A 57,671-nucleotide genomic window follows, 5' to 3' on the forward strand; every position below is an offset into this window, starting at 1 on the left:
TCAGCACGGATGACTATGAATCAGCCTTCAACACATTTGGGAATCCTGAATGTCGATCCCGCCTAGTAGAGCGGGTTTCGGACAGTTGATCGACGCCATCGCTCGTTTCAGCACGATGCAGAGGCATTCTTCTGTTCCGAAGGCTTGCGGCAAACGGCGATCCCCGCTGCGCCGATGATGCAACCTGATCGTGCGCGGCGCTGTGTCAGCGAAGGCGATGGTGTCGCAAGGTCGGTGTCGGCGGCGGCACAGCGGCACAGTGTCACAGCGGCACAGTGTCACAGTGTCACAGTGTCACAGTGTCACAGTGTCACAGTGTCACAGTGTCACAGTGTCACAGTGTCAGTGGCACAGTGTCAGTGGCACGGCAACAGCAACGGCAGTCCGAACCATCCGGCACGACGTGCGCAACGGCGGCTCACCGATCGTGCCGTTGCGCCGCCGTTTCACGACGCCCGCGCCACGCCGTACATAGCAAAAGGGCCGGCCACCCCGAAGGATGACCGGCCCTTTTCGAATGCCGAAGCGAACGATCAGATCTTGCTGAGGTTCACCGCTGCATGCTTGCCGCGACGATCGACTTCCAGCTCGAATTCGAGCCGGTCGCCTTCGTTGAGCGTCGGGAGACCCGCACGCTCGACGGCCGAGATGTGCACGAACGCATCGGGCTGTCCATCGTCGCGCTGAATGAAGCCGAAGCCCTTCATTGCGTTGAAGAACTTGACCACGCCGGTCGCCTTCTCACCCGTCAGCTGGCGCTGCGGGCCGCCCATGCCACCACCTGCGGGGGCACCACGCGGGCCGGCATCGCGCGGCTCACGCGGCGCGCCGCCACCGGTCACAGCCATCGGTTCGCCGTCGATCTTCAGATCGGTCGCCGAGATGCGGCCGCCGCGATCGACGAGCGTGAAGCCCATCGGCTGACCTTCGGCAAGGGCAGCCAGACCGGCCTGCTCGACTGCAGAGATGTGAACGAACACGTCTTCGCCGCCGTCATCGCGAACCACGAAGCCGAAGCCCTTCTGCGCGTTGAAGAACTTGACCACGCCGGTCGCTTCTCCGACGACCTGGGGGGGCATGCCGCGACCACCGCCGCCGCCACTGAAGCCGCCACCGCCGCCGCCACCACGGAAACCGCCGCCGCCGCCACCGCCGCCGAAGCCGCCGCGATCACCACCGCCGCCGCCGCCATAGCTGCTGCCGCCGCCGAAGCCGCCGCGATCACCGCCGCCGCCGCCGTAGCTGCTGCCACCACCGAAACCGCCGCCACCGAAACCACCGCGATCGCCGCCGAAGCCGCCGCCGCCGCCGAAGCTGCTGCCGCCACCTTCGTCACCAAAACCGTCGCGCTTGTCCCTGCCGCGCCCACCGCGCTCGCCGCGCCGTCCTCGATCGAAACTCATTGCCCTGTTCGTCTTCCTGGTTCGCCCAACTTCATCGTAAACCCAAGCGTCGAGCGAAAAACGCAGGTGTCCGGGCACCGCCAAACCGGGTGCCACACACTTGCCATAGCGTAAAAAATGGATGGCCCAAACCAATTTCGCCGCAACAATCGTTCCCGTCATCGCGAACCTTGCGCGATTGTGGCGAAGACGGCACAGAATCGCACCATGGATGCCATATTGATGCTTTTGAGCGACCCTGCTGCGTGGGCCGCATTCCTAACATTGGTGATTCTGGAAGTCGTGCTTGGCATCGACAACCTGATCTTCATCTCGATTCTGTCGAACAAGCTGCCGCCGCATCAGCAGCAGACGGCACGGCGAGTCGGCATCGGCCTTGCGCTGGTCATGCGGCTGGCGCTGCTGTCGATGATCGCGTTCATCGTGTCGCTGACGACCCCGGTATTCGACCTGGGCATCCACGGCGCGCCCGACGCGGCGGGCAGGCCGGGGTTCGAAACGCAGTTTTCGTGGCGCGACCTGATCCTGATCGCGGGCGGACTGTTCCTGTTGTGGAAGGCGACGCGTGAGATCCATCACACGATGGACGAGGAGGCGACCGGCGACGCGCTGGACAAGAAGGGCAAGGCCGTCCTGTCGTTCGGGTCGGCGATCGTGCAGATCGTGGCGCTCGACGCTGTATTCTCGATCGATTCGATCCTGACGGCGGTGGGCATGACCGACGAGGTGCCGATCATGATGGCGGCGGTGATCGTGACGGTGGCGGTGATGCTGTTCGCGGCCGACCCGCTGGCACGCTTCATCAACGCCAATCCGACGGTGGTCATGTTGGCGCTGGGGTTCCTGCTGATGATCGGTGCCGTGCTGATCGCCGACGGGTTCGGCGTGCATGTGCCCAAGGGCTATATCTATGCTGCGATGGCATTTTCGGCCGGAGTCGAGACGCTGAACATCGCGTCGCGCCGGTCGCGGGCGCGCAAACGTGCGGCACGGGAAGCCGCGGCCATTGAGCGCGACGCCCCGACCCGCTAGGCGCTGTGACATGACCGTGTATTTCCATGAAGAAGACCTGCCCGCAGGCGTGTTCGCCCCCGGCGCCGACATTGCCGTCGATACCGAGACGATGGGGCTGATCACCCCGCGCGACCGGTTGTGCGTCGTGCAGTTGTCCGATGGTGGCGACGACCAGCATCTGGTGCGCTTCAACCCGGGCAGCGACTATGCCGCGCCTAACCTGAAGGCGGTGCTGGCCGATCCGGCACGGGTGAAGCTGTATCATTTCGGCCGGTTCGACCTTGCGGCGGTCCAGCATTATCTGGGCGTCGTCGCCGCGCCGGTGTTCTGCACCAAGATCGCGTCGCGGCTGGTGCGGACCTATACCGACCGCCACGGGCTGAAGGAACTGGTCCGCGAACTGCTGGGGCAGGATATCTCGAAACAGCAGCAGTCGTCCGACTGGGGCGGGCCGGTGCTGTCCGATGCGCAGCGCGACTATGCCGCGTCCGATGTGCGGTTCCTGCATGCGTTGCGTGCCGAACTGACCGTGCGGCTGGCGCGCGAGGGGCGGACCGAACTGGCGCAGGCATGTTTCGATTTCCTGCCGCATCGCGCGGCGCTCGACCTTGCGGGCTGGCCGGAAACCGACATCTTCGCGCATGTCTGATGCCCGGTCCGGCCCGGCGAACCCGGTAGCGGGGTTGCGGACGGACCCCGACGCGGTGCGCCGCGCCCGGTCGCGGCGGCAGCGCCGGGCCGCGCCCGGCAGCGGCCACGACCGGTTGGTCGCGCTGTTGCTCGTCATACTGCCGATCGCGATCGGCGTGCTGGCGGCGTTCCTCGTCATGGCCCCACTGTTCATGCGCGGCGATACCAGCTTCGTACTCGACAAGAACAAGGTCGACGTGGCGCAGGAACGCATGCGGTTGCAGGCGGCGGAATATCGCGGACAGGACAGCAAGGGCCAGCCCTTCGTCCTCGACGCCGGATCGGCGGTGCAGAAAAGCTCGGCCGAACCGGTGGTGCAGTTGAGCACGCTGACTGCGGCGATCCGCCTGCCCGACGGGCCGGCACGGCTGACTGCCGATCGCGGACGGTACGACATGCGCAGCGAGCAGGTGGCGGTGGTCGGTCCGATCCGGTTCCGCGCGGCCAACGGCTATTCGCTCGACACCAACGACGCGACGGTCGACCTGAAGACCCGCCGGTTGCAGAGCGGCAGCGCAGTGACCGGCACGACGTCGATGGGCAATTTCAGCGGCGACCGGCTGGACGCCGATCTGGAAGCGCGCACCGTGCGGCTGACCGGCAATGCGCGCTTGCGTATCGATCCGGCACGGACGAAATGAAGGGCATGATTCGCCTTGCGCTCTCCGGCCTGCTGGCCGCCACGGCATTGCTGACGGTCGCGGGGTCGGCCCCGGCGCAGACGCGCCACGATTCGAACGCGCCGATCGACGTGTCGGCCAACGCGATCGAGTTGCAGGACAAGCAGCGGCGCGCGGTGTTCACCGGGGGCGCGGTGTTCCGGCAGGCGACGATGACGCTGAACGCCGATCGCGTGACGATCAACTATACCGGACAGGTGACCGAGGGATCGCCGCAGGCGACGCGGATCGACGTGGCGGGCAACGTCGTGCTGACCCGGCCGGACCAGACCGCGCGGTCGCGGTTCGCGGTGTACGACGTCAAGGCGCGCGTGGTCACGATGATCGGCAACGTCCGGCTGACGCAGGGTGCGAACACGCTGAACGGCGGGCGGCTGTCGATCGATCTGGATACCGGTCGCGCGACGATCGACGGATCGGGCGTCGGCGGATCGGGCACGCCCGGCGCGCCGGTGACGCAGGGCAATGGTCGGGTCACCGGGCGATTCTCCGCGCCGCCGCGCAACTGATCGTGCTTTCGGGGCGGGGCGATACAGCCCGCCTTTCCTTTTTCGGGCCGTTCATGCAATAATCCTGCCAACGCCTGTGCGGTAAGCAGTTGATAACCGCCTCCATGCGATCGGGACGATGCGTATGACCGACACGAACACCCTTTCGACTGCCCCGCCGGTTCACGAAGCGCCCGCCGCCGAAGGGCTGTCGGTCGTGTCGATCGCCAAATCCTATGACAAGCGCGTGGTGCTATCCGACGTGTCGATGTCGGTCGGGCGCGGCGAAGTGGTCGGGCTGCTGGGGCCGAACGGCGCGGGCAAGACGACCAGCTTCTATTCGGCGATGGGGCTGGTGAAGCCCGATGCAGGCCGCATCCTGCTGGACGGGGAAGATATCACCGCGCTGCCCATGTATCGCCGTGCGATCCTGGGGCTTGGGTATCTGCCGCAGGAAACGTCGATCTTTCGCGGGCTGTCGGTCGAAAAGAACATCCTTGCCGTGCTCGAACTGGCCGAACCGGACAAGCCGACGCGGATGGCGCGGCTGGACCAGCTGCTCGACGAATTCGGGCTGACCCGGTTGCGCGACTCGCCGGCGATGGCGTTGTCGGGCGGCGAGCGGCGGCGGGCGGAGATCGCACGCGCGCTGGCCGCGAACCCGACGATCATCCTGCTCGACGAACCCTTTGCCGGCATCGATCCGATCTCGATCGCGGATATCCGCGACCTTGTCATCCAGTTGAAGTCGCGCGGGATCGGTGTGCTCATCACCGACCACAATGTCCGTGAGACTCTGGAAATCGTCGACCGCGCCTATATCATTTATGACGGCCGCGTGCTGTTCGCCGGGTCGCCCGCCGAACTGGTCGCCGACACCAATGTCCGCCGCCTGTATCTGGGCGAGGGATTCGAGCTGTAGGCGGATGAGCCTCGCACCCCGCCTCGACCTGCGCCAGTCGCAATCGCTGGTGATGACGCCGCAGTTGCAGCAGGCGATCCGCCTGCTCGCGCTGTCGAACCTTGAGGTCGAGGGGTTCATCGCCGAGGAGATCGACAAGAACCCGCTGCTCGATGCGGGCGGCGGCGACGACGATGGCGGCGCGTTCGAGACTCCCGACGCGCCGGTCGCGGGCGACCCCGCCGGATCGGACGAATTGCTGGCGACCGGCGCGGCGGGGGGCGAGACGCTGGACGTCGATCCGGGCGATACCTTCCACCACGACTGCGCGTCCGATGGGGTCGGATCGCTCGACGGGTCGCTGGGGATGGCGGGCACGGGTGCGGGCGGGTTCGACGAGCTGCCCGATCTGGACAGTTTCGCGTGCGACGACATCTCGCTGACCGACCATCTGTTGCAACAGGCCGGGACGGTGGTCGCCGGGGCCGACCTGTTCATCGCGAGCGCGATCATCGATCAGATCGACGATTGCGGCTATCTGTCGGGATCGCTGCTCGACATCGCCGGCCGGTTGGGCGTGCCGCTGGTACGGGTCGAAACGGTGCTGGCGGTGGTGCAGACGTTCGACCCCGGCGGCGTCGGCGCGCGCAGCCTTGCCGAATGCCTGATGATCCAGGCGAAGGAGGCCGATCGCTACGATCCGTGCATGGCGCGGCTGATCGACAATCTCGACCTCGTCGCGCGCGGGGCGTTGCCGCAGTTGCGCCGCATCTGCGACGTCGACGACGAAGACCTTGCCGACATGATCCGCGAACTGCGCGGCTATGACCCCAAGCCGGGTTGCCGGTTCGGCGGCGAGCGCACGCAATCGGTGGTCCCCGACCTGTTCATCGCGCCGCGTGGGGCCGGATGGGCCGTCGAGATCAACGGGGCGACGCTGCCGCGCGTGCTGGTCAATCGCGGCTATTATGCCGAACTGGCCGCGTGCGGCACCAAATCGTCGAAGGCGTGGCTGTCGGATTGTCTCGCCAGCGCCAACTGGCTGGTCAAGGCGCTCGACCAGCGGCAGCGCACCATCCTGAAGGTCGCGACCGAGATCGTGAAGCAGCAGGAAGCGTTCTTTCGCCACGGCGTCGCGCATCTGCGCCCGCTGACGCTGGCGAAGGTCGCCGAAGCGATCGAGATGCACGAATCGACCGTCAGCCGGGTGACGTCGAACAAGTATCTCAGCTGCCCGCGCGGGCTGTTCGAACTGAAATACTTCTTCACCTCGGCGATCCAGTCGGCCGATGGCGGAGAGGCGGTGTCGGCGCTGGCGGTGAAGGACGCGATCCGCACGCTGATCGCCGCCGAAGACCCCAAGAAGATCCTGTCCGACGACACGCTGGTCGACCTGCTCAACGCGCGCGGGTTCGACATCGCCCGGCGGACGGTGGCGAAGTATCGTGAGGCGCTGGGGATCGGATCGTCGGTCCAGCGGCGGCGGCAGAAGGCGCTGGCGGGGGCGTAACGTCTGGGCGCGGGCGGACGGTGCCTTCGGTGTCGGTCGTCGCGCCATCGTGAGATGACTTGAAGCCGTTCGTGCCGGCAAACCGATCCTTCGATACGCCATTTCGACAGGCTCAATGACTACTCAGGATGAACGGGTCGAGGCGGTGCCGACCGTCGACCATAGCCGCCTTGCAACCTTATCCAAAACGGATGGGATTTCGATCCCGGGCGCGCCCCTTCCCGCCGGATCGGCGGCATCGTGCGTTGCCGCTCGTCCGCTTGCCGTCGCAGGGTTCGGGCGGGCGTTCTTTCCGGGTTTTGCTTTATCGAATCCACGGGGGGATCATGCGTCTTTTCATGCTCGTCGCGCTGTCGGCGCTGTTGCCGACCGTTGCCTATTGTCAGGACGCCGATCCGCCGCCGGGCAAGGCCGCCGCCGATCGAAAACTACTCGACCAACAGGCAATCGAGGCCAAGGAGGCTGCGACGTCGGGCACACAGAACTTCGGCGGTATCGACTTCGGTATCGGCATCTCGATGACCTATGACCTTGGCAAGAACGAGCGGATCCGCGAGGCGACGATCGTCGACGGCATCGTGCGCGTCACCCATGCCGAAAATGTTCGGGCGCGGGTCGTCCTCGAATCACACTATTTCTTCACGCCCACCCTCGGTGCCGCACGGCGCGAAGAAGCCGAAAGCTACTGCGCAGACGTGAAACACGATCCGATCAAGTATCGCAACTGCCGTTCCAGCCTGAAAGATTTCGGCATCGGTCCGTTCGTCGCGCTACAGCCGGGCAGCGACAAGGTGATTGACGCGATCGGGGCCGGTGTGATGGTCGGCCTGCGTCGCGGGACGGATCGCGCGTCCAGTCTGAACTTCGGCATCGGCATATTCTACGACGTCGATACGCAGATCCTCGGCAACGGCTTCGAAGACGATCAGCCGCCGCCGGGCAACGAGGTCGAGGTCCGGTTCCGTCGCCAGTCGCAAAGCGGCATCCTGTTTCTGTCGTCCTTTTCGTTCTGATTCAGACGTCGAGCTTCTCGTAGTCGGCGGGTGGGGGCACGCCCTCCATCCGTTCGGCGAGCAGCGGGCGGAAGCTGGGGCGGCTTTTCATGCCGATATACCAGCGCTTCGCGAGGTCATGCGTCTTGAAGTCGATGCCACCGAGATAATCGGCGATCGAAATCTGGGCGGCGGCGGCCAGATCGGCGAGGCTCATCGTCGCACCGCCCAGCCATTGGCGATGGTCGAGCAGGTAATCGATATAGTCGAGATGCTCGACCGCCGCCTTCATCGCTTCGCGCAGCGTCCGCGTGTCGGGCGACTGGCGATGGACGATCCGCTTTTCCATCCGTTCGCGCAGCAACGGGCCGGTGATCTCGCGATAGAATTGCGTGTCGAACCACGTCACCAGCCGGCGTTGTTCGGCACGGTCGGCGGCGGTGCCGTTGAGCATCGCGGGCTTTTCACCGGTTTCCTCGAAAAATTCGCAGATCGCCATCGAATCGATCAGACGGATATCGCGATCCTCGTCGACCATCACCGGCGTCTGTCCGGCCGGATTGATGTGCAGGAACTGGTCGCGGCGCGCCCATGGCGATTCGCGCACCGGTTGATAGCCGATGCTCTTTTCGGCGAGCAGCAGGCGCACCTTTCGCGAGAAGGGACATAGCGGGAATTGCAAAAGCTGCCACATAGCGTCGTGTTAGGCGCGGGCGTGGCCGCGCGGAAGGGGATTCGTGTGGGATTGCTGGCGTGTCTTGGCTGGTGGCTGGCGGCGGTGGTGCTGGCCGGGCGGTCCGACCGGGCGTGGGTGCACGGCATCGCGGCGGTGCTGGCCGGTATCGCAGGCACGACCCTGCCCGATCTGGACCTGATTCTGCCGCTGGATCATCGCAGCGCGCTGACGCATTCGCTGCTGCCGATCGCGCTGGCGGGGGCGACCCGGCACTGGCGGCCGGTCGCGGCGGGGCTGGCGATCGGGATCGGACTGCATCTGGCCGCCGACAGCTTCCCCAATGCGATGCGCGGCTTCGCGACGGTCAAACTGCCCTTCGCCGGGTCGATCGGGGGAGGTGCGTCCTATGCATGGCTGGGGATACAGGCGGTGGCGGCGACGCTGGGCGGCGCGATGCTGCTGGCGGCGGCGCTGCCCGCACGTGTCGCGGCGATCGTGGCGCTGACGCTGTTTGCGATCGGCACGGCCTATCTGCTCGCGACCGACGGCGGATGGTGGGCGATGAGCGTCTATGCCGCATTCGGCTGGCTGGCAGTGCGGCGCAGGACGTGACGGCGCGGACCGGCACGGCGGCTTGCCGTGCGCGCTTCGGGTGCCTAAGCCTGTCGACCATACCAATTGGATACCGGAGGTTTCGGATGATGCGACGCACCGCCATGATCGGCGCCTGTTCCCCGCTGGTGGCGGGTTTGCTGATGCTGTCGACAAATCCGGTGGCCGCACAACCGGTTACCCGTCCCGCACTGTTCCCCGAACCGGTGTCGATCGAACTGAAGCGCGGCGCAATCACGCTGGACGACGCGGTCGTGCTGGTCGAGGCACCGGGTGTCGACCGCGCAACTACCGAATTGGTCCGCCAGATCCTGACGACGGCAGGCGTCACGACGATCACCACCGCGCGGCAGGTGCCCGCCATTCCTGACCGGGTGCACATCCTGTTGGGCAGCGGGGATTCGGCGATCGTCCGGGCTGCGTTGACGCGCGGTGGAACGACGCTCGATCCGCATGCGGAGGGCTATACGATCGCGGCCACGGCGACGGGGCGCGGCGGGCTGATCACGCTGGCCGGTCACGACGCGGACGGCCTGTTCCATGCGGTGCAGACGTTCCGGCAGTTGGCCAAGCGAACCGCGATTCCGGCGATGGTCGTTCAGGATCATCCGGCGATGCCGATTCGCGGCACGATCGAGGGATTTTACGGTGCGCCATGGACGATGGCCGACCGGAGGAAGCATCTCGACTTCCTCGCCACGGTGAAGGCGAACACGTACGTCTACAGTCCCAAGGACGATCCCTATGCGCGCGACCGCTGGCGCGATGCCTATCCGGCCGCGACGCTGTCGGCGCTGGGTACGCTGGCCGCGACCGCGCGGCGCAACCATGTCGATTTCGTCTATGCGATCTCACCCGGACCGTCGGTGTGCTTTTCCGACCCGGCCGACGCCACCGCGCTGGAACGCAAGTTCGATGCGCTGCGATCGATCGGCATCACCAGCTTCTATGTCGCGCTGGACGACATCGAATATACCAAGTGGAATTGCGAGCGCGACCGGACCACGTTCGGCGCATCGGGCGCGGAGGCGGCGGGCATCGCCCAGTCGCGGCTGCTGAACACGGTGCAGGCCGACCTGATCGCCAAGAACCCGGCATCGCGTCCGCTCATCATGGTGCCGACCGAATATTACGATGCCAAGGAAAGCCCGTACAAGGCCGCGTTGCGCAAGCATCTCGACCCACGGATCGTGGTGCAATGGACCGGCACCGACGTCGTGCCGCCCGCGATTTCGGTGCCCGATGCGAAGGCCGCGACGAAGGCGTTCGGACGCAAGACGCTGTTGTGGGACAATTACCCGGTCAACGATTATGCGCAGACGACCGGCCGGCTGCTGATGGCCCCCTATGCACGGCGCGAGGCCGGGCTGTCGGGCGAACTGACCGGCATCCTGTCGAACCCGATGAACCAGGAAGCGCCGAGCCGGGTGGCGGTGACCGGGGTGGCGGCGTTCGCGTGGAACGACACCGCCTATGATGCGGCGCGGACATGGCATGCCGCCGCGCGCGAACTGGCCGGTGGTGATGATCGCGCGACCGCGGCGCTGCTGACGTTCTTCGACACGCAGCATATCGCGCCGACCTTTGGCAGCCAGCCATGGCAGGAACAGGCACCGTTGCTGAAGGCGCTCCTCGATCGCGTGCGCGAGGCGATCGCCGATGGCGATGCCGCGGCGCGCCGCGATGCGATCGCCGATCTGGCGATGCGCGCCGATGCGATTGCGGGCGCGCCGGACGTCATCCGGTCGGGAACGGTCGATCCGGGCTTTGCCGAACAGTCGCGGCCATGGCTGGACGCGATGCAGCTATGGGGTCGCGCGCTGCAACTGACCGCCGCCGGGCTGGACGCCGCCGCGACGGGCAGCACCGCTGCGCCGCGCTATTTCGCCGAAGCCCGGCGGATCGCGGCGCAGGCCGCTGCAGTCCAGACGATCAAGGGAGCCACCCGGTTCGACGGCGCGATCCGCATCGCCGATGGCGTGCTGGACCGATTCGTGGCCGATGCGCCGACGCTGATCGCGGTGGACGGACCCGCACCGCAACGGTGATCGGGGGGCGGCGGCGGGTCGAACCCGCCGCCGCCGAAGGAAGGGTGCTCCGGGCCGGACCCGGAGCGCCGGCGATCACGCGGCTGCGACTGCCTGTCCCGGCTCGCCTGCATCGTCGTCGAGCAGTTGATGCGGCAGGCGGGTCTGCATTTCCTTGGGCACCACCTGCCAGAACCGGCCCTTGCACCGCGACCAGTCCTCGAGGATCGCGCCCGACCAGCGGCTGTCGGTTGCGGCGTGATGTTGCTCGACCAGCCCCTTGAGCACCCCTTCCCAATGCGCCGAACCCAGCCGGTGCAGCGTGATGCTTTCGGGATTGTGATGCGCTTCGAAGCTGTCGTCATGGTCGTAGATGAACGCCATGCCCCCGGTCATGCCCGCGCCGAAGTTCACGCCGGTGCGGCCCAGCACCACTGCGACGCCGCCGGTCATATATTCGCACCCGTTCGCGCCGCAGCCCTCGACCACGACGGTCGCGCCCGAATTGCGCACAGCGAACCGTTCGCCCGCCTGCCCCGCCGCGAACAGCGTGCCACTGGTCGCGCCGTACAGCACGGTGTTGCCGAGAATGGTGTTCTCATGGCTTTTCAGCGGTGACGACACCATCGGACGGACGATGATCTTGCCGCCCGACAGCCCCTTGCCAACATAATCGTTGGCGTCGCCGAACACCTCCAGCGTGATCCCCTTGCACAGGAACGCGCCGAGGCTTTGTCCCGCGCTGCCGCGCAGCCGCACCGTGACATGGCCGTCGGCCAGTTTCGACATGCCGAACTTGCGCGTGATCTCGCTCGACAACCGGGTGCCGACCGCGCGGTGCGTGTTGCGCACCGAATAGGTCAGTTGCATCTTTTCCCCGCGGGAGAAGACGGCGGCGGCGTCGCGGATCATCTGTGCGTCGAGGCTGTCGGGTACTTCGTTGCGGAAGGTCGACAGGCTGAACCGGCGCTGGCTTTCGTCGGCATCGACCTTCGCGAGGATCGGGTTCAGATCCAGATCGTCGAGATGTTCGGCGCCACGGCTGACCTGCCGCAGGAATTCGGTGCGGCCGACCACTTCGTCTAGCGAACGCACGCCCAGCCGTGCGAGGATCTCGCGCACTTCCTCCGCGATGAAGGTCATCAGGTTGATGACCTTTTCCGGCGTGCCGGTGAACTTGGCGCGCAGACGTTCGTCCTGCACGCACACCCCGACCGGGCAGGTGTTGCTGTGGCACTGCCGCACCATGATGCACCCCATCGCCACCAGCGACAGCGTGCCGATGCCGAATTCCTCCGCGCCGAGGATCGCGGCGGCGACGATGTCGCGCCCGGTCTTGAGACCGCCATCGGTACGCAGCACCACGCGACCGCGCAGCCCGTTGAGCGTCAGCGTCTGGTTGACCTCCGACAAACCCATTTCCCACGGGGTGCCGGCATATTTGATCGACGTCTGCGGCGACGCGCCGGTGCCGCCGACATGACCCGAAATGAGGATGACGTCGGCATGCGCCTTCGCCACGCCTGCCGCCACGGTGCCAATGCCGGCGGACGACACCAGCTTCACGCAGACCCGCGCCTTCGGATTGATCTGCTTCAGGTCGTAGATGAGCTGCGCCAGATCCTCGATCGAATAGATGTCATGATGCGGCGGCGGTGAAATGAGCGTGACGCCCGGCGTCGCATGGCGCAGCTTGGCGATGAACTCGGTCACCTTGAAGCCGGGAAGCTGTCCGCCCTCGCCCGGCTTGGCCCCCTGTGCGACCTTGATCTCGATCTCGTCGCAGGCGTTGAGATATTCGGCGGTGACGCCGAACCGGCCGCTGGCGACTTGCTTGATGACCGAATTGCCGTTGTCGCCGTTTTCATAGGGCGTGTAGCGGATCGAATCCTCGCCGCCCTCGCCCGACACCGCCTTCGCCCCGATGCGGTTCATCGCGATCGCCAGCGTCTCATGCGCTTCGGGCGACAGCGCGCCCAGCGACATGCCCGGGGTCACGAACCGCTTGCGGATCTCGGTGATCGCCTCGACCTGGTCGATCGACACGCCGGCGTCGGGGAAGTTGAATTCCAGCACGTCGCGCAGATACACCGGGGGCAGATCGCGCACCCCGCGTGAGAACTGCATGTAGGTCGAATAGCTGTCGGTCGCGACCGCCGTCTGCAACAAGTGCATCAACTGCGCCGAATAGGCATGCGCCTCCCCGCCGTTGCGCTGGCGATAGAAGCCGCCGATCGGCAGCGACGCGACTGCGGTGTCGAACGCCGCCTCGTGCCGCTGCGTCGCGTTGACGTGCAGCGAATGATAGCCTTCGCCCGAAATCTTGGCGGGCATGCCGGGGAAGAAATCGTTCACCAGCGCGCGGCTCAACCCCACCGCTTCGAAATTATAACCGCCGCGATAGCTGGAGATCACCGCGATCCCCATCTTCGACAGGATCTTGAGCAACCCTTCGTCGATCGCGGTGCGATGCCGCTTCAGCGCCTCGTCGATCGAAATGTCGCCGAACAGGCCGCGCGCATGCCGGTCGGCGATGGCGGCTTCGGCCAGATAGGCGTTCACCGTCGTCGCGCCGACACCGATCAGCACCGCGTAGTAATGCGTGTCGAGACATTCCGACGACCGCACGTTGATCGACGCGTACGACCGCAGCCCCTTGCGCACCAGATGCGTGTGCACCGCCGCCGCCGCCAGCACGCCCGCGATCGGCACCTTGTCCGGTCCCAGATGTTCGTCGGTCAGGAACAGTTCGCTGCGCCCCTCGCGCACCGCCTGTTCGGCCTGCGCGCGGACGCGGGCGATGGCGGCACGCAACGCCTCCGGCCCCTCGCCCGCCGGGAAGGTGCAGTCGATCTCCGCCGCCTGTCCCCCGAAATGCGCCTTGAGCCGCATCCAGTCGGCGCTGGTCAACACCGGGCTGTCGAGCACCAGCACCGCGCTTGCCCGATCCTCGGTGTCGAGAATGTTGGCGAGGTTGCCGAACCGCGTCTTGAGCGACATGACATAGCGTTCGCGCAGCGGGTCGATCGGCGGGTTGGTGACCTGCGAGAAATTCTGGCGGAAGAAGTGGCTGATGAGGCGCGGCTTGTCGGAAATGACCGCCAGCGGCGTATCGTCGCCCATCGATCCGATCGCTTCCTTCGCCCCTTCGACCATCGGCGACAGGATCAGCTCCATGTCCTCGATCGTCTGGCCGGCACACACCTGTCGCCGCGCCAGTTCGGCGCGGTCGTAGCGCAGCGGTGCGTCGGTCGGCGCAGGCAGGTCGTCGATCGTCAGGAACTTGCCGATCATGCCGGCATAGTCGGCCTCGCCCGCGATCCGGTCCTTGATCGCGCGGTCCTTGTACAGCTTGCCTTCGACCAGATCGATCGCGAGCATCTGCCCCGGCCCCAGCCGGCCCTTTTCGACGACGGTCGATTCGGATACCGGCACCATGCCGGCTTCCGATCCGACGATCAGCAGCCCGTCGCCGGTCAGCGTGTAGCGCAGCGGACGCAGCGCGTTGCGATCCAGCCCGGCGACCGCCCAGCGGCCATCGGTCATCGCCAGCGCGGCGGGACCGTCCCACGGCTCCATCACCGACGCCAGATATTCGTACATCTCGGTATGTTTGGCGGGCATGTCGGTCACGCCCTGCCACGCTTCGGGCACCAGCATCAGCTTGGCGGTGGGCGCGTCCCGGCCCGAGCGACAGATCGTTTCGAACACCGCATCCAGCGCCGCCGTGTCCGATGCGCCCGCCGGGATCACCGGCTTGATGTCCTCACTGCGTTCGCCGAACGCGAGGCTGGCCATCTTGATCTCGTGGCTCAGCATCCAGTTCTTGTTGCCGCGGATCGTGTTGACCTCGCCATTATGGGCAAGGCAACGGAACGGCTGCGCCAGCCACCATTGCGGGAACGTGTTGGTCGAATAACGCTGGTGAAAGATCGCCACGCGCGATTCGAAGCGTTCGTCGGTCAGGTCGGGATAGAAGTCCGACAGGCTTTCGGCGAGGAACAGCCCCTTGTAGATGATCGAGCGGCACGACAGCGAACAGAAATAGAAACCGGTGATCTGGGCCGCGATGATGCGCTTTTCGATCCGGCGGCGGACCAGATACAGGTTCTTTTCGAACTCGGCCTCGTCCATGACTTCGGGGGCCGGCCCCGCGATCATGATCTGCTCGATCTCCGGCCGGGTCGCCTGCGCCTTCATGCCGATCACGGACACGTCGACCGGCACCTGCCGCCAGCCATAGATCGACCAGCCCGCCTCGATGATTTCCGATTCGACGATCGTGCGGCAGTCTTCCTGCGCGCCCAGATCGGTGCGCGGCATGAACACCATGCCGACCGCGAGGCGCGCATGCAGCGGCTTGTGCCCCGACGCCGCGATCGCATCGTCGAAGAACCGGTGCGGCAGATCGACATGAATGCCGGCACCGTCGCCGGTCTTGCCATCGGCATCGACCGCGCCACGATGCCACACGGCCCGCAACGCATCGATCGCCGATTGGACGACACGCCGCGACGGCTTGCCATCGGTCGCCGCGACGAGGCCGACGCCGCACGCATCGCCTTCGAATTCGGGGCGGTACATGCCATGTTCGGCAAGGCGGAGGCGTTCGGATTCGAGGGTCATGGCTTCTTGCCCTTCGCGATAAAATTCTCGATCGCAGCCTGTGCAGCTTCGTTTACAGCAGGCTGAATTTGCGGCATTATCCGGTTCGACCAATCGGCCGAACGTTGCAGAACGACTGCCGTGATGCCAGGGAGTTTCTTGCCTCCTTCGGTTTTCATCAATGCGATCATCGCATTCATGTCTTCCGGGCTAGATTCCTGTATCACTCGAGCGACACCTGCGGACGCTCCAGACTTGAAGTCGTTGACTGTTACATTTGTGTCCCCGCTATTCATCGAACGTACAACGGTTTGCGAGTAATCTGCGCCGCGCCCCATTGCCTCGATCACACGCTTCCCGGTCGGCCCCCGATAGAAGGCCAGAAGCTGCTTCAGCTCGACTTCGTTCAAAGCGTTCGCGTAAACGGGCGCAACTTCTTTCCATAAGCCAGGTAAAGCTTCCAACGTCTTGGCAACAATCACTGGTCGCATGCCGTCGATCATCGCAACCAACGCGCCTGGGTAGACTTTCTCCATTGCAGCAATATCAGGATTTTTCCGCAGCTCGACGGGTAACGTTTCATCCAGCATCTTGCTGAGCTGAACCCGCGTCAACGCTTCGCCGTTCAGGGTTTCAGAGAGTTCCAAAGCCAAGCTTGCACGAGTTGGCACCAAAACCGTTGCCGGAGCCGAGGACGGAACCCCGGCCTGTGACATTGCCGTGAGCAGCGCGAGCGATAGAGCCAGCGTCACGCCGCCACCTTCGCCGCCTTTGCCTTGGCCTTCAGATAGGTGTGCATCCGTTCGGTCACGTCGCGTCCGTCGCGGATCGCCCACACCACCAACGATGCGCCGCGCACGATGTCGCCCGCCGCGAAGACGCCGTCGAGGCTGGTCATCATCGACTTGCCGTCGACCCGTACCGTCCCCCACCGCGTCACGCCCAGTTCGGGCGCGTCGAACAGCGTCGGCAGGTCTTCCGCGTCGAAGCCCAGCGCCTTGATGACCAGATCGGCGTCGAGGACGAATTCGTTGCCCGGATCGGTTTCCGGCGCGCGGCGGCCGGATGCGTCGGGGGCACCCAGCCGCATGCCCGATGCACGGACACGGACCACCTGTCCGTCGCGATCGTCGAACGCGGCGGGGGCGGACAGCCAGACGAACTCGACGCCTTCTTCCTCCGCATTGGCGACTTCGCGCTGCGATCCTGGCATGTTGGCGCGGTCGCGGCGGTAGAGGCACTTGACCGACGTTGCCCCCTGCCGGATCGCGGTACGCACGCAGTCCATCGCGGTATCGCCGCCGCCGACGACCACGACCGACTTGCCCGCCGCGTTGAGCGACCCGTCGTCATAGGCCGCGACGCTGTCGCCGAAGCCGACACGGTTCGACGTGGTCAGATAATCGAGCGCGTCGACCACGCCGCCCGACCCGACGCCCGGCGCCTTGATCGCGCGCGGCTTGTACACGCCGGTCGCGATCAGGATCGCGTCGTGCTGCTGCCGCAGATCGTCCATCTTGGCATCCCGGCCCACCTCGAACCCTTCGTGGAAGACGATGCCACCTTCCTTCAGCCGTTCGACGCGGCGCATCACCACCGGCTTTTCCAGCTTGAAGCCGGGAATGCCATAGGTCAGCAGCCCACCCGCCCGGTCGTACCGGTCATAGACATGGACGTCGTAGCCAAGGTTGCGCAGCCATTCCGCCGCCGACAGGCCCGCCGGCCCCGCACCGATGATCCCGACCGACTGGCCCCGCGACGGGCCGACCGCGACCGGTTCCACCCAGCCCTTCTCCCATGCGGTATCGGTGATGAACTTTTCGACCGAACCGATCGTGACCGCGCCGTGTCCCGAAAATTCGATGACGCAATTCCCCTCGCACAGGCGATCCTGCGGACAGATGCGCCCGCAAATCTCCGGCATGGTCGAGGTGCTGTTCGACAACTGGTACGCTTCCTGCAATCGCCCTTCGGCGGTCAGGCGCAGCCAGTCGGGAATGTGATTGTGCAGCGGGCAATGCACCGAGCAGTAAGGCACGCCGCATTGCGAACAGCGCCCGGCCTGATCCTCGGCCGTCGGCGGCGCATAGCGCTCCGCGATTTCCTGAAAATCTTCCGCGCGCAACTCGGCTTCGCGCTTTGCCGGATAGGCTTGCGGACGTGCGACGAATTTCAGCATTGCTTGATCGGCCATGATGCCCTCCGAAGGATTGGAAAGCATATTTCAGTGGCAGAGTCACGCAATTAAACGCCAATAGGTAAGCTTTGCTTACCCATCATTGCTTATCGCGAACCATTCTTAATTTGAATGCGGCTAATCCGATCGAAACTAGGTCCGATTCGGTCCTAGCGAAGAAGTAACCATATCAACGCGATACTGCCTGCGACGATCCTGTACCATGCGAACGGCGCGAAGCCGAACCGCCCCACGATCTTCACGAACGCCTTTACCACCAGCAGCGCGACGACGAAGGCCGCGCCGAACCCGATCGCGATCCCCGCCAGATCGTCGACCGACAACAGCGCGCGATCCTTGTACAAGGCATAGGCGGTCGCACCCATCATCGTCGGCACGGCGAGGAAGAAACTGAACTCGGCCGCCGTCCGCCGCTCGACTCCTAACAGCAACGCACCCATGATCGTCGCGCCCGACCGGCTGACGCCCGGCAACATGGCAAGACACTGCATCGCGCCGACCGAGGCCGCGTTGCCGATGCTCATGTCCTCGACCGCGTGGATGCGCACGCGCTTCACCATCCGTTCGATCAGCAGGATCAGCACCCCGCCCACGATGAGCGCGATCGCAACGATCACCGGCTTCTGCATCACAGCGCGGATCGCGTCATAGAACAGCGCGCCCGCCAGCATCGCTGGCAGGAATCCGATCAGGATGTTGCGCGTGAAGGCGATCGCCTGCGGATCGAGCCGGGTCAGCCCCAGCGCCACCCCGGTGAAGCGCGCGCGATAGGCGACCAGCACGGCGAGGATCGCGCCCAACTGGATCGCGATCTTGAACACGATCGAGCTTTCATCGGTAAAACCGAACAGTTCGCCTGCGAGGATCAAATGCCCGGTCGACGATACCGGCAGGAATTCGGTCAGCCCTTCGATAATGCCGAGGACGATATAGGTGATCCACGCCACCCCTTATGCGCCCTTCAGTTCGGCGACGCGGCCGAACCGTCCGTTCTTGCGATACTGCACCAGCCAATCGGGTGCGACCGTCGCCAGCGGCACCGGGCGGATATCGAACGCCTCGATCCCAGGCGTGCCGGGTTCGACGACATTGTCGCGCGACAGCATCGCCCATTGATCCTTGCTGATCGGCGTCAGCGGCAGCGCGGCGATCAGCCCGCCCAGTTCGTTCGGCACATCGATGAAACGGACCTTCCGACCCAGCGTGGCGCCGATCCATCGGTTCAGTTCGCCCATCGTCACCACGTCCGGCCCGCCGATCGCGAAGGTCTTGCCACCGAACCCGTCGGGATCGGCCAGTGCCTTGACCACCACCTGCGCCAGATCGGTCGCATAGACCGGCTGGAACCGGGTCTTCGCCGCCATCACCGGCACGACCGGCAGCGCGGCGATCATGCGTGCGAAGCGGTTGACGAATTCGTCCTCGCGCCCGAACACGATCGACGGGCGCAGGATCGTCGCACCCGGGAAGGCCGCGAGCACCGCCGCCTCGCCCGCCGCCTTCGACCGACCATAAGCCGATGGCGATGCGGCATCCGCGCCGATCGCCGAGATCTGGACGAACGACCGCACACCAGCGGCGGCAGCCGCTTCGGCGACGTTGTGCGCGCCGGTGACATGGACCTTGTCGAAATCGCCCGCGAGGATGCCGACCAGATTGACGACCCCGTCCGATCCCGCGATCGCACGCGCGACCGTGTCGGGACGCAACAGGTCGGTCGCGACGAACTGCGTCTGGCCCAGCCCGCCCTGCGTCTTGAGGAACAGCGCCTGTCGCGGATCGCGCTGCGCGATGCGGACGCGCGCACCGGCGCGCAGCAATTCCTGTACGACATAGCGGCCGACAAAGCCGCCACCGCCGAACAGCGTGATCAACTGGTTCTTCATGCGTCGTCGCCTTCGGATGCCTGTATGCGTGCGCCCCCCATGCCGCCGTCCGGTCCAAACGGCAAGGACTGCGATAAAATCGCCACCACCCCTGTTGACACCCCCGCCCCCGCCCCGTAGAGGCGCCCACCTACCCCGTGCCCAGATGGCGGAATTGGTAGACGCACCAGCTTCAGGTGCTGGCGATCGCAAGGTCGTGGAGGTTCGAGTCCTCTTCTGGGCACCATTTTTCGAACGTCTTGGCCGAGGCCGACGTTCGGTCCGCGCGAGGACGCGCCGCTTCGTAGAGCCAACCGGCTTACCGGTCAATCGCGATCAAATTTTCGACGGTAACAGGCCTTCTGTCTGATAGCGTCGGTCAACGATGGCCGTCGATCAGCAAGCCTGCGCCGCGTCGCAGCGCCGAATGCGCGGGACGGCGCGACGCCGCCCCGCACCCCGGTCAGCCTTCCGCCAGTTCGGCGCGGGCGTTCAGCTTGTGCTCGGCCATCGCCGACAGCTTTTCGTCGGTCGCGCGTTCTTCCGCCAGCGTTTCGGCCAGCACGGCGGCGCAATCCTCGCGGCCCAGCTGCTTCGCCCATGCGATCAGCGTGCCGTAGCGCGTGATCTCGTAATGCTCGACCGCCTGTGCCGACGCGATCAGCGCGGCGTCGAGCACCTTCTTGTCCGCGATCTCGCCTGCGACCTCGTTCGCTTCCTTGATGATGCCGTCGATCGCGGGGCAGGTCACCGCCTTGCGTTCGGCGCCGTGCATCTCGAACACCTGCTCCAGCCGGCGGATCTGCACCTCGGTTTCTGCCAGATGCTGCTCGAACCCGGCTTTGAGTTCGGGGTCGGTCGCCTTGGCGATCATCTTGGGCAGCGCCTTGGTGATCTGGTTCTCGGCGTAATACACGTCCTGCAACTGGTGGACGAACAGGTCGTCGAGCGTTGCGATATCCTTGGAAAACAGACCCATGACGGATTCCTTTGTTTGATGGACAGACCCGTCCCCAACGATGCCGCGCGGTGGTGGTTGCGTTCAGTGACCGCGACAGGCGAGCAGTTCGACGATCTCGTCCACCCGCGCCGGATCGCCGACCGCGATCACTTCGCCGATGCTGCCGGCGTGCAGCGGATCGCCCGACCAATCGCTCATCGCGCCGCCCGCGCCCTCGACCACCGGGACCAGCGCGGCGAAATCGTGCAACTTCAATCCGGCTTCGATCACCACGTCGAGATGGCCCGAGGCGAGGCAACCATAGCTGTAGCAGTCGCCGCCCAGCACGGTCGACCGCACCTTCGCATCGACATGTTCGAACCCGTGGAGCTGCCCGTCGTCGAACAGCGCCGGGCTGGTCGTCGCCAGCAGCGCGTCGGCCAGATCGCGACAACGCCGGGCCTGCGCCGGACGGCCGTTGAACGTCGTCCCGCGCCCGACCGCACCGACCCAGCGTTCGGCAATGATCGGCTGATCGATCACGCCGAGGATCGGCCAGCCATCCTCGACCAATGCGATCAACGTGCCGAAGATCGGGCGTCCGGCGATGAACGATCGCGTGCCGTCGATCGGATCGAGCACCCACACGCGATTGCTGCTGCCTTCCCGCACGCCATATTCCTCGCCCTGAATCCCGTCCATCGGCACTTCGGCCGCGAGCAGCCGGCGCATCGCCGCCTCCGCCTCGCGATCCGCCAGCGTCACCGGCGACGCATCCTCCTTCACCTCCAGCCCATAGTCGGCGCGAAACCGCGGGCGGATCGCGGCACCTGCGACATCGGCAAGGCGGGCGGCGAGGTCGAGATCGGCTTGGGTGACGGGCATGGCGTGCTTTCGGTGCTGAGGTCGGTACGGATGTAGCGAACGATCCCGACTCGAAGAAGTCGCAAAGCCGTGCCACGGTGGCGCACATGCTGTCCCTGACCCTGTTCGCGCTGGCCGCCCCGCAGATCCGCATCGTCGCCGAACCGCCGGCCAGTGTCGCGGCGGCGGAAGCCGGGATCGACGTGTTCGTGATGAACGAAGGCGACGCCCCGGTGCAGACGGTTCCGCCCGCCGAACTGGCGGTAACGAGCGCGGACGGCGTCGCGCTGCGGATCGTGCCGGCCGAACCGATGGCGGTGACGGTCGCGGCGGGCGGGTTCCGCACGATCCGCTACCGGACCAGCGTCGTGCCGGTGGTAGCCGCTGCCCCTGTCCCTGCCGACGTGCCCGCGCGGCGCGGCGAAACGCGGGTAGCGACGGCGACGGGAACGACATCGGGCTTTCTCGACCGGTTCGAACCGCACGAGCCGGTCTATGGCGCGTTCGGGTTCGGGTCGGATGGCGCGAAGCTGCAATACAGTCTCGCGTTCCGCCCGTTCGATGGCGCGGGCGCGCTGGACGGGGTGCGGCTGGCATGGACGCAGACGATGTTCTGGGCGATCGACGAACCGTCGGGCCCGTTCCGCAGCACCAACTACAGCCCCGAAGTCTATTACCAGCGTTCGATCGGCGAGCGCGTGACGGCGGCGGTCGGCTATGCGCATGACTCGAACGGACGCGGCCCGATCGGGTCGATCGACGTCAATCGCGTCTATCTGGGCGGAAGTTACGCGGTGCCGGTGGGCGGCGGCTGGTCGGTCGAACTGTCGCCCCGCCTGTGGACCTATGTCGGCACCGGATATCGCGATCTGGACCGGTATTGGGGCAACGCATCGCTGGGCGCGGCGATCGGGCAGGTCGACGGCTTGCGGGTCGAAGCGTCGCTGCGCAACCCGACCGGCGATCGGCGCGCGGCCGAACTCTATGCGTCCTACCCGTTGGTCCGGCTGGGCGGGGGCACCGGCATCTATCTGTTTGGACAAGGCTTTGCCGGATATGGCGAGGCGATCGACGATTTTCGCCGACGCAGCAGCAGCGCGCGGATCGGCGTCGCCTTCACCCGCTAACGCCCGGCGGCGTACCCCCGCTGGTACGCGCGTGCGAAGCTGCTAGGGTCCATGGCAACCGGTTTCCGAAGGACATTTCCGATGCGTATCGCCCTGCTCGCTATCGCCGCCATCACTCTGCCGTTCGCCGCACCGCTATCCGCCGCGCTCGCGCCAGGCGCGAAGGCTCCCGATTTCACCACCCGTGCGGCGATCGCAGGCAAGGCGTTCACGCTCAATCTCCGCTCGCAACTGCGCAAGGGGCCGGTGGTGCTGTATTTCTTCCCGGCGGCGTTCACCGGCGGCTGCAATGCGGAGGCGAAGGCGTTCGCCGAATCGGTCGACCAGTTCAAGGCGGCGGGCGCGACGGTGATTGGTATGTCCGCCGATCCGATCGAGCGGTTGCAGGCGTTTTCCAGCGAACATTGCGCCGGACGCTTCGCGGTGGCGAGTGCCGGACCGCGCGTGATCTCCGGGTTCGACGTCGCGCTGAACCGTCCCGCCGGGGCGGACGGAAAGCCGCGCACGATGACCACGCGAACCAGCTATGTCATCGCGCGCGACGGTCGCATCGCCTTTGCCCATTCGGACATGAACCCCGCCGACCATGTGCGCACCACGCTGGCGGCGGTACGGGGTCTGGCGGCGAAGTAACGCCCATGCCCCGCCGCCTGTACCGGCGGCGGGGCATTTGACGACAGGGGTGGTTGACCGGTCCGGTTGCTTCCCCGCCCAGTGCGACACGTCCGAACCGGCGATCGGAGCAGAATAGCGTTCGCGTCCGTTCCATGCGGATCGCCCGACGGATGCACGGCCGGCGCGGATCGGCGGCCCAACTACCCGCGCACGATCCCGAACTGTGCGCGCAGGTCGATGATCGTGGCGACCAGATGCTGTTCCATCAGCAGGCGGACCGCCGCGCCGTCGCGCGCCATCCACGCGTCCAGCATCTGACGATGTTCGAGATGCGCGCGGTCTTCGCGCCCGCTGGGCTGAAGATGCGTGATGACATAGCGTTCGGCCAGCACCGCCAGCCGTTCGACCACGCCGGTCGTCAGGTCACGCCCGCGCGCGCGGACCAGCGCGGTGTGGAAATCGCGGTTGCATACCGCGACGGCGGGCAGGTCGTTATGCGCCGCCGCGTCCAGCCGTTCGAACGCCGCCAGCGTCAGCGCCCGCGCCGGTTCGTCGGCACGTTCGGCCGAATGCGCCGCCGCATCCGGTTCGATCGCCAGGCGCAGCTCGTATATCTCTTCCGCCTGTCCTGCGGACAACGGGCGTACGGTATAGCCGCGATTGGCCTGGCTGGCGATCAGCCCTTCCTGCTCCAGCCGGGCCAGCGCCTCGCGCAGCGGAATCTTGCTGACTCCCAGTTCGTTGGCCAGCGCATCCTGACGGATCGGCTGGCCTTCGGGCAGCGCGCCACGGACGATCTGTTCGCGCACGATTTCGAACACGCGGTCGGAAAGGGTACGGACGACGATATTCACGCGGCATTCCTTCAACGGCCCCGCCGGGAACGACGAGTGGCGGCACGAACCGACCCCGTGACCGGGCCCGCCATGCGTTGACCGAACCTATCCAGAACCAAGCAATACGATCAACAGGATTGTGACACCGGTAGCCAAACGGGCGTGACGCTCTGCCCGTCGCATCGCGACTTGCACCGGCACGGACCGCGTGAAACGGAAAGACGATGCCGCCGTCCGCCACCCGTCGCCTTGCCGCCCTGTGGCTGCTGCCCCTGTTGCTGTCAGCCTGTATCGGCGGCGGCGGCAGTCAGGACGATCCGCCGCCCCGCCCGATCCGCCCCCGTGCATCGGGTCCGGTGACGCTGACCGGGCCGACGCCGCGCGACACCCAGAAATGCTATGCCGACCTGTCGCGGACGGGCGTACGGTTCAGCCCGCTGCCGGATCGCGATTACGGGTCGGGATGTATCGTGCAGGGCGCGGTGCAATTGCTGGACATCGGCGTACCGGTGAACGGACTGAAGGCGATCCGCTGTCCTGCGGCACGGGCACTGATCGGATGGGTCCAATATGGCATCCGCCCCGCCGCCCGCCAGATACTGGGCAGCGACGTGGTGCGCATCGACAGTTTCGGCACCTATAGCTGTCGTGCGATCGTCGGCGGCGGGGCGGCATCGGCGGGGCGGCTGTCGCAGCACGGACTGGCCAATGCGGTCGACATCGCCGCGTTCGTGCTGGCCGACGGGCGGCGGATATCGGTGCAGCGGGACTGGAACGGCGATGATCCCGCCGCCCGGCAATTCCTGCGCACGGTCCACGCCTCTGCCTGCAAACGCTTCGTCACCACGCTCGGCCCCGATTACAACGCGGCGCATTACAACCACCTGCATCTGGATATGGGCGGGCGATCCTTCTGCCGATGACGCGCCGCCATGCTTGCCGCATCCCGCCGCGGGGCTTACAAGCCATTCGTCTATGACCGATACCAAAGTACCGTCCCGCGTGTTCCGCGGGGCCAAGCAGGAAGCCGAAAGCGCGCGTTCGCAGCTTTCGACGCCGCAGACCGAACACCCCGCCTATCGTCTGGCGTTTCAGGACATGGAGTTCCTGTTGCGCGACGACCTGCGCCCGGTGCGGTTCCAGTTGGAGCTGTTGAAGCCGTCGCTGTTGCTGGATGAAGCGAACATCGCCTCGACCTTCGTAATCTACGGGTCGGCGCGCATTCCCGAACCCGACAAGGCGCAAGCGCTGCTCGAACTGGCGCAGGACGACGCATCGCGCGCCATCGCCGAACGGATGATCGCCAAGTCGCATTATTACGACGTGGCGCGCGAGCTGGCATTCCATGCCAGCCAGTTTCCCAACGATGTCGGCGGCAAACGTCATTTCGTCGTGTGTTCGGGCGGCGGGCCGTCGATCATGGAGGCGGCGAACCGCGGCGCGAACGAAGCGGGGGCCGAATCAATTGGGCTGAACATCGTCCTGCCGCACGAACAGGCGCCTAATCCCTATGTTACCCCGGCGCTGTCGATGCAGTTCCACTATTTCGCGCTGCGCAAGATGCACTTCCTGCTGCGTGCGCGGGCGGTGGCGGTGTTCCCCGGCGGGTTCGGCACGTTCGACGAAAGCTTCGAGCTGCTGACACTGATCCAGACCGGCAAGATCGCGCCGATGCCGGTGCTGTTCTACGGTCGCGAGTTCTGGGAACGGGTCGTCAACTGGGACGCGCTGGTCGAGGAAGGCGTGATCTCCGCCCGCGATCTCGATCTCATCACCTTCGTCGAGACGGCGGAAGAGGGCTGGGCGGTGGTCAAGCGGTTCTACGAAGAGCGGAAATAGAGGCGGTCCGCCCGAATCCCCGAGGCCGCATCCCCAACGAACGTCATCCCAGCGCAGGCTGGGATGACGCTACATAATCCGACCCTTACGTTGCCTACCGCGCCAGCGCGTCGGCGATCAGACGTCGCGAATTGTCGATGCCGTACAGCGCGATGAAGCTGCCCATGCGCGGCCCCTGCGCGGTGCCGAGCAGCGTTTCGTACAGCGCCTTGAACCAGTCGCGCAGCGATTCGAACCCGCCGGTTTTGCCGATCTCGTACACTGCGTTCTGGATATCCTCCGCCGACGCATCGGCGGGCATCGCGGCCAGATCGGCATCGAGCCGTTCGAGCGCGGCGCGCTCCACATCGGTCGGTGCGCGACGTTCGGGCTTTTCGGCTACGTCACGGACGAACGCCAGCGCATGGTCGATCAGGGCGTCGAGCGCGGGATAGCGTTCGGGCGACGCGTCGGCGACATAATTGGCAAGATAGCCCCACACCTGCACCTTGCTCGCTTCCCCCATCACCCCGACCAGATTGAGCAACAGGCCGAACGTCACCGGCAAGGTTTCGGCGGGAGGTTCGCCCCCATGGATGTGGTGGACCGGATTGCCCAGCCGCTGTTCGACCGGCTGTGCGGCATAGTTGCCGCGAAACTGCCAGTACTCATCGATCGCGCGCGGGATCACGCCCAGATGCAGTTGCTTGGCCTTTTTGGGTTCGCGATAGGCGTAGAAGGCGAGGCTTTCCTGCGGCCCATAGGTCAGCCATTGTTCGAGGCTGAGGCCATTGCCCTTCGACTTGCTGATCTTCTGACCATGTTCGTCGAGGAACATCTCATAATTGAACCCCTCGGGCGGACGCGCACCCAGCACGCGTGCGATCTTCGACGACTGCGTCACCGAATCGATCAGATCCTTGCCCGCCATCTCGTAATCGACGCCCAGCGCGACCCAGCGCATCGCCCAGTCGACCTTCCATTGCAGCTTGGCCCCGCCGCCGAGGATCGAATGCTCGATCCGGGTATCGCCATCGACGAACGCGACGATCCCGGCATCGGCGTCGATCACCTCGACCGGCACCTGCAACACGATGCCCGTCGTCGGGCTGACCGGCAGCACCGGGGAATAGGTCGCGCGCCGTTCCGCCCCCAACGTCGGCAACATGATGTCGAGAATCGCCTGATAGTGGCGCAACACACCCTTCAGCGCGTCGTCGAACCGTCCGCCGCGATAATAGTCGGTCGACGACACGAATTCATAATCGAAGCCATACTGGTCGAGGAAGCCTCGCAGCCGCGCATTGTTGTGCGCTGCGAAACTGGCATGCGTGCCGAACGGATCGGGCACGTCGCTCAATGGCTTGCCGAGATGTTCGGTCAGCATAGCGTGGTTCGGCACGTTGTCGGGCACCTTGCGCAGCCCGTCCATATCGTCCGAAAACGCGATCAGCCGCGTCGGCTGGTCCGACAGTTCCATGAACGCGCGGCGGACCATCGTCGTGCGCAGCACTTCGTTGAACGTGCCGATATGCGGCAGGCCCGACGGGCCATAGCCGGTTTCGAACAGGACGGGTGCGCCACCGGGTTTTCCGTCGGGAAAACGCTTCAACAGCTTGCGCGCCTCTTCATAGGGCCAAGCCTTTGAAACCATTGCGGCATCGCGGATAATAGGGTCGATCATCCGATCGTGATAGGCAATCGCTACCGAAATTTCCACATGTTGCGCCGCAACCATGCCATGTTCCGTGCGTACCGCACCGCGCATGATCATCACCGCTACCCCACGCTACACCAGGATCATTGCCGAGGTGTGGAAACCGCTGATCGCCCTGTTCGTCTGGGACGTCCTCGTCACCGTCGTCTATTTCATGCTGCCGTTCCACGCGCCGACGCTGCCGTTGACGCTGTTCGGTTCGGCACTGGCGCTGTTCCTCGGGTTTCGCGACAATTCGGCGTATCAGCGCTGGTGGGAAGGCCGCGTGTTGTGGGGTGCGATGATCAACGCATCGCGCAATCTGGCGCGCGGGATCATCGCGTTCATCGGTCCCGAGGACGACGGCGAGAAGCGTGACCTGAAGCGTTCGATCGTGCTGCGGCAGATCGCCTATGTCCAGGCGCTCCGCAACCAGTTGCGCCGACAGGATCCCGAAGCCGAAGTCCATCGGTTCCTGTCGCGCGAGGAAGCGGGAGAGCCGTTGGGCCGCACCAACGTGGCCAACGGACTGCTCGATGGCACCGGACAGCGGATCGCGGAGGCGCACCGGCGCGGGTGGCTGAACGACCTGCAACAGTCCAGCCTCGAAAGCGTGCTGATCGATATCGCCAATGCGCAGGGCGGGATGGAGCGGATCAAGAATACGCCGCTGCCCAACCAGTACCGGTTCTTTCCGACGCTGTTCACCCGGCTGTTCTGTATCCTGTTGCCGATCGGGCTTGTCGAAACGCTGGGTATCGCGACGCCGCTGGGATCGGGCATCGCGGGGCTGATGTTCCTTGCAGTGTTGCAGATCGGCGAGGATCTGACCGATCCGTTCGCCAATACCGTCCACGACGTGCCGCTGACCGCAATGTGCCGCACGATCGAGATCGACCTGTTGCAGGCGATCGGCGATCCCGCGCCCGCGCCGATGAAGCCCGATCGCGATGTGTTGTGGTAAGGGAACGCAGCGCCCGTCCGATGGGTTGACCGCCTTCCCTTGCAGCGGAGACGATGATGGTCGGCGAGCATAAACCCACGCAGAAGATGGCGGCCAACGCGAAGAAGGGTCTTGAACTGCGCGAGAAATTCGATCGCGGCGGGACGGACGTGGGCGTGGCCCGCGCGAAGCAGATCGTGGATGGCGGACCGATGTCGGACGACGACGTGAAGTCGATGCACAGCTATTTCGCGCGCCACGACGTCGACAAGGATACGAAAGCGCACGAATGGGGCAACGACGACGACCCATCGGCGGGATATGTCGCATGGCTGTTGTGGGGCGGCGACGAAGGCCGCGACTGGGCCGACCGACAGCGCGCGAAAATCGGGGAATAGTCGCGGATAGAAGGGGCAGCGCGACCGGCGTTCGGCTTCCGTTCTTCTCTAGGTCGCGATAAGGAAGGGTGATGCTGCCCTATCCCGCTCTCCACGCCAGCCATTCGGGCATCTGGATCGCCGATGACGCCGGCACGCGGCGTATCGGCCGGGGCGAAGCGATCGCACAGGTCGCGGACACCCCGACGATCGTCATGAACGCGGCGATGGTCGGGCAGCGGTTGGGCTACGCCGAACTGTCGGGGCTGGATCTGCTGGAACTGTTTGCGTTCGTGCATCCGGCGCGGTTCGCGGTGCCGACGCCGAAGGGGCTGACGCAGATACTAGACCTGACCCTGCCGACCGAGGAAAGCGGGATCGCGGCAATGCTGCGCAGGGCGGCGACGAAACTGATCGCGACCGCGTCCGCGCCATGGCCCGAACAGGAAGGCGCATGGACCGCCGCGCAATCGCTGTTCCGGTTGCGCTGGCCATGGGCGCCCGCGCTGGGACAGGTGCTGCCGAAGCCCGCGACTGCCGAACGCTGGCTGTTCGCGAAGCTGCCCGAATGGGAGGAAGTCCCCGCGCGGAGCAGCCCGCGCACCGTGACGATGCCCAGCGATGCGGTGGCGGAGCGGCTGGCACGGCTGACCGGGGCGACCGCAGAGCCGCGTCCGGGACAACGCGCCTATGCCACCGCCGCCGCCGACGCTTTTGCCCCCCGCGCCGCCCGCGATACACCCAATCTGGTGCTGGCGGAGGCAGGGACGGGGATCGGCAAGACGCTGGGCTATCTTGCCCCGGCTTCGCTGTGGTCCGAACGCGCCGACGGCGCGGTATGGGTATCGACCTTTACCAAGGCGCTGCAACGCCAGTTGGCGGCGGAAACCGAACGCCTGTTCCCCGATCCGGTCGAACGGCGGACCCGCATAGTGACTCGCAAGGGGCGCGAGAATTATCTGTGCCTGCTCAATCTGGAAGACGCGTTGCAGGGCGGGTTTCAGGGACGGGCCGCGGTGCTGGCGCATCTGGTCGCGCGCTGGGCCGCCTATAGCGCGGATGGCGACATGGTCGGCGGCGACCTGCCGGGATGGTTGCCGACGCTGTTCCGCCGCAACGGGTCGACCGCGCTGACCGACCGGCGCGGCGAATGCATCTATGCCGGGTGTCCGCATTACCGGAAATGCTTCATCGAACGCGCCGCACGCGCGTCGGCGCAGGCGGATATCGTCATCGCCAACCATGCGCTGGTCATGGTCAACGCCGCGCGCGGCCGGGAAACGGGCACCCGCCCGACCCGCTATGTGTTCGACGAGGGACATCACCTGTTCGACGCGGCCGACGCGATGTTTTCCGCCGCGCTGACCGGGGCGGAGTCGATCGAGATCCGCCGCTGGGTGCTGGGACCGGAAGGCGGCGGGCGCGGCCGTCGTCGCGGGCTTGCCGCCCGTCTGTCCGACGTCGCCAGTTACGACGCGGCGGGGGGCGAGGCGGTGGCGGCGGCGGTCGAAGCGGCACGCGCGCTGCCCGCCGACGGCTGGCTGGCGCGGGTGCAGGAAGGCGCACCGTTCGGCCCGCTGGAAACGCTGCTGGGGGCGGTGCGCGGAGCGGTGTTCGCGCGCGCGAAGGATGGCGAGGCGGGATACGGGCTGGAAACCGAACTCGCCGAACCGCCGCCCGAACTGGTCGAGGCAGCCGGTCCGGCCGCGCAGGCGCTGGACGCCCTGCTGCGTCCGCTGGTAGCGCTGGGCAAGCGGTTGGAGGCGGTGCTGACCGAAGCGCCCGACTGGATGGACGGGCCGGCACGGGCGCGGGTCGAAGGGGCGATCGCGTCGCTCGGCTGGCGCGCCGAAACCGTCGGTGCATGGTCGCGGCTGCTCGCCCGGATCGGCGGGCCGGCCGACCCCGATTTCGTCGACTGGCTGGCGGTGGATCGGATGGAGGGGCGCGAATATGATGTCGGGCTGCATCGCCACTGGCTCGACCCCAGCAGGCCGTTCGCCGAAACCGTGCTGAAACCCGCGCATGGCGTTCTGGTGACGTCGGCGACGCTGCGCGCCGGCGGCGACTGGAGTGTGGCCGACGCCCGGAGCGGCGCGCCGCACCTGATGCGCCCGCCCGTCCATTTCGAAGCGGTCAGCCCGTTTTCCTATGCGACGCAGGCAGAGGTGGTGATCGTCACCGACGTGAAGCGTGGCGACCTGCCGGGGCTCGCCAACGCCTATGGCCGGCTGATCGTGGCGGCGGGCGGGGGGACGCTGGGGCTGTTCACCGCGATCCGGCGACTGCGCGGGGTGCATGCGCGGATCGCCGACCGGCTGGCGCGCGACGGACTGCCGCTGTTCGCCCAGCATGTCGATCCGATCGATACCGGCACGCTGGTCGATATCTTTCGCGACGATCCCCGCGCGTCGCTGATGGGCACCGACGCGCTGCGCGATGGTGTCGACGTACCCGGGCATTCGCTGCGATTGGTGGTGATGGAAGGGGTGCCGTGGCCGAAACCCGGCGTTCTGCATGCCGCGCGGCGGCTGGCGGGCGGCGGCAGTGCGTATGACGACCGGGTGGTGCGCGCGCGGCTGGCGCAGGCGTTCGGACGGCTGATCCGCCGCGCCGACGACCGGGGCATGTTCGTGCTGCTGTCCGCCGCGATGCCGTCCCGCCTGCTGGGTGCATTTCCCGAAGGAACGCCGATCGTCCGCTGCACGCTGGACGAAGCGGTCGCCCGCGCCCTTTCCTTGCAGGAGCGATTGGGGCATGGGGAATCACTGCCCATGGAGCCGATCGCATGAAGACGTTGACGCTGTTGCGCCACGCCAAGTCCGGCTGGGACGATCCGGCATTGCGCGATTTCGATCGCCCGCTGAACCGCAAGGGCGCGCGCGCCGCGACCGCGATGGGCGCGCATGTCCGCACGATGGGCATCGCGTTCGATCACATGATCGTCAGCCCGGCGGTGCGGGTCGCGCAGACGCTGGAGCATTTCGCGGTCGGCTATGGCCCGTTGCCCGAAGCACATGCCGACCGGGCGCTGTATCTCGCATCGGCCGCGACGTTGCTCGACGCGGTACGCGCGCTGCCCGCGGGGGCCGACCGCGTATTGCTGGTCGGGCATAATCCGGGGCTGGAGGATCTGGTGCTGCTGTTGTCGGCGGACAGCAATCCGTTGCGCGGCGCGGTGGAGGAGAAGTTTCCGACCGCCAGCGTGGCGGTGCTGGAGCTGGACGGCGACTGGGCTACGGCGGACAATGGCTGCGGGCATCTGGTACAGTTCGTCCGACCGCGCGATATCGATCCGACGCTGGGACCGGACCACGATTAACGGCGACCCGCGCGCGGCAGCCGGCCTTGCCCGTCCCACCGCCATCGCCTACGCACCCCGCCCATGACCGGATTGCTTCCCGAAGGGTTTCACGATCGCCTTCCCCCCGCCGCCGACGGCCTGCGCCGGTTCGAGGACGCGGTGCTGGGCATCGCGCATGGCTATGGCTATGAACAGGTCGATCCGCCGCTCGCCGAGTTCGAGGCGGCGCTGGCCGGCCGGCTGAAAGGCACGGCGGCGACCGATGCGGTGCGCTTCGTGGATCCGGTCAGCCAGCGGACGCTGGCGATCCGTCCCGATATCACCGCACAGGTCGCCCGGATCGCCGCGACGCGCATGGGCCACCATCCCCGCCCGGTGCGCCTGTCCTATGCCGGCCCGGTGATGAAACTGCGCGCCACGGAACTAGCCCCGCGCCGCGCGTTGCGCCAGATCGGTGCGGAACTGATCGGCATGGACACCGTCGCCGCCGCCGCCGAAATCGTGACCGTCGCGGTCGAGGCGTTGCAGGCGGCGGGCGTGTCCGGCGTGTCGATCGACTTCACCCTGCCCGATCTGGTCGCGACGATCGCGACCGACCTGCCGGCCGACCGGCGTGCCGCGCTGATCGACGCGCTGGATGCCAAGGATGCGGGGCGCGTCGCGGCGATCGATCCGGCATGGTTGCCGCTGGTCGAGGCGGCGGGACCGTTCGACGCGGCACTGGCGCGGCTGCGCGCCGCCGATGGCGCGGGACGGCTGACGTCGCGGCTCGACTCGATCGAGGCGATCGCGCACACGCTCGACGGGCGGGTGGCGATGACGCTGGACCCGACCGAACGGCACGGGTTCGAATATCAGAGCTGGCTGGGATTTTCGCTGTTCGCGCGCGGCGTGCTGGGGGAGGTCGGGCGCGGCGGCACCTATGCCGTATGTCACGAAAACGGCACCGAGGAATCAGCGGTCGGATTCTCGCTCTACGCCGATGCGCTGCTCGATGCGGGATTGGGCGAGCAGGACCGGCGGCGGCTGTTCCTGCCGATCGGTACGGATCGGGCGGCAGCGGCGCGGTTGCGCGGACAGGGATGGGTCACGGTCGCGGCGCTTGCGACCGACGACACGCCCGTCGCGCAATTGTGCACCCATGTCTGGCAGGGCAACGCGGTGATCGCGCTCGACTGACCGGCGGGGCGACGTTCGCCACCCCGCCGTTCGGATTTATTCCACGACGACCTTGGGCTTGCGGCCCCGACGCTTCGGCTCGCCGGCATCGCCCGCGGCGTCGGGCGCATCATCTGCAGACGTGGTGCGTGCCTTCCGGCCCAGGCCGATCCGCTTGGCCATGTCACGACGGCTTTGCGAATAGGTTTCTGCGACCATCGGATAATCGGCGCGCAGACCGTAACGCTCGCGATAGGTTTCCGGCGTCAGACCATGACCGGCAAGATGACGGCGCAACGTCTTGTACGACTTGCCGTCGATCATCGAAATGATGTGATCCTTCGACGCCAGCGACTTGCGCACCGATACGGCGGGAACGTGGTCCTGCGCCGGCTGCGGCGCTTCGGTTTCGGTCGCACCGTTGGCAAGGCCAAGAACGGTCGCGTGCATCGTTTGCAGGAACGTCGGAACATCCTCTGCCGAAACGCGGTTGTTACCATTATTCAACCACGCGATCGTCAGTTCGGTGGCAAGCTCGATTGCATTCAGTTCGGAACCGTCTTCGGCCATGAATATCTCCTTCATCGATAAGTTGCATGCGACGACTGATCGTAGTCGTCAACCGAATTACGCTCCAGTATTGCTTAATTTTCGACATTTGTTCCCCGAAAAATGAAATTCACGGTGCAGATGACCGGTAACGCTATCGCAGGTTATGTAATCCCCCCGTGGCGTTGGCTCGGCTCGGGGAAGGATTGCACGCCGTTGCCACACGGCAGCGACTTGAAGAACCCGTTACGAATCCATCCGATATCGGTTGATACGTCGTACGAAAGATGCAGGTTCGCTACGGTGACTGTTCGATGAAGCATCCATCAGCCCCTGCCATCGACCGCGTCTGGTTACAGGTCGCCGATGACGTATCCATGTTTGCATGGGTGACGGCGGACGATGGCCGAATGCTATGGGCTAATCGACGATGGCTCGACGAACTGGACGCGGACGCGATCGGCGCACCATGGATGCGACAGATCGCCGACGCAGATGTCGCGGCAACGCAGGCCGCATGGCGGACGGGGAACGAAGACTTCACCACATCGGCGACGCTGATCGACCGCAGCGGATTGCCGCGCCGGTTGCAAATGACGCTGCACCGCGACGATGCCGGTCGCTGGATCGGGATGGCGGCGGACGACGCGGCACGGCAGCGCGCAGAAACCGCGCACGATGCGGCCCGTGCGGAACTGGACGTTCTGACCAACGCCATGCCGCAGATGGTGTGGGCGACCCGGCCGGATGGCCACCACGAATTCTACAATGCGCAATGGTATCGTTTCACCGGCGTTGCCGAAGGTTCGACCGATGGCGAAGGATGGAGCGACATGTTCCACGTCGACGATCGTGAGCGGGCATGGGCACGCTGGCAGCACAGTCTCGCGACCGGCGACCCTTACGAGATCGAATACCGGTTGCGCCATCGCAGCGGCAATTATCGCTGGGTATTGGGCCGGGCATTGCCGGTGCGCAACGACGATGGATCGATACGCCGGTGGATCGGCACGTGCACCGACATCGATTCCGCGCGCCGAGCGGCAGAACAGAACGAAATCCTTAGCCGCGAACTCAGCCACCGCATCAAGAACATCTTCGCGGTCATCAGCGGACTGGTGCGCATGTCCGCGCGGCGGATGCCCGAAGTACGTGGTTTCGCCGACGATCTGGCGGGACGGATCGGCGCATTGGGCGCGGCGCATGACCTCGCGCGTCCGCACAGCGAACGGTCGCGCCCATCGGTGGGCGAAGCGACGTTGCACACGATCCTGCGCGAACTGCTTGCCCCCTATGCCGCAGGACAGTGGCAGGTGACGGGAGACGACGTGGCGATCGACGATCGCGGCGCGACGCCGATCGCGCTGGTGTTTCACGAACTGGCGACGAATGCCGCGAAATATGGCGCGTTGTCGGTGCCCGACGGAACGCTGACGCTCCAGACGAAGGTCGTGGACGACGCGGTGTCGATCGAATGGCACGAGCGTGGTGGACCGCCGGTCGGGGCCGCACCCGATACCACCGGGTTCGGCACCCGGTTGGCGCAATTGAGCATCGAGCAGCAACTGGGCGGAACGATCGAACGTGACTGGCGGCGCGAAGGGCTGATCGTACGGATCGGCGTGGCGCGCGGTGCGCTGGTCCGGGACTGACCCGACCGGATTACGGTTCGGGTTTCAGGACCGATCGACGTTCAGCCCTGACGGCCTGCAAACGGCGGTTTCGCATATTTCCGGTGCGCACCTACCGGTAGTACGCGGCGCTGCGGGTCAAACAAATCCACCGGTTTCGGCACGTCATCTTCTGAATGTCGATCGGTCCCGGACGAAAACGGGCGGCTTCCTTTCGAAAGCCGCCCGCATCGTTTCCGGCGTTCAGGCGCCGAACGTGCGCTGCCACCAGCCGCGACGCGGCGAGCCGCCTTCGCCGCCTTCGGCATTCTCCGTCGCCGTATCGCCTTCGTCGGTCGCCGCTTCTACGACCTCGGTCACGACAGCGGGTTCGGCCGCCGCTTCCACGACCGGTTCGATCGCCTCCGCCGAAACCGCATCGGCCGCCTTGCGGCGCGGTGCCCGACGGCGCTTCGGCGCGGGTTCGGCTTCCGCCTCTGCCGGCGCGGGGGCCGGTTCGACCGGAGCCGGGGCTACGGGTGCCTCGACCACCGCATCGGCGGCGACGTCGGCCTTGCGACGGCGCGTCCGCTTGGGCTTGGGCGCTTCCTCGGCCGGCTCGGCGACGGGTTCCACGACCGCTTCGATCGCGACTGGCGGCGCGACGGTGATCGGCGCGGCGTCACCTGCCTCGACGGTCACTGGTTCGGCCTCGACCGCACCTTCGACCTTCGCACGCGCGCTCGGACGGCGGCGGGTGCGCTTGGCCTTCGGGGTTGGCTCGGCCTCGACCGCATCCGGCTCGGCGACGGGTTCGGGCGCGTCGGCCACGACGTCGGCAACCACGTCGTCCTCTGCGGGCAGATCGGCGACCGCGGCTGCGCCATCGGCGGCGTCGAACGCGTTCTCGCCCCGACGACCGCCACGACGACCGCGACGGCGACGCTTGCGTCCGTCCCGCGGTGCCGCATCCCCGGCACGCTCGACCGGCGCGGCATCGTCGGCCTCGCCATCGGCGTCCTCGGCATCGGTTTCCGCATCAGCATCGGCGTCGGCATCAGCATCGGCGTCGGTTTCGAGATCGCCTTCGGCGTCCTCGCCGGCCTCGACCTCGCCATCCTCGCGATTGCGACCACGACGGCTGCGGCGACGGCGGCGGCGCTTACCCCGGCCTTCGCCCTCGTCGTCGGCGCGGGCGCGCGGCGCTTCCTCGACCGCTTCGTCCTCTTCCTCGATCTCGACCTCGTCCTCGATTTCCTCGAAGTCGTCGTCCTCATCCTCGATCACGACCAGCGGCTCGACCTTGGGCGGATGCGCGGGCGGCGGGCCCGACGCCTCGACTGCCATGCGCGCGCCCTCGATCTCGGCATCGGGCACGATCTCGACCATCACGCCATAGCGGTCCTCGACTTCCGCAATATCGGCGCGCTTCTTGTTGAGGACATAGAACGCCGCTTCCTGGCTGGCGCGCAGCACGATCAGCGACCCGCGACCGCGTGCGGCCTCGTCCTCGATCAGGCGTAGCGCCGACAAGCCGGCCGACGATGCGGTGCGGACAAGGCCGGTGCCTTCGCAATGCGGGCACTGCCGCGTCGACGCTTCGAGTACGCCGGTGCGCAGCCGCTGACGGCTCATTTCCATCAGACCGAACGCGCTGATCCGGCCGACCTGGATCCTGGCACGATCGTTCTTCAGCGCTTCCTTCATCGCCTTCTCGACTTTCCGCACATTGGACCCATGGTCCATGTCGATGAAGTCGATGACGACCAGACCGGCCATGTCGCGCAATCGCAGTTGGCGCGCAATTTCCTGCGCCGCTTCAAGATTGGTCGCGGTGGCGGTCTGTTCGATATTGTGTTCGCGGGTCGACCGGCCCGAGTTGATGTCGATCGACACCAGTGCCTCGGTCGGATTGATGACCAGATAGCCGCCCGATTTCAGCTGGACGACCGGATTGTACATCGCGGCCAGTTGATCCTCGACATGCGCGCGCTGGTACAGCGGTACGGCATCGGCATATTGCTTCACGCGGCGGGCATGGCTGGGCATCAGCAGCCGCATATGTTCCTTGGCCTGACGGAACCCGTCCTCGCCCTCGACGATGACTTCGTCGACGTCCTTGTTATAGATGTCTCGGATCGCGCGCTTGATCAGGTCGCTGTCGCCATAGACCAGTGCGGGGGCCGACGACGTCAGAGTCTGTTCGCGAATGCCGTCCCACAGCCGCGCCAGATAATCGAAGTCGCGCTTGATCTCGACCTTCGACCGCTGAAGCCCGGCGGTGCGGACGATGCAGCCCATCGACGCCGGCAGCGTCAGTTCGGCCATGATCGACTTCAACCGCTTGCGATCGGCGGCCGAGCTGATCTTGCGGCTGATCCCGCCGCCATGCGCGGTGTTGGGCATCAGCACGCAATAGCGCCCGGCCAGCGACAGATAGGTCGTCAGCGCCGCGCCCTTGTTGCCGCGTTCTTCCTTCACGACCTGGACCAGCAGCACCTGCCGGCGGCGGATCACGTCCTGGATCTTGTAGCGGCGACGCAGGTTCAGCCGGCGCTGGCGCAGCGCTTCGACCGCGGCATCGTCGCCGCCGCCCGACTTGCGCGGGGCGGGCGGCGCGGAGTCGCCATCCTCGCCCTCGACATGCGCGTCGTCGTCGGCATGATCGAGCAGCTCGTCGCCGCCGTCCTCGTCATGCTCGTGATCGTCATAGTCCAGATCGTCGTCCTGGTCCGATCCGGCGCGCAGCGCGGCCTCCTCGGCGGCATGCTCGGCCTCTTCGGCCAGCAGCGCGTCGCGGTCTTCCTTCGGGATCTGATAGTAATCCGGGTGGATTTCGGAAAAGGCGAGGAAGCCGTGGCGGTTGCCGCCGTAATCGACGAACGCCGCCTGCAACGACGGTTCGACCCGCGTCACCTTGGCAAGATAGATATTCCCCTTGAGCTGCTTGCGCTCTGCCGATTCGAAGTCGAATTCCTCGATCCGGTTACCCTTGACGACGGCGACACGGGTTTCTTCCCGGTGGCGTGCGTCGATCAACATCCGCGTGGTCATGATAGTGTCTCCGGGCGCGCGGGACGGCTTGGCCAGTCGGCGCGCCATGGCGCGCGGCGGGGAATGGTCCCGGTGCCTGCGCGCGATTGTTGGCAATTGCGTCTGCTTGCAGGGGCAGCCCGGAAAGCACCGGGCGGACAGCCGTCGTCCGGTCGCCGGCCGCGAAAGCGGCACAGGCGGATCGGGACGGAACTTGCCACATGCGAGCGTCAACCTGAAATAACCCCGCCGCGAACGCGGCCGGGGTGCTGCATCGGGGTTGCGGAGCGGGGACGCTCCAAAGCCGATGTGATACGATGCGTAGCACCGGGTTTCCCCAACGGCAACAGCCGCCGGACGCCGCATCATGACGCGACTAACCGTAACAAACCTTTAAAATTTGATTCATTGCTGTCGTTCAGCATGGGTCGAGGCAAGTTGTGCTACATGACCGTATTCGAATACTGGGCGTCGAATGCCGGGGGTGAACAGGATCGTCATGCTGGGGTGGTGGACCCGTTTCGCGAAACGCCGATGTGCGCTGGCCACGGGAGCGTTGTTCCTGCTGTCGTCGCTCTGGCTCGCGGCCACGCCGGTGGCAGCGCGTGCGGTCGCCGATATCCGCGTCGCCGACGACAGCATCGTCATCCGTTTCGATGGATCGGTCGCTACCGCCGCCACGTTTCTGATGGCGGGGCCGAACCGGATCGCGCTCGACATCGACGGCGCACGGCCCGGTACGCAGGGCCGCGCGGGCGGTATCGTCGCAGCATTGCATCAGGACGGGCGTGGCGATGCCGGTGCGCGCATCATCTTCGACCTGACGGCCCCGGCGGTCGTGACGGGCGGGCAGTTTACGGATGGCGGCCGCCGGCTGACGCTGACCCTGCGCCGCGTCGAGCCGGCGCGCTTCGTCCGCGCGACCACTGCCGGGCGAATGCGCTTCACCGCCGGAGCCACGCCGGCGGCCGTAGCGATCGTCCGGGCATCGTCGTCGGCCGCGATGCCGCGCGATCCCGGCTATCGCGTGTCGGTGCCGGTTCCGGGGGCGCGGCGGAGAGGCTCCCTTCCCCGTGTTCAGGGCGACGCCGACCGGCCCCTAGTGGTGATCGACGCCGGTCATGGCGGACACGATCCCGGCGCGATATCGCCGCATGGCGGATTGCGCGAAAAGGATCTGACGTTGCAGGCGGCGCGCGCGATCCGCGACGCGCTGCTCGATGGCGGGCGCGTTCGCGTGGCACTGACCCGCGATCGCGACGAGTTCCTCGTGCTCAAGGAACGCTATGCGATCGCGCGGCGGCTGGGCGCCAGCCTGTTCATTTCGGTCCATTGCGACAGTGCCGACAATCCCGCCGCGACCGGGGCCAGCATCTACACCCTGTCCGAAGTCGCGTCGGATCGCGAGGCCGCGCGGCTGGCGGCGCGCGAGAACAAGGCCGATATCCTCGCCGGGGTCGATCTGGGCCGGCAGAGCGCCGACATCTCGTCGATCCTGATCGACCTGACGCAGCGTGAGACGATGAACGCATCGGCCGGCTTCGCCCGGTTGCTGGGGCGCGAGGCGACGGGACTGATCCCGCTCAAGCCCAATTACCATCGCATGGCGTCGCTGATGGTGCTGAAAGCGCCCGACCTGCCGTCGATCCTGTTCGAAACCGGCTATCTGTCGAACAAGGCCGATGCCGAGCGCCTCGCCACCAACGAGGGCCGTCGCGCCATCGCGCGCAGCGTGCAGCGTGCGGTCGAGGTCCATTTCGCAAGGCGCATGGCCGGGCGTTAAGTGCTGGCCGCTATACCCGTCGATGCTGCGTAGGGACTGAGCGAAGTCGAAGGATGATCGGGTCGGATCACCCCCCGGACGATCCTGAACCATGCGGAGCATGGTTCGCCCGGTCAGTATCGAAGCACCGGCGGCGTTGTTCGATACGCCATTTCGATTTCGCTCGATGGCTACGCAGGGTGAGCGGTGCCGAAGAACAACATATTCCCGACCCCGCCGTTGATCCCGAGCGAGGTCGAGGGACGGGCCGCGAACATCAAGCCCGCGGCCCACACCCCGACCCGTTCGTCAGAACGACAGCGGCATCGCGGTCTTGACGCCCGGCAGCGCGCGGACGCTGGCGATCAGTTCGGGCGTCACCGCCTCGTCGACCGACAGCAGCACCACGGCCTCGCCACCCGCGTCGCGCCGGCCGAGATGGAAGGTGCCGATATTGACCCCCGCCTCGCCCAGCGTCGTGCCGATCCGGCCGATGAAGCCGGGCGCATCCTCGTTGACGACATACAGCATGTGGCCGGCCAGATCGGCCTCGACCTTGATGCCGAACAATTCGACCAGCCGCGGCTGCGCATTGCCGAACAACGTGCCCGCAACCGATCGCTCGCCATCGTCGGTCTTCAGGCTGACGCGAACGAGCGTGTGGTAGTCGCCCTCGCGGTCGTTGCGCACTTCGCGCACCTCGATCCCGCGCTCCTTGGCGAGGAACGGGGCGTTGACCATGTTCACCGTGTCCGACTGGACGCGCAGGAACCCGGCCAGCACCGCACCGACGATGGGCTTCTGGTTCAGTTCGGCGGCGGCACCTTCGCTATGCACCGATACGCGGGCGATCGATCCGGTGGTCAGCTGTCCGACCAGCGACCCCAGCTTTTCGGCCAGCGCCATGTACGGCTTGAGCCGCGGCGCTTCCTCTGCCGACAGCGACGGCATGTTCAGCGCGTTGGTGACGCCGCCCGATACCAGGTAATCGGCCATCTGTTCGGCGACCTGGATCGCGACGTTGACCTGCGCCTCGCTGGTCGATGCGCCCAGATGCGGGGTGGAGACGAAATTGGGGGTGCCGAACAGCGGCGATTCCTTTGCCGGCTCCTGCACGAACACGTCCAGCGCCGCACCGCCGACCTGACCCGAATCGAGCGCGGCCTTCAACGCCACCTCGTCGACCAGCCCGCCGCGCGCGCAGTTGATGATGCGCACGCCCTTCTTGGTCTTCGCGATATTCTCGGCCGACAGGATGTTGCGCGTCTGGTCGGTCAGCGGCGTGTGCAGCGTGATGAAGTCGGCGCGGGCCAGCAACTGGTCCAGTTCGACCTTTTCGACACCGATCTGCGTCGCGCGTTCGGGCGACAGGAACGGGTCGAACGCGACGACCTTCATCTTCAGCCCCTGCGCCCGGTCGGCGACGATCGAACCGATATTGCCCGCACCGATCAGACCGAGCGTCTTGCCGGTCAGCTCGACGCCCATGAAGCGGTTCTTTTCCCACTTGCCCGCCTGCGTCGAGGCGTCGGCCTCGGGCAACTGGCGTGCGAGTGCGAACATCAGGGCGATGGCGTGTTCGGCGGTGGTGATCGAATTGCCGAACGGCGTGTTCATCACGACGACGCCGGCAGCGGACGCGGCGGGGATGTCGACGTTATCCACGCCGATCCCGGCGCGCCCGACGACCTTCAGGTTCGTCGCGGCATCGAGAATCGCCTTGGTGACGCGGGTCGATGAACGGATGGCGAGGCCGTCATACTCGCCGATGATCGCGATCAGTTCCTCGGGCGTCTTGCCGGTGATCTCGTCCACCTCGACCCCGCGTTCGCGGAAGATTTGGGCGGCTTTGGGGTCCATCTTGTCGGAAATCAGTACTTTGGGCATGGTACACCTCGTCACCCCGGCGCAGGCCGGGGTCTCGTGCCGCACGGGCACGGGTCGTGGAGAAAGACCCCGGCCTTCGCTGGGGTGACGTATCTAGTTTCAGCCCGCCTTCGCGGTCGCGTAGGCCCAGTCGAGCCATGGCCCGAGCGCCTCGATATCGGCGGTGTCGACCGTCGCGCCGCACCAGATGCGCAGGCCCGCCGGGGCATCGCGATAGCCCGCGACGTCATAGGCAGCACCTTCGCGTTCCAGCAGCGCCGCCATCTTCTTGATGAGCGCTTCGTCGGCGCCCTCGACCGTCAGGCAGACACTGGTCTTCGATCGCGTCGCCGGATCGATGGCGAGATGCCCCAGCCAGTCGCGCGCTTCCACGATCGCGTCCAGCGCGGCGGCGTTCGCATCGCTACGCGCGATCAGCCCGTTTTCGCCCAGCGACTTCGCCCATTCGAGGCTGAAGATCGCGTCTTCGACCGCCAGCATCGACGGGGTGTTGATCGTCTCGCCCTTGAACACGCCTTCGGCCAGCTTGCCCTTCGACACCAGCCGGAAGACTTTCGGCAGCGGCCATGCCGGGGTGTAGCTTTCCAGCCGCTCGACCGCGCGCGGCCCGAGGATCAGGACGCCGTGCCCGCCTTCGCCGCCCAGCACCTTCTGCCAGCTGAACGTCGCGACGTCGATCTTCGCCCAGTCGATGTCATAGGCGAAGACGCCCGACGTCGCGTCGGCGAACGACAGCCCTTCGCGATCGTCGGGAATGAACCCGGCGTCCGGCACACGCACGCCGCTGGTGGTGCCGTTCCACGTGAACAGCACGTCGTGGCGCCAGTCGATGGCGGTCAGGTCGGGCAGCTGACCATAGTCGGCGCGCACGACGGTCGGGTCGATCTTTAACTGCTTGACCGCATCGGTCACCCAGCCTTCGCCGAAGCTTTCCCATGCCAGCGCGGTGACGGGCCGTGCGCCCAGCATCGTCCACATCGCCATTTCGAACGCGCCGGTATCCGAACCGGGGACGATGCCGATGCGGTGCGTGTCGGGAAGGTTGAGCAGTTCGCGCATCAGGTCGATGCAATATTGCAGCCGCTGCTTGCCGATTTTCGATCGATGCGAACGGCCGAGGCTGTCGGCGGCAAGGCGATCGGCGGACCAGCCCGGCGGCTTGGCGCAGGGACCGGACGAAAAATACGGGCGTGCAGGCTTGGTCGCCGGGGTCGGCGGAAGGTCGGTCATGTCAGTCTCTCCTCACAGAGAGCACGCGCTGCGTTGGGACAGCGTGGCCCGCCGCGGCCCCTAGACCCGTTGCACGTTCGACACAAGCGTCCGCTGCAATCCTTGTCATTTGCATCCTGCGGTGGAACCAGACGCAGATTGCATGGTTCAACGTAACCTATATCTAGATCGAAAGCGTATCATGCTTCCTCCCTCTGTTCTCATCGTCGAAGACGAAATGCTCGTCGCCACCGACCTTGAGGCGTCTTTGGAAGAAATGGGCTATCGGCCGGTCGGGATCGCACCAGACATGTCCTGCGCGATCGCATTGGCGGAACAACGCCCCGACGTAGCATTGGTCGACTGCAATCTGCGCGACGGGCTGACCGGACCACAGATCGGCCGGATGCTCGGCTGTACCTACGGCACGACGGTCGTGTTCCTGACGGCGAACCCCCGGCTGCTGGCCGAGGGTATCGAGGGAACGCTGGGCGTGGTGTCGAAACCCTGCGGGTACGAAGCGGTGGCGCGGATTGTCGATTTCGCGGTGCGGACGCGTGCAGGCGTCGTCACGACCCCGCCGATCGGCCTGAAAGTGTTCGGGGCCGCCATGATGCCGGAGGCTCTGTCGGCCTGATCGCTTCCGGCAGGCGGGGGACCGCCTTCACCGTCCATTCATCGCGGCCCGGCCACCCTTGTCCCTTCCCGCGTTGACCCGCCCGGTCCGTCTCGGCGATAAGGATTTCATGAAGCGCCTGCTCTGCGGCATCGTCGCCACCGTCCTGTTTGCCGCGCAGCCCGCCGTCGCACAGTCGATGCTGCGCGATGCGGAGACCGAGGCGCTGTTGAACGACATGGCACGCCCGATCGCCGTTTCGGCGGGGCTGGACCCACGGAATTTCAGCGTCGTGCTGTTGCAGGACAAGTCGATCAACGCCTTCGTCGCGGGCGGTCAAACCGTCTACCTGCATTCGGGGCTGATCGATGCCGCCGACGACGCGAACGAGGTACAGGGCGTCATCGCGCACGAGATCGGCCATATCGTCGGCGGGCATGTTTCGCTGGCCGGGCGCGGCATGGCACCGGCGACGGGGATCACCGTGCTCAGCCTGTTGCTGGGCGTCGCGGCGATGGCGGCGGGGGCCGGCGAAGCGGGCGCGGGCATCCTTGCCGCCGGGCAACAGGCGGCGATGGGATCGTATCTGTCGTTCAGCAGGACGCAGGAAAGTTCGGCCGACGCGGCCGGTACGCGGTTCCTGCGCGAGGCCAATATCTCGGGTCAAGGAATGCTGGACTTCTTCAAGAAGCTCCAGAACCTCGAATATCGTCTCGCGATCCCACAGGACAACAGCTACCAGCGCACCCACCCGCTAAGCGGTGAGCGCATCGCCAGCCTGACGGGCGACGTCGTGGCGTCGCCGGCGTTCCGCACCCCGACCGACCCGGCGATGGAGACACGGTTCAAGCGGGTGCAGGCCAAGCTGCGCGGCTATGTCAGCGATCCGCAGGACACGCTGCGCCGCTATCCCGCGTCGAACCAGAGCATTGAAGCGCATTACGCCCGCGCCTATGCCTACCACAAATCCGGCTATCCCGATCAGGCGGCGGCGGAAACGCTGGCGTTGGTCAAGGCGCAGCCGGACGATCCCTATTTTCTCGAACTCGAAGGGCAGATCCTGCTCGAATCGGGCAAGCCCAAGGACGCGCTGGCGGCATTGCGTGAGGCGACGGCGCGGACCCGGTCCTCGCCGCTGATCGCCGCCAGTTTCGGCCATGCGTTGATCGCCGCCGAAGACCCTGCGCTGTTGCCCGAGGCCGAACGCGTGCTGAAACAGGCGGTGGCGCGCGACAAGCAGAACCCGTTCGCATGGTATCAGCTGGCCATCCTGTACGAACGGCGCGGCGATCCGGCGCGCGTCGCGCTGTCGATGGCCGAATATGCGTCGCTGTCGGGCGACAACGGCATGGCGCTGTCCAGCGCACGCGCGGCGATGGCGCAACTGCCGCAGGGATCGTCGGACTGGGTGCGCGCACAGGACATTCAGATGACGTCGCAGACCGCCGCCGAAGAAGACCGCCGCAATCGTCGGCGGAGGGGCGAATGACGCGCCGGATCGGTTTTGCGCTGCTGCTGATCGCCGCGGCGCTGGCGGGGGCGATCGGAGCGATCGCCGTCCAGCGGTGGACCGGCGGGGACCGTGCCGCGACCGAAGTCGTGGTCCGCGACTATCTGCTCGAACACCCGGAAATCCTGCCCGAAGCCATGCAGCGGTTGCAGGCCAAGGAAGCGGGCAAGGCCGTGGCGGCGAACCGTGCCGCGATCGTCGATCCGTTCCCCGGCGCGGTCGCAGGCAACCCCGATGGCGACGTCAGTGTCGTCGCCTATCTCGACTATGCCTGTGGCTATTGCCGCGCCAGCCTGCCTGCGATCGCGGGGTTGATCGCCAGCGATCCGAACGTCCGCATCGTCTATCGCGAATTGCCGATCCTGTCGCCTGATAGCCGCAGCGCGGCGGAATGGGCACTGGCGGCCGCACGGCAGGGTCGGTTCAAGCCGTTCCACGATGCGCTGTACGCTGGCGGTCGCGTCGATGCCGATGCGATCGATCGCGCGGCACAGGCCGCCGGGCTGGACATCGCCGCCGCGCGCGTCGCGACACGCGGCGAACCGGTCACGGCCGAGATCGAACGCAACCTGAAGACCGCAAGCCTGCTGGGGTTCAGCGGAACGCCATCATGGGTAGTGGGGGATCAGGTGCTGGGCGGCGCCCAGACGCTGGCCGGGCTGCAGGCAGCGGTGGCCGAAGCACGCAAGGCAAAGGCCGCACCGACGGCATAGCTGCAGAATCGGGACAAAGGGGGGTCGGCAATGGACAGGTACTGGACACGACGTGCCGCATTGGCCGGAATGATGTCGCTGACGACCGCCGCCGTGGCCCGCCCGGTTCGAACGACGGCCGCGCCGTTCATCGATTCGCTCAGCTTCCTGCCCGACGACCTTGCCGACATCGCGCGCGCCGGGCTGGGGGCGATGATCGCCGACATATCGGAAGTCGAGGAAGTCCGCGATGCGGCCGGCGTGCCGCGATATCTGCGCGGATACCGCGTCAGCGAGGCGGCATTGACGCGGGCGGTGGCGCGGCTGGCCGCATCGCCCCATGCCTATGTCGCGCTGAAGGGCAGCGATATCGGGTCGCGACCGGGCTGCGCCACCTTCTTGCAATTCCAGTCGACCGAAATGATCGAACGCGACCTGTCGCGGATCGCCCGGTTCCATGCCGGTGGGCTGCGCGTGTTGCAGTTCACGCACCATAACGACAATCCGTTCGCGGGTGGCGCGTTGCAGCCGGTGCAGACCGGCCTGACCCCGCTGGGCATCGACGGGCTGGCGGAGATGAACCGGCTGCGCATCCTGCCCGACGTCAGCCATGGGTCCGACGCCACGATGCGCGAGGCCGCGCGCCGTTCGACCACGCCGATCGCGCTCAGCCACGGTGCGGCACGGGCGATCGTGAACCACCCGCGCTGCGCGCCCGACGACGTCATCCGCGCGATCGCCGAACGCGGCGGGGTGATGGGCGTGTTCATGATGAGCTTCTGGCTGACCCGGAAGCGGGTGCCGACCGTCGCCGACTATGTCGCCAATATCCGCCACGTCGTGCGGGTCGGCGGGATCGATGCGGTCGGCGTGGCGAACGACTTTCCGATGGCGGGGCAGGCTAATCTGGTGAAGCTGGACAACGACAACGCCAAAGGGGTCGGCGAGTATCTGGCGTGGTGGCGCGCGATGCGGTCGCAGGGGATCGCCGGGTTCGACTGGACCCCCGAACATGTCGTCATTCCCGCATTGAACCGCATCGACCGGATGCAGCGCATCGCCGACGCGCTGCGCGCCGACCGATTCCGCGCGCGTGAGGTCGACGCGATCATGGGCGGCAATTGGCGTCGATTGCTGACCAACGTTCTGGGATAGCGCCTTTCCCCTGTCGTCAAACCATGGGACAAGCGTTGTCATGGACCCCATTCTATCGATCCGCGGCGTCGCCAAGACCTACAAGTCGGGCACGACCGCATTGTCCCCCACCGACCTCGATATCGCGAAGGGTGAGATCTTCGCACTGCTCGGCCCCAATGGCGCGGGCAAGACGACCCTCATCAGCATCGTGTGCGGGATCGTCGTGCCGTCCGCCGGCACGATCACCGCCGCCGGATACGACACGGTACGTGATTACCGCCAGACGCGGATGCGCATCGGGCTGGTGCCGCAGGAATTGCTGACCGACGCGTTCGAAAGTGTGCAGGCCACCGTGAATTTCTCGCGTCGGCTGTTCGGCAAGCATGCCGATCCGGCGTTCGTCGAGAAACTGCTGCGCGACCTGTCGCTATGGGACAAGCGCACCGCCAAGATCCAGGAACTGTCGGGCGGCATGAAGCGCCGGGTGATGATCGCAAAGGCGCTGTCACATGAACCCGACATCCTGTTCCTCGACGAACCGACCGCCGGGGTCGACGTGGAGTTGCGCCGCGACATGTGGCGGTTGGTCCACGAACTGCGCGCGCGCGGCGTCACCATCATCCTGACGACGCATTATATCGAGGAAGCGGAGGAAATGGCGGATCGCGTCGGCGTGATCGCGAAGGGCAAGCTGATCCTCGTCGAGGAGAAACAGGCGCTGATGCGCAAGCTGGGCCGCAAGACGATGACGCTGACGCTGGCCGAACCGCTCGATGCAGTGCCGGCAGCGCTGGCGGAATGGAACCTGTCGCTGGCCGACGAAGGTCATATGCTGGCGTATGAATTCGACGCTACGGCCGAGGATAACGGCGTGCGCGCGCTGCTGCGCGCGGTCGACGATGCGCATATCGGGTGGAAGGACGTATCCACCCGCCAGTCGAGCCTTGAGGATATCTTCGTCGGGCTGGTTCATGAACAGGAGGGCCGGGCATGACGTTCAACTGGCACGGCGTGCTCGCCATCTATCGGTTCGAACTGGCGCGGTTCGGGCGCACGATCTGGACGTCGCTGCTGACCCCGGTCATCACCACGTCGCTGTATTTCGTTGTGTTCGGATCGGCGATCGGCAGCCGCATGACCGAAGTGTCGGGCGTGCCGTACGGTGCGTTCATCGTGCCGGGGCTGATGATGCTGACGATGTTCACCGAAAGCATCTTCAACGCCAGCTTCGGCATCTTCATGCCGAAATGGTCGGGCACGATCTACGAACTGCTGTCCGCGCCGGTATCGACGTTCGAAACATTGGTCGGCTATGTCGGCGCGGCGGCGACCAAATCGGTGATCGTCGGCCTGGTCATCTTCGCGACCGCGCACCTGTTCGTCGACCTGCACATCGCGCATCCGTTCTGGATGGTCGCGTTCCTGTTGCTGGTGGCGGTCACCTTCTGCCTGTTCGGGTTCATCCTCGGGCTGTGGGCCAAGGGGTTTGAACAGTTGCAGGTCGTGCCGCTGCTGGTCGTGACGCCGCTGACATTTCTGGGCGGGGCGTTCTATTCGATCGACATGCTGCCCGGCGCATGGCGCACGATCAGCCTGTTCAACCCGGTCGTCTATCTCATCAGCGGGTTTCGCTGGACGTTTTTCGGCATTGGCGACGTGCCGGTGGCGGCCAGCCTTGCCGCGACCTTCGGGTTCCTGTGTGTTTGTCTGATCGTGATCGCAGCGATCTTCCGCACCGGATGGCGGTTGAAGAATTAGGAGCAACGACATGGATCTGGGAATCAGGAGCCGCCGGGCGATCGTCTGTGCATCCAGTGCCGGGCTTGGCCGGGCCTGCGCACTGGAACTGGCGCGCGCGGGCGTGGACGTGTGGATCAACGGCCGCGATGCCGCGAAGCTTGCCGCTACGGCTGCGGCGATCCGTGCGGAGACGGGCGTCACGGTGACCGAGGTCGTCGCCGACCTGTCGACCGATGCGGGCCGCGCGGCGTTGCTGGCCGCGTGTCCCGATCCCGATATCCTCGTCAACAACAATGGCGGCCCGCCGGTGCGGCCCTATACCGACCTCGACGCCGATGGCATCCGCGCCGGGCTGGAGGCGAATTTCGTGACCCCCGCGCTGCTGCTTCAGGCAGTGTTGCCCGGCATGGTCGAACGCGGCTTCGGCCGGGTGGTCAATATCACCTCCGGGTCGGTCAAGATGCCGCTGCCCGGACTCGACCTGTCCAGCGGCGCGCGTGCCGGGCTGACGGGCTTCGTCGCCGGTATTGCGCGACAGGTCGCCCATGCCGGCGTGACGATCAATGCGCTGCTCCCCGGATCGTTCGACACCGCGCGCATCGCATCGATGACGCAGGCGGCGGCAGACAGGAACGGCACGACGCAGGAGGAAGAACGCGCAAAACGCGCCGCGTCGATCCCGGCGGGCCGGATCGGCGACCCGGCCGAATTCGGTGCGACCTGCGCGTTCCTGTGTTCGGACAAGGCAGGGTTCATTACCGGACAGAGCCTGTTGATCGACGGGGGTGTGTTTCCCGGGATCATGTGATCTGAGGACTTTGGAAGAAGGTGGGTCACGCGAAGGCGCGAAGGCGCAAAGAGAGGGTGGCCCACCAATCGTCCCGCGCAAGCGAGACCGCCCTGTAGAGGCCAACCACGCAGGGCCAAGCCGCCGGCGCGGCAATGCTGTCTGAAAAGTCCACCTCTCTGCGCCTCCGCACGAACCGATCTTCTGTTTCCTCCTCGCGCCTTCGCGCCTTCGCGTGAAAGACCTCACACGAAACACACCCAACCACCCGCGGTCAGAAGATCCCGAGGAACCGCTTGCGCTGCGTCTTACGCTCGCCCTTGTTCGTACGGCCATCCTCAGCCTTGGCAGTCGTTCCGCGACCGACATCGTTCCGCGCTTCGCCACCCTTGGTCCGCTGCGCCCGTGCCGTCGCGCCTGCTAGTATCGGACCGCAAGCCGCGCCCTTGGCATCGCCCGGATCGACGAACGCCAGCACGCCCGCGACCGGCGTTGCGACCAACGCAAGGCCGAGCGCGGCACCCGCGCGCCCGACCAATTCGGGGCTGACAACCGAATAGGATGGCGCGGCAAAGTAACCGCCGACCCCGACCGGCGACTGTCCGGCCAGCAGTGAGAAGCGCTTGGAATCGGCACGAAACGCGAGGTCGATCGACTCGTTGCGGAAACTGAACCCGCCGCGCCCGATCATCACGTTCTTCTGCGTGTCGATCAGGATCGGGTCGGCAGCGGCCACACCACGGCGGACGGTGAAGCCGATCAACCCGCAATTGATCCGCACCGGTTCCTTCAACCGCCCTTCGAACATCTTCTGCGCGAAGGTGCCGAGGTCGAGTTCGGACAACTGGACGTTGCGCGTCCAGAAGCTGCCGGCGGGGAGGATCACTGCGATCCGGCCATCGGCGGACCCGAGCGACGCCTGCACCGTATCGCCGGTTCCCGTCAGCCGGACCCGTGCCTTCACCGTGCCGCTGGTCCCGGCCTCCTCGACCCCCCATCCCGCCAGCAACTGCCCCATCGGCGTTGGCGACAGCCGAATGTCATAGTCGGTGACGGCGGGGCGTTTGCGTGCGTCGATGACGATATCCGACGCGACATTGCCCCGTGCCATCGCGAAGGTCAGCGGCGACAGTTTCAGCAGCCGGTCGTTCAGATCGAGCGTCAGGTCGACGTCCGATACCGGCAGGCTGCGCGCGCGGACCGTGCCGACCTTGTACCGGACCTTCGCGTCGAAATTGCGGAGCGCCTCGACGTTCAGCTGCGCATCGGGCAGCATCCGCGGGCGGCCCCCTTCGCGCTCGATCAAGCCTGCCGCGCCCTGTGCCTCGACGCGTTCGAGGTCGTATCCGACGAACGCCGACACATCGACGATATCCAGCGTCCGCGTCGTCAGGTCGGCGGTCAGCAACAGCCGGGGTTCCCGCTGCGTCACCGTCAGGCTGCCGGCCAGATCGCTCTGTCCGAACGTTCCGCGCAGCCGCGTGAACTTCCAGTCGGCGTCGTCCTTGGTCATCCGCCCGGTCAGGCGATAGGTGCGCGTATCGGGCGTCGCGATGCCGAGCACCGCGAACAGTTCCGCGATATTCCGCCCGCGCAGCCGCAGTGCGAGGTCAGCGCCGTCGAGTTGGGTCGGACCGGGCAGCGTCCCAGTAACGTCGGCGACCGAGCGCGCGACCTCGATCCGTGCGGTCAGGCGGTTCTGTCCGCCCTTGATCGTGGCGTTGGGCGATTGCAGCGCGCCAGCCACCCGGAACAACCGCGCCCGAACCGTACCACGACCGGTGAAGCGGATGGCGCTGTCGAATCGGGTGTCGCTGGTTTCCACCGTTTGCAACGCGAGACGCGCGTCGAGCACGAATTGCGGATCGCGGTATCGAATCTGCGTATCGCGGAAGCGTCCCGCGCGCACGACGGGCAGTTCGAGCTTCTTTCCCTTCATGCCCGGCTCGCCAAAGGTCCAGCTGTTCCGTCGCCGTGCCGCATCCCAACGTAGATCGGCGCGCGCGCCGTGAAGTTCGAGCCAGTTGACCCGCCGCCGCCCGAACAGAAAGGTCAGCGTCGCGACCGAACTGTCGATCCGTCCGGCTTCGAACAGATTGCCGCCGCCCGCCCATGCCGGGTTGGATACCGACAATCCCTCTGCGTAGAATTTCAGATTGATCGGATTGAAATAGAACTGGAAATCGCCCGCGACGCGCACCGTACGTCCGCTTTGCGACGATGCGATCCGTTCGAACGTTCCTTTCAGGAACCGCCCTTTCGTAACGAACAGGACAAGCCACGCAAGCAACAGCGCGGCAAGGACTCCGCCGAGTACCCGGAGCGCAATCTTGCGCCAGTCGCGTCGCTGACGGTTCGGCCCAACACTATCGATCGTCGACGGAACTTCGGCCATTTCACCACAACCGTTCGCATGCCCGACGGGTTCCGGCACGCTGCGGCGGTTGCGTTCGCGGCACGCATGGGTTAGGGGCGCGCTCTTTCCACGACCTTTCGGGATTCGCCCGGCCATCTGGGGCTGCCGCGGCAATCCGCACGTCGTGATTTACGAGGAGACCAAAATGCCCAAGCTCAAGACCAAGAGCGGCGTTAAGAAGCGCTTCAAGCTCACCGCCACCGGCAAGATCAAGCACGGTGTCGCGGGCAAGCGCCACCGCCTAATTTCGCACAACGCCAAGTACATCCGCCAGAATCGCGGTACTTCGGTACTGGCCGACGCCGACACTGCCCGTGTCAAGGCGTGGGCGCCCTACGGCCTTCGTTAAGGAGTACTGAAACATGGCACGCATCAAGCGCGGTACGACCACGAAGGCGAAGCACAAGCGGATTTTGGATCTGGCGAAGGGCTATTATGGCCGTCGCAAGAACACGATCCGCATCGCACGCCAGGCCGTCGAAAAGGCCGGCCAGTACGCCTATCGCGATCGCAAGGTGAAGAAGCGGACCTTCCGTGGCCTGTGGATCCAGCGCATCAACGCTGGTGTCCGGGCGGAAGGCATTACCTATTCGCAGTTCATGCACGGCTGCAAGCTGGCGGGCATCGAACTGGACCGGAAGGTCCTGGCCGACATCGCAATGCACGAGGAAGCCGCCTTCAAGGCGATCGTCGCGCAGGCAAAGGCGGCCCTGCCGGAACAGGCTGCCGTCGCCGCATAACGCGTACGATAGCCGTTCAGGGTTCGAAACGCCGGCGGGGCAACCCGCCGGCGTTTTTCGTTGGTTGGCCCCCGTGCGACCGCAACCTGCCCTGCTCGTCATTCCGGCGAAGTCGCATGATGGACCGGGCGGATCCGCGCTCTTCGCGAACCCTGCGCCTACGCGTTGGCGAACCTGCACCATGACACGCTCTGGCAGTGGCGTCCGGCGCACTCATCGGAACCGCGCCGCCCTCACCGAACGCTTCGCTACCCCCGCCTTTCCGCTGCGAAAAGCAGATCAAGGATTGGCGTCGCAACAGCAAATCACGTTGGTCGTGCCAGTCACTTCCCACTGGTCCGACGTCGCCTCGGGGCTAGGCTTCGCGTCGCATACGCAATACAGCGACCAGCATACCTGACGTCCTGGAGCCGATGTGACCCCCGATCTCGACCAATTGCGCGCCGATCTGCTCGCCGCCATCGATGCATCTTCGGGCATCGATGCGCTGGAGGCGGTGCGTGTCCATGCGCTGGGCAAGCAAGGTGCCGTCACCGGCCTGCTCAAGACGCTGGGCGGCCTGTCGCCCGACGAGCGGCAGACGGTGGCTCCGCGCATCCATGCGTTGCGCGAAGCGGTGTCGGACGCGATCGGGACGCGCAAGGCCGATCTGGAGGCGCGCGTGCTGGCCGCGAAGCTGGCGTCGGAACGCGTCGACCTGACCCTGCCCGCCGACCCCGTCCTGTCTGGCGGCGTGCATCCGGTGTCGCAGGTGCTGGACGAACTGGCGGAAATTTTCGCCGATCTGGGCTTCGCCGTCGCGACCGGGCCGGAGATCGAGGACGACTGGCATAATTTCACCGCGCTCAACATTCCCGAAACGCACCCGGCCCGCGCGATGCACGACACGTTCTACGCGCAGCGCCGAAGCCCGCAGGGCGAGGAAACCGCAAGCGCTGCCGGCGCTGCCCCGGCAGCGTCCGACGACGGTGGCTTTGCCACCGGCGGCCCTGCCTCGGCCCCCGCCGGGCAAAGCCCGTCGCCGTCGGGCGGNTGCTCCGAACCCACACCTCGCCGGTCCAGATTCGCACGATGATGGCGCAAAAGCCGCCGATCCGGATCATCGCGCCCGGACGGGTCTATCGTTCCGATTCGGATGCCACCCACACCCCGATGTTCCACCAGATCGAAGGACTGGTGATCGATCGCGGTATCCATATGGGGCATCTGAAATGGACGCTGGAAACGTTCCTGAAAGCCTATTTCGAACGTGACGACATCGTCCTGCGGCTGCGCCCCAGCTATTTCCCGTTCACCGAACCGTCGGCAGAAGTCGATGTCGGCTATACGCTTGAAAAGGGGCGGCGCGTCGTCGGCGGCGATCCGGCCAAGGGCAATGGCGGCTGGATGGAAGTGCTGGGCAGCGGCATGGTGCATCCAAAGGTCATTGCCGCGTGCGGGCTGGACCCCGATGAGTGGCAGGGTTTCGCATTCGGCACCGGTGTCGACCGGCTGGCGATGCTGAAATACGGGATGGACGATCTGCGTCCGTTCTTCGACGGCGATCTGCGCTGGCTGAAACATTACGGGTTCGCCGCGCTCGACGTACCCACGCTGTCGGGAGGAGTCGGCGCATGAAGTTCACCCTGTCATGGCTGTACGACCATCTGGACACCGACGCCGCACTGAACGCGATCGTCGAAGGGCTGACGCGGATCGGCTTGGAGGTCGAAGGCGTGGAAAATCCGGGCGACAAGCTCGCCGCGTTCCGCATCGCGCGGGTGCTAAGCGCTGAGCGTCATCCGCAGGCGGACAAGCTGCAGGTGCTGTCGGTCGATGCGGGCGACGGCCCGTTGCAGGTCGTGTGCGGCGCGCCGAATGCCCGCGCCGGGCTGGTCGGCGTGTTCGGCATGCCTGGCGCGGTAGTGCCGGCCAACGGCATGGTGCTGAAGGTCGCGGCGATCCGCGGCGTCGAATCGAACGGCATGATGTGTTCGACGCGCGAGTTGGAACTGGGCGAGGATCACGACGGCATCATCGAACTGCCCGACGACGCGCCGGTCGGCACCCCCTTCCCCGCCTATGCGGGGCTGGACGATCCGGTGATCGATGTCGCGATCACGCCCAACCGACAGGATTGCATGGGCGTGCGCGGGATCGCGCGCGATCTGGCGGCCGCCGGTCTGGGTACGCTCCGCCCGCTCGCCGCGTCGCCGGTCGTGGGCGAGGGTGCCGGTCCCGACGTTCGGATCGAGGATGCGGCCGGCTGTCCGGCGTTCCATGCGCAGGCGGTGCGCGGGCTGACCAATGGCGAATCGCCCGAATGGATGCGGCGGCGGCTGACCGCGATCGGGCAGAAGCCGATCTCGACGCTGGTCGACATCACCAATTACGTGATGTTCGACCTTGGTCGTCCGCTGCACGTCTATGACATGGCGACGCTCGACGGCGGTCTGGTCGCGCGCCGCGCGACGGCGGGCGAACAGGTCGTCGCGCTGAACGGTAAGACCTATACGCTGGATGGCGGAGAGACGGTGATCGCCGATGCGTCGGCGGTCCACGATATCGGCGGCATCATGGGTGGCGAGCATTCGGGCGTGTCGGAAGCGACGACCGACGTGCTGATCGAATGCGCCTATTTCACCCCCGAAGCGATCGCGCGGACCGGCCAGAAACTGGCGTTGACCAGCGATGCGCGTCAGCGGTTCGAACGCGGCGTCGATCCTGCATTCCTCGACGACGGCCTTGCCATCGCCGCGCGCTATGTCCTCGACCTGTGCGGCGGCACCGCCGGCAGCGTGACGCGCGCCGGGGCAGCGCCGGTCGAACAGCGCAGCATCGCCTATGATCCCGCACGGGCAGCGACGCTGGGCGGGCTGGACGTTCCGGTGGAACGCCAGCGCGATATTCTGGAACGGCTGGGCTTCATGGTCGGCGACGACTGGCGGGTGACCGTCCCGACATGGCGGCGCGACATCGACGGCACCGCCGATCTGGTCGAGGAAGTGATCCGTATCGAAGGGCTGGACAACGTGCCCTCGACGCCGCTCGCCCGTCCGGCCGGCGTGGCGCGACCGACCGCGACGCCCGAACAGAAGCTGGAGCGTCGCCTGCGCCGCGCGGCGGCCGCACGCGGACTGGCGGAGGCGATCACGTGGAGCTTCATCGCCGAGGACGAGGCCGCACCGTTCGGCGGCGGCGCGTGGGAGGTGGTGAACCCGATCGCCAGCGACATGCGCGTGATGCGTCCGTCATTGTTGCCCGGATTGCTGAGTGCCGCCGCGCGCAACCTGAAGCGCGGTCAGTCCAGCGTGCGGCTGTTCGAGATCGGGCGGCGCTATCTGGCCGAGGGCGAGCGGGCGACGCTGGGCATCGTGCTGGCCGGTGATCGCAGCACGCGCCACTGGCGCAGCGGCCGGGCGCAGGGCTTCGACGCGTTCGATGCGAAGGGCGAATTGCTGGCGCTGCTCGAAGCGGTCGGTGCACCGGTCGCCAATCTTCAGGTGATGGACGGCGCGGGCGACGTGTTCCATCCGGGCCAGTCGGCGACGCTGCGGCTGGGGCCGAAGACGGTGCTGGCCAGCTTCGGTACGCTGCACCCGACGATCGCCAAGGCGTTCGACCTGCCCGCGACCACCGTTGCCGCCGAACTCTATGTCGACGCGCTGCCGGCCAAGCGGGGCAGCGGGTTCATGCGGCCTGCCTTCGCCCCGCCGGCCTTGCAGGCGGTGACGCGCGACTTCGCGTTCATGGTCGCCGATACGGTGCCGGGGGACCAGCTGGTGCGGGCGGTGCGCGGGGCGGACAAGGCGGCGATCGTCGATGCGCGGCTGTTCGACGTGTTCACCGGCACCGGGGTCGAACCCGGCTACCGCAGCCTTGCGGTCGAAATCACGCTGCAACCGACCGCCAAGAGCTTCACCGATGCCGAACTAAAGGCGGTGTCGGACAAGGTCGTGGCGGCGGCGGCAAAGCTGGGCGCGAGCCTGCGCGGATGATCGAGCTTCGCAACGCGCGACTGACCGCACGGATCGCACCGCTTGGGGCCGAACTGGTGTCGCTGATGGATGCCGATGGTCGCGAACTGATGACCGACGCCGATCCGGCGTTCTGGACCGGGCACGCACCGATTCTGTTCCCGATCGTGGGACGGTTGCAGGACGACGCGTACCGCGTCGGCGGTGCGACCTATCGCCTGCCGCAACATGGCTTCGCCCGCCGGCGGACCTTCGAGAAGGTTGCGCAAGACGACGCTTCGGTAACGTTCGAACTGACCGACGATGCCGAAACGCGCGCGGTCTATCCGTTCGCGTTCGTGCTTCACGTGGAACATCGGCTGGGCCACGCGACGTTGACGACCAGCGTGACCGTCTCGAATCGCGGAACCGGCGACCTGCCTGCCGGCGTCGGTTTCCATCCGGCCTATGCGTGGCCGTTGCCCTATGGCCGCGACCGTGCGGCGCATGCGATCGTTTTCGAGGACGTCGAATGCGACAATATCGCCACGATAGCCGCGAACGGCACCATCGCGGCGCAGGGGCGGCTCAGCCCGCTCGACGGACGTACCCTGCCGCTCACCGACGCATTGTTCGCGCACGACGCGTTGGTATGGGATCCGGTCGTCAGCCGGTCGGTCCGATATGGTGCGCCGGACGGCCCACAATTG

The 57,671-nt window shown here is 66.2% G+C and carries 47 protein-coding genes, 1 tRNA gene and 2 pseudogenes (1 of these 50 running past the window's edge); 34 read left to right on the forward strand and 16 right to left on the reverse strand.

The genetic code is table 11. The features are described from left to right. Nucleotides 1–533 precede the first annotated feature (533 nt). Entirely contained in the window at nucleotides 534–1,403 is an 870-nt protein-coding gene (locus IFT55_RS17645) for a cold-shock protein (protein WP_192093347.1), read from the reverse strand. 207 nt (nucleotides 1,404–1,610) lie between these two features. Between IFT55_RS17645 and IFT55_RS15680 the strand changes: the two genes are divergently transcribed. The 7 genes from IFT55_RS15680 to IFT55_RS15710 all read left to right on the forward strand — a co-directional run bounded on the left by IFT55_RS15680 (nucleotide 1,611) and on the right by IFT55_RS15710 (nucleotide 7,699). Beyond that, nucleotides 1,611–2,435: a TerC family protein gene (locus IFT55_RS15680; protein WP_192093295.1), complete on the forward strand. Its 825-nt coding sequence runs from the start codon at nucleotides 1,611–1,613 to the stop codon at nucleotides 2,433–2,435. A 10-nt stretch (nucleotides 2,436–2,445) separates the two neighbouring features. Further along, nucleotides 2,446–3,066, forward strand: a complete 621-nt coding sequence (locus IFT55_RS15685; RefSeq protein WP_192093296.1) for a ribonuclease D — start codon at nucleotides 2,446–2,448, stop codon at nucleotides 3,064–3,066. Then, nucleotides 3,059–3,748, forward strand: a complete 690-nt coding sequence (gene lptC / locus IFT55_RS15690; protein WP_192093297.1) for an LPS export ABC transporter periplasmic protein LptC — start codon at nucleotides 3,059–3,061, stop codon at nucleotides 3,746–3,748. The genes IFT55_RS15685 and lptC overlap by 8 nt, the downstream gene beginning before the upstream one ends. Before the next feature lie 5 nt (nucleotides 3,749–3,753). Continuing rightward, nucleotides 3,754–4,296 carry an LptA/OstA family protein gene (locus IFT55_RS15695; RefSeq protein ID WP_249403877.1) on the forward strand — a complete coding sequence of 181 codons (543 nt, stop codon included), beginning with the start codon at nucleotides 3,754–3,756 and terminating at the stop codon, nucleotides 4,294–4,296. A gap of 124 nt (nucleotides 4,297–4,420) precedes the next feature. Continuing rightward, nucleotides 4,421–5,197 (forward strand): LPS export ABC transporter ATP-binding protein, encoded by a 777-nt coding sequence (gene lptB, locus IFT55_RS15700; protein ID WP_192093299.1) that lies wholly within the window; start codon nucleotides 4,421–4,423, stop codon nucleotides 5,195–5,197. A 4-nt stretch (nucleotides 5,198–5,201) separates the two neighbouring features. After that, the gene (gene rpoN, locus IFT55_RS15705) at nucleotides 5,202–6,686 is read left to right on the forward strand and encodes an RNA polymerase factor sigma-54 (RefSeq protein ID WP_192093300.1); all 1,485 of its coding nucleotides are present in this window, start codon (nucleotides 5,202–5,204) and stop codon (nucleotides 6,684–6,686) included. A 326-nt stretch (nucleotides 6,687–7,012) separates the two neighbouring features. Beyond that, on the forward strand, nucleotides 7,013–7,699 hold the full coding sequence (locus IFT55_RS15710; RefSeq protein ID WP_192093301.1) for a hypothetical protein: 687 nt from the start codon (nucleotides 7,013–7,015) through the stop codon (nucleotides 7,697–7,699). A gap of 1 nt (nucleotide 7,700) precedes the next feature. Here IFT55_RS15710 and IFT55_RS15715 read toward each other — a convergent pair whose 3' ends face one another. Beyond that, entirely contained in the window at nucleotides 7,701–8,372 is a 672-nt protein-coding gene (locus IFT55_RS15715) for a glutathione S-transferase family protein (protein WP_192093302.1), read from the reverse strand. A gap of 21 nt (nucleotides 8,373–8,393) precedes the next feature. Here IFT55_RS15715 and IFT55_RS15720 point away from each other — a divergent pair, with 21 nt between their 5' ends. Further along, complete coding sequence (locus IFT55_RS15720; RefSeq protein WP_192093303.1) at nucleotides 8,394–8,966, forward strand: hypothetical protein; 573 nt, start codon at nucleotides 8,394–8,396, stop codon at nucleotides 8,964–8,966. A gap of 86 nt (nucleotides 8,967–9,052) precedes the next feature. After that, on the forward strand, nucleotides 9,053–11,014 hold the full coding sequence (locus IFT55_RS15725) for a beta-N-acetylhexosaminidase family protein (protein ID WP_192093304.1): 1,962 nt from the start codon (nucleotides 9,053–9,055) through the stop codon (nucleotides 11,012–11,014). Between the two features lie 75 nt (nucleotides 11,015–11,089). Here IFT55_RS15725 and gltB read toward each other — a convergent pair whose 3' ends face one another. The 5 genes from gltB to IFT55_RS15750 form a co-directional block, all read right to left on the reverse strand. Then, on the reverse strand, nucleotides 11,090–15,619 hold the full coding sequence (gene gltB / locus IFT55_RS15730; protein WP_192093305.1) for a glutamate synthase large subunit: 4,530 nt from the start codon (nucleotides 15,617–15,619) through the stop codon (nucleotides 11,090–11,092). Beyond that, a complete protein-coding gene (locus IFT55_RS15735) occupies nucleotides 15,616–16,350 on the reverse strand; it encodes a DUF2059 domain-containing protein (protein ID WP_192093306.1) in 735 nt (244 codons plus the stop codon). The genes gltB and IFT55_RS15735 overlap by 4 nt, the downstream gene beginning before the upstream one ends. Continuing rightward, complete coding sequence (locus IFT55_RS15740; protein WP_192093307.1) at nucleotides 16,347–17,792, reverse strand: NAD(P)-dependent oxidoreductase; 1,446 nt, start codon at nucleotides 17,790–17,792, stop codon at nucleotides 16,347–16,349. The genes IFT55_RS15735 and IFT55_RS15740 overlap by 4 nt, the downstream gene beginning before the upstream one ends. Nucleotides 17,793–17,944: 152 nt before the next feature. Next, entirely contained in the window at nucleotides 17,945–18,742 is a 798-nt protein-coding gene (locus tag IFT55_RS15745) for an undecaprenyl-diphosphate phosphatase (RefSeq protein ID WP_192093308.1), read from the reverse strand. Nucleotides 18,743–18,745: 3 nt separating this feature from the next. Then, nucleotides 18,746–19,681 carry a complex I NDUFA9 subunit family protein gene (locus IFT55_RS15750; protein WP_192093309.1) on the reverse strand — a complete coding sequence of 312 codons (936 nt, stop codon included), beginning with the start codon at nucleotides 19,679–19,681 and terminating at the stop codon, nucleotides 18,746–18,748. Nucleotides 19,682–19,820: 139 nt separating this feature from the next. Between IFT55_RS15750 and IFT55_RS15755 the strand changes: the two genes are divergently transcribed. Continuing rightward, nucleotides 19,821–19,907: transfer RNA gene (locus tag IFT55_RS15755), tRNA-Leu, on the forward strand. 216 nt (nucleotides 19,908–20,123) lie between these two features. Here the strand turns inward: IFT55_RS15755 and IFT55_RS15760 are convergent. Together IFT55_RS15760 and hisN are read right to left on the reverse strand one after the other, a co-directional pair. Beyond that, nucleotides 20,124–20,639 carry a YciE/YciF ferroxidase family protein gene (locus IFT55_RS15760; RefSeq protein ID WP_192093310.1) on the reverse strand — a complete coding sequence of 172 codons (516 nt, stop codon included), beginning with the start codon at nucleotides 20,637–20,639 and terminating at the stop codon, nucleotides 20,124–20,126. A 63-nt stretch (nucleotides 20,640–20,702) separates the two neighbouring features. Further along, on the reverse strand, nucleotides 20,703–21,485 hold the full coding sequence (hisN, locus tag IFT55_RS15765) for a histidinol-phosphatase (protein ID WP_192093311.1): 783 nt from the start codon (nucleotides 21,483–21,485) through the stop codon (nucleotides 20,703–20,705). Between the two features lie 86 nt (nucleotides 21,486–21,571). Between hisN and IFT55_RS15770 the strand changes: the two genes are divergently transcribed. Then, nucleotides 21,572–22,591 carry a phospholipase A gene (locus IFT55_RS15770; protein ID WP_192093312.1) on the forward strand — a complete coding sequence of 340 codons (1,020 nt, stop codon included), beginning with the start codon at nucleotides 21,572–21,574 and terminating at the stop codon, nucleotides 22,589–22,591. Nucleotides 22,592–22,672: 81 nt separating this feature from the next. Next, on the forward strand, nucleotides 22,673–23,224 hold the full coding sequence (locus tag IFT55_RS15775; RefSeq protein ID WP_192093313.1) for a peroxiredoxin: 552 nt from the start codon (nucleotides 22,673–22,675) through the stop codon (nucleotides 23,222–23,224). Nucleotides 23,225–23,406: 182 nt separating this feature from the next. Here IFT55_RS15775 and IFT55_RS15780 read toward each other — a convergent pair whose 3' ends face one another. Continuing rightward, nucleotides 23,407–24,060 (reverse strand): FCD domain-containing protein, encoded by a 654-nt coding sequence (locus IFT55_RS15780; RefSeq protein ID WP_192093314.1) that lies wholly within the window; start codon nucleotides 24,058–24,060, stop codon nucleotides 23,407–23,409. Between the two features lie 206 nt (nucleotides 24,061–24,266). Between IFT55_RS15780 and IFT55_RS15785 the strand changes: the two genes are divergently transcribed. Both IFT55_RS15785 and IFT55_RS15790 read left to right on the forward strand, forming a co-directional pair. Further along, nucleotides 24,267–24,965, forward strand: a complete 699-nt coding sequence (locus IFT55_RS15785; protein ID WP_192093315.1) for an extensin family protein — start codon at nucleotides 24,267–24,269, stop codon at nucleotides 24,963–24,965. A 52-nt stretch (nucleotides 24,966–25,017) separates the two neighbouring features. After that, nucleotides 25,018–25,881: an LOG family protein gene (locus IFT55_RS15790; RefSeq protein WP_192093316.1), complete on the forward strand. Its 864-nt coding sequence runs from the start codon at nucleotides 25,018–25,020 to the stop codon at nucleotides 25,879–25,881. 94 nt (nucleotides 25,882–25,975) lie between these two features. Here the strand turns inward: IFT55_RS15790 and IFT55_RS15795 are convergent, their stop codons facing one another. Next, on the reverse strand, nucleotides 25,976–27,544 hold the full coding sequence (locus tag IFT55_RS15795; protein ID WP_192093348.1) for a lysine--tRNA ligase: 1,569 nt from the start codon (nucleotides 27,542–27,544) through the stop codon (nucleotides 25,976–25,978). A gap of 52 nt (nucleotides 27,545–27,596) precedes the next feature. Between IFT55_RS15795 and IFT55_RS15800 the strand changes: the two genes are divergently transcribed. The 5 genes from IFT55_RS15800 (at nucleotide 27,597) to IFT55_RS15820 (ending at nucleotide 33,359) form a co-directional block, all read left to right on the forward strand. Further along, the gene (locus IFT55_RS15800) at nucleotides 27,597–28,520 is read left to right on the forward strand and encodes a bestrophin family protein (protein WP_446740734.1); all 924 of its coding nucleotides are present in this window, start codon (nucleotides 27,597–27,599) and stop codon (nucleotides 28,518–28,520) included. A 56-nt stretch (nucleotides 28,521–28,576) separates the two neighbouring features. Continuing rightward, complete coding sequence (locus tag IFT55_RS15805; protein ID WP_192093318.1) at nucleotides 28,577–28,897, forward strand: hypothetical protein; 321 nt, start codon at nucleotides 28,577–28,579, stop codon at nucleotides 28,895–28,897. A 71-nt stretch (nucleotides 28,898–28,968) separates the two neighbouring features. Continuing rightward, nucleotides 28,969–31,668, forward strand: a complete 2,700-nt coding sequence (locus tag IFT55_RS15810) for an ATP-dependent DNA helicase (protein ID WP_192093319.1) — start codon at nucleotides 28,969–28,971, stop codon at nucleotides 31,666–31,668. Continuing rightward, a complete protein-coding gene (locus IFT55_RS15815) occupies nucleotides 31,665–32,198 on the forward strand; it encodes a SixA phosphatase family protein (RefSeq protein ID WP_192093320.1) in 534 nt (177 codons plus the stop codon). Before IFT55_RS15810 ends, IFT55_RS15815 begins: the two co-directional genes overlap by 4 nt. 63 nt (nucleotides 32,199–32,261) lie before the next feature. After that, nucleotides 32,262–33,359 carry an ATP phosphoribosyltransferase regulatory subunit gene (locus IFT55_RS15820; protein WP_192093321.1) on the forward strand — a complete coding sequence of 366 codons (1,098 nt, stop codon included), beginning with the start codon at nucleotides 32,262–32,264 and terminating at the stop codon, nucleotides 33,357–33,359. A 36-nt stretch (nucleotides 33,360–33,395) separates the two neighbouring features. Here the strand turns inward: IFT55_RS15820 and IFT55_RS15825 are convergent, their stop codons facing one another. Beyond that, nucleotides 33,396–33,908 carry a MucR family transcriptional regulator gene (locus tag IFT55_RS15825; protein ID WP_192093322.1) on the reverse strand — a complete coding sequence of 171 codons (513 nt, stop codon included), beginning with the start codon at nucleotides 33,906–33,908 and terminating at the stop codon, nucleotides 33,396–33,398. Nucleotides 33,909–34,201: 293 nt separating this feature from the next. Here IFT55_RS15825 and IFT55_RS15830 point away from each other — a divergent pair, with 293 nt between their 5' ends. Next, a complete protein-coding gene (locus IFT55_RS15830; RefSeq protein ID WP_249403878.1) occupies nucleotides 34,202–35,539 on the forward strand; it encodes a sensor histidine kinase in 1,338 nt (445 codons plus the stop codon). A gap of 222 nt (nucleotides 35,540–35,761) precedes the next feature. On the opposite strand, the gene IFT55_RS15835 is transcribed toward IFT55_RS15830, so the two are convergent. Continuing rightward, the gene (locus tag IFT55_RS15835) at nucleotides 35,762–38,551 is read right to left on the reverse strand and encodes an Rne/Rng family ribonuclease (RefSeq protein WP_249403879.1); all 2,790 of its coding nucleotides are present in this window, start codon (nucleotides 38,549–38,551) and stop codon (nucleotides 35,762–35,764) included. Between the two features lie 478 nt (nucleotides 38,552–39,029). Here IFT55_RS15835 and IFT55_RS15840 point away from each other — a divergent pair, with 478 nt between their 5' ends. Continuing rightward, on the forward strand, nucleotides 39,030–40,313 hold the full coding sequence (locus IFT55_RS15840; RefSeq protein WP_192093324.1) for an N-acetylmuramoyl-L-alanine amidase: 1,284 nt from the start codon (nucleotides 39,030–39,032) through the stop codon (nucleotides 40,311–40,313). A 288-nt stretch (nucleotides 40,314–40,601) separates the two neighbouring features. On the opposite strand, the gene serA is transcribed toward IFT55_RS15840, so the two are convergent. After that, the gene (gene serA / locus IFT55_RS15845; protein ID WP_192093325.1) at nucleotides 40,602–42,179 is read right to left on the reverse strand and encodes a phosphoglycerate dehydrogenase; all 1,578 of its coding nucleotides are present in this window, start codon (nucleotides 42,177–42,179) and stop codon (nucleotides 40,602–40,604) included. A gap of 99 nt (nucleotides 42,180–42,278) precedes the next feature. Beyond that, the gene (locus IFT55_RS15850) at nucleotides 42,279–43,409 is read right to left on the reverse strand and encodes a phosphoserine transaminase (protein ID WP_192093326.1); all 1,131 of its coding nucleotides are present in this window, start codon (nucleotides 43,407–43,409) and stop codon (nucleotides 42,279–42,281) included. Between the two features lie 181 nt (nucleotides 43,410–43,590). Between IFT55_RS15850 and IFT55_RS15855 the strand changes: the two genes are divergently transcribed. The 7 genes from IFT55_RS15855 (at nucleotide 43,591) to IFT55_RS15885 (ending at nucleotide 49,891) form a co-directional block, all read left to right on the forward strand. Continuing rightward, the gene (locus IFT55_RS15855; RefSeq protein WP_192093327.1) at nucleotides 43,591–44,025 is read left to right on the forward strand and encodes a response regulator; all 435 of its coding nucleotides are present in this window, start codon (nucleotides 43,591–43,593) and stop codon (nucleotides 44,023–44,025) included. Nucleotides 44,026–44,134: 109 nt separating this feature from the next. After that, a complete protein-coding gene (locus IFT55_RS15860) occupies nucleotides 44,135–45,493 on the forward strand; it encodes a M48 family metalloprotease (RefSeq protein WP_192093328.1) in 1,359 nt (452 codons plus the stop codon). After that, on the forward strand, nucleotides 45,490–46,227 hold the full coding sequence (locus IFT55_RS15865; protein WP_192093329.1) for a DsbA family protein: 738 nt from the start codon (nucleotides 45,490–45,492) through the stop codon (nucleotides 46,225–46,227). Before IFT55_RS15860 ends, IFT55_RS15865 begins: the two co-directional genes overlap by 4 nt. 30 nt (nucleotides 46,228–46,257) lie before the next feature. Next, nucleotides 46,258–47,361 (forward strand): membrane dipeptidase, encoded by a 1,104-nt coding sequence (locus IFT55_RS15870; RefSeq protein ID WP_192093330.1) that lies wholly within the window; start codon nucleotides 46,258–46,260, stop codon nucleotides 47,359–47,361. Between the two features lie 40 nt (nucleotides 47,362–47,401). Next, complete coding sequence (locus IFT55_RS15875) at nucleotides 47,402–48,337, forward strand: ABC transporter ATP-binding protein (protein WP_192093331.1); 936 nt, start codon at nucleotides 47,402–47,404, stop codon at nucleotides 48,335–48,337. Beyond that, nucleotides 48,334–49,101, forward strand: a complete 768-nt coding sequence (locus tag IFT55_RS15880) for an ABC transporter permease (RefSeq protein ID WP_192093332.1) — start codon at nucleotides 48,334–48,336, stop codon at nucleotides 49,099–49,101. The genes IFT55_RS15875 and IFT55_RS15880 overlap by 4 nt, the downstream gene beginning before the upstream one ends. A 10-nt stretch (nucleotides 49,102–49,111) precedes the next feature. Next, on the forward strand, nucleotides 49,112–49,891 hold the full coding sequence (locus IFT55_RS15885; RefSeq protein ID WP_192093333.1) for an SDR family oxidoreductase: 780 nt from the start codon (nucleotides 49,112–49,114) through the stop codon (nucleotides 49,889–49,891). Nucleotides 49,892–50,144: 253 nt separating this feature from the next. On the opposite strand, the gene IFT55_RS15890 is transcribed toward IFT55_RS15885, so the two are convergent. Then, entirely contained in the window at nucleotides 50,145–52,265 is a 2,121-nt protein-coding gene (locus tag IFT55_RS15890; protein WP_192093334.1) for an AsmA family protein, read from the reverse strand. Between the two features lie 166 nt (nucleotides 52,266–52,431). On the opposite strand from IFT55_RS15890, the gene rpmI reads away from it, so the two are divergent. The 6 genes and pseudogenes from rpmI to IFT55_RS15920 all read left to right on the forward strand — a co-directional run. Continuing rightward, nucleotides 52,432–52,635, forward strand: coding sequence for a 50S ribosomal protein L35 (rpmI, locus tag IFT55_RS15895; protein ID WP_055757212.1), 204 nt, complete (start codon nucleotides 52,432–52,434; stop codon nucleotides 52,633–52,635). Nucleotides 52,636–52,648: 13 nt separating this feature from the next. Next, nucleotides 52,649–53,026: a 50S ribosomal protein L20 gene (gene rplT, locus IFT55_RS15900; RefSeq protein WP_192093335.1), complete on the forward strand. Its 378-nt coding sequence runs from the start codon at nucleotides 52,649–52,651 to the stop codon at nucleotides 53,024–53,026. 436 nt (nucleotides 53,027–53,462) lie between these two features. Then, a pseudogene (locus IFT55_RS17255) lies at nucleotides 53,463–54,058 on the forward strand (tRNA ligase subunit PheS family protein); the annotation flags it as partial. A 1-nt stretch (nucleotide 54,059) separates the two neighbouring features. Further along, nucleotides 54,060–54,643: pseudogene (locus IFT55_RS17260) on the forward strand (tRNA ligase subunit PheS family protein); the annotation flags it as partial. Then, a complete protein-coding gene (pheT, locus tag IFT55_RS15915; protein WP_192093336.1) occupies nucleotides 54,640–57,003 on the forward strand; it encodes a phenylalanine--tRNA ligase subunit beta in 2,364 nt (787 codons plus the stop codon). The pseudogene IFT55_RS17260 and the gene pheT, both read left to right, overlap by 4 nt. Continuing rightward, nucleotides 57,000–57,671, forward strand: partial view of an aldose 1-epimerase family protein gene (locus IFT55_RS15920; RefSeq protein ID WP_192093337.1) — the 5' portion only. It continues 195 nt past the right edge of the window; the window shows 672 of its 867 coding nt (coding positions 1–672); the start codon lies at nucleotides 57,000–57,002; its stop codon lies beyond the right edge, outside the window. The genes pheT and IFT55_RS15920 overlap by 4 nt, the downstream gene beginning before the upstream one ends.

Origin of the sequence: Sphingomonas sp. CFBP 13720, from assembly GCF_014842075.1 — a bacterium.
Classification (GTDB): Bacteria; Pseudomonadota; Alphaproteobacteria; order Sphingomonadales; family Sphingomonadaceae; genus Sphingomonas.

Bases quoted from the DNA above. Each gene is read 5' to 3' on its own strand.
- IFT55_RS17645 (WP_192093347.1), bottom strand. From the start codon at position 1,403: ATGAGTTTCGATCGAGGACGGCGCGGCGAGCGCGGTGGGCGCGGCAGG.
- IFT55_RS15680 (WP_192093295.1), top strand. From the start codon at position 1,611: ATGGATGCCATATTGATGCTTTTGAGCGACCCTGCTGCGTGGGCCGCA.
- IFT55_RS15685 (WP_192093296.1), top strand. From the start codon at position 2,446: ATGACCGTGTATTTCCATGAAGAAGACCTGCCCGCAGGCGTGTTCGCC.
- lptC (WP_192093297.1), top strand. From the start codon at position 3,059: ATGTCTGATGCCCGGTCCGGCCCGGCGAACCCGGTAGCGGGGTTGCGG.
- IFT55_RS15695 (WP_249403877.1), top strand. From the start codon at position 3,754: ATGATTCGCCTTGCGCTCTCCGGCCTGCTGGCCGCCACGGCATTGCTG.
- lptB (WP_192093299.1), top strand. From the start codon at position 4,421: ATGACCGACACGAACACCCTTTCGACTGCCCCGCCGGTTCACGAAGCG.
- rpoN (WP_192093300.1), top strand. From the start codon at position 5,202: ATGAGCCTCGCACCCCGCCTCGACCTGCGCCAGTCGCAATCGCTGGTG.
- IFT55_RS15710 (WP_192093301.1), top strand. From the start codon at position 7,013: ATGCGTCTTTTCATGCTCGTCGCGCTGTCGGCGCTGTTGCCGACCGTT.
- IFT55_RS15715 (WP_192093302.1), bottom strand. From the start codon at position 8,372: ATGTGGCAGCTTTTGCAATTCCCGCTATGTCCCTTCTCGCGAAAGGTG.
- IFT55_RS15725 (WP_192093304.1), top strand. From the start codon at position 9,053: ATGATGCGACGCACCGCCATGATCGGCGCCTGTTCCCCGCTGGTGGCG.
- gltB (WP_192093305.1), bottom strand. From the start codon at position 15,619: ATGACCCTCGAATCCGAACGCCTCCGCCTTGCCGAACATGGCATGTAC.
- IFT55_RS15740 (WP_192093307.1), bottom strand. From the start codon at position 17,792: ATGGCCGATCAAGCAATGCTGAAATTCGTCGCACGTCCGCAAGCCTAT.
- IFT55_RS15750 (WP_192093309.1), bottom strand. From the start codon at position 19,681: ATGAAGAACCAGTTGATCACGCTGTTCGGCGGTGGCGGCTTTGTCGGC.
- IFT55_RS15760 (WP_192093310.1), bottom strand. From the start codon at position 20,639: ATGGGTCTGTTTTCCAAGGATATCGCAACGCTCGACGACCTGTTCGTC.
- hisN (WP_192093311.1), bottom strand. From the start codon at position 21,485: ATGCCCGTCACCCAAGCCGATCTCGACCTCGCCGCCCGCCTTGCCGAT.
- IFT55_RS15770 (WP_192093312.1), top strand. From the start codon at position 21,572: ATGCTGTCCCTGACCCTGTTCGCGCTGGCCGCCCCGCAGATCCGCATC.
- IFT55_RS15775 (WP_192093313.1), top strand. From the start codon at position 22,673: ATGCGTATCGCCCTGCTCGCTATCGCCGCCATCACTCTGCCGTTCGCC.
- IFT55_RS15785 (WP_192093315.1), top strand. From the start codon at position 24,267: ATGCCGCCGTCCGCCACCCGTCGCCTTGCCGCCCTGTGGCTGCTGCCC.
- IFT55_RS15790 (WP_192093316.1), top strand. From the start codon at position 25,018: ATGACCGATACCAAAGTACCGTCCCGCGTGTTCCGCGGGGCCAAGCAG.
- IFT55_RS15795 (WP_192093348.1), bottom strand. From the start codon at position 27,544: ATGATCGACCCTATTATCCGCGATGCCGCAATGGTTTCAAAGGCTTGG.
- IFT55_RS15800 (WP_446740734.1), top strand. From the start codon at position 27,597: ATGCCATGTTCCGTGCGTACCGCACCGCGCATGATCATCACCGCTACC.
- IFT55_RS15805 (WP_192093318.1), top strand. From the start codon at position 28,577: ATGGTCGGCGAGCATAAACCCACGCAGAAGATGGCGGCCAACGCGAAG.
- IFT55_RS15810 (WP_192093319.1), top strand. From the start codon at position 28,969: ATGCTGCCCTATCCCGCTCTCCACGCCAGCCATTCGGGCATCTGGATC.
- IFT55_RS15815 (WP_192093320.1), top strand. From the start codon at position 31,665: ATGAAGACGTTGACGCTGTTGCGCCACGCCAAGTCCGGCTGGGACGAT.
- IFT55_RS15820 (WP_192093321.1), top strand. From the start codon at position 32,262: ATGACCGGATTGCTTCCCGAAGGGTTTCACGATCGCCTTCCCCCCGCC.
- IFT55_RS15825 (WP_192093322.1), bottom strand. From the start codon at position 33,908: ATGGCCGAAGACGGTTCCGAACTGAATGCAATCGAGCTTGCCACCGAA.
- IFT55_RS15830 (WP_249403878.1), top strand. From the start codon at position 34,202: ATGAAGCATCCATCAGCCCCTGCCATCGACCGCGTCTGGTTACAGGTC.
- IFT55_RS15835 (WP_249403879.1), bottom strand. From the start codon at position 38,551: ATGACCACGCGGATGTTGATCGACGCACGCCACCGGGAAGAAACCCGT.
- IFT55_RS15840 (WP_192093324.1), top strand. From the start codon at position 39,030: ATGCTGGGGTGGTGGACCCGTTTCGCGAAACGCCGATGTGCGCTGGCC.
- serA (WP_192093325.1), bottom strand. From the start codon at position 42,179: ATGCCCAAAGTACTGATTTCCGACAAGATGGACCCCAAAGCCGCCCAA.
- IFT55_RS15850 (WP_192093326.1), bottom strand. From the start codon at position 43,409: ATGACCGACCTTCCGCCGACCCCGGCGACCAAGCCTGCACGCCCGTAT.
- IFT55_RS15855 (WP_192093327.1), top strand. From the start codon at position 43,591: ATGCTTCCTCCCTCTGTTCTCATCGTCGAAGACGAAATGCTCGTCGCC.
- IFT55_RS15860 (WP_192093328.1), top strand. From the start codon at position 44,135: ATGAAGCGCCTGCTCTGCGGCATCGTCGCCACCGTCCTGTTTGCCGCG.
- IFT55_RS15865 (WP_192093329.1), top strand. From the start codon at position 45,490: ATGACGCGCCGGATCGGTTTTGCGCTGCTGCTGATCGCCGCGGCGCTG.
- IFT55_RS15870 (WP_192093330.1), top strand. From the start codon at position 46,258: ATGGACAGGTACTGGACACGACGTGCCGCATTGGCCGGAATGATGTCG.
- IFT55_RS15875 (WP_192093331.1), top strand. From the start codon at position 47,402: ATGGACCCCATTCTATCGATCCGCGGCGTCGCCAAGACCTACAAGTCG.
- IFT55_RS15880 (WP_192093332.1), top strand. From the start codon at position 48,334: ATGACGTTCAACTGGCACGGCGTGCTCGCCATCTATCGGTTCGAACTG.
- IFT55_RS15885 (WP_192093333.1), top strand. From the start codon at position 49,112: ATGGATCTGGGAATCAGGAGCCGCCGGGCGATCGTCTGTGCATCCAGT.
- IFT55_RS15890 (WP_192093334.1), bottom strand. From the start codon at position 52,265: ATGGCCGAAGTTCCGTCGACGATCGATAGTGTTGGGCCGAACCGTCAG.
- rpmI (WP_055757212.1), top strand. From the start codon at position 52,432: ATGCCCAAGCTCAAGACCAAGAGCGGCGTTAAGAAGCGCTTCAAGCTC.
- rplT (WP_192093335.1), top strand. From the start codon at position 52,649: ATGGCACGCATCAAGCGCGGTACGACCACGAAGGCGAAGCACAAGCGG.
- pheT (WP_192093336.1), top strand. From the start codon at position 54,640: ATGAAGTTCACCCTGTCATGGCTGTACGACCATCTGGACACCGACGCC.